We start from the raw sequence: 57,671 nt of genomic DNA, 5'->3' as shown, positions 1-57,671 counted from the left end.
CGATCTTTTGGTCCCATGTCACGGTGGGTGAGCTTATACCAAGCCCTGGAAAATGCATCGGCAAACTCCTCAGGGTTTTCATAGAACCTTCTGGAGATTTTTTCATACTCCGGATCAAAACGCAGGGATAAGTCAGTGGTCAGCATTGTGGGCCTGTGCTTCTTGGACTGGTCAAAGGCATCCGGAACACTTTCTTCGGCGTCCTTGGCCACCCATTGCTTGGCACCGGCAGGACTTTTAATCATTTCCCATTCATATTTGAAAAGATTATCAAAGAAATGGTTGCTCCATTGGGTGGGCGTTTGGGTCCAAGTGACTTCTGGCCCGCCCGTGATAGCATCTGGGCCGACGCCTGAGCGATAAGTATTTTTCCACCCAAAACCTTGTAGCTCCATAGGAGCTGCTTCTGGTTCTGGCCCGATGTGTTCGCCGGGATCTGCTGCACCATGGGTTTTTCCAAAAGAGTGGCCACCCGCGATCAAGGCGACGGTTTCCTCATCATTCATGGCCATACGCTTAAACGTCTCGCGAATATCCTGGGCGGCAGATACCGGATCGCCATTGCCGTTGGGTCCTTCAGGGTCCACATAGATCAGCCCCATGACCACTGCAGCCAATGGATCCTCTAGGTCGCGCTTCCCAGAATAACGCTTATCGGCCAGCCATTCCTCTTCAGAACCCCAGTATACGGCTTCTTCAGGTTCCCAAGTATCTTCACGGCCTCCGGCAAAGCCAAAGGTTTTAAAACCCATAGACTCCAAGGCCACATTGCCTGCGAGAACCATCAGGTCAGCCCAAGAGATTTTATTTCCATATTTTTGCTTGATCGGCCACAATAGCCTGCGCGCTTTGTCCAAACTCGCATTGTCCGGCCAACTGTTTAGCGGGGCAAAACGCTGCTGCCCTCCCCCTGCACCGCCACGACCATCGCCAATACGGTATGTTCCTGCACTGTGCCAAGCCATGCGGATAAACAATCCACCATAATGCCCAAAGTCAGCCGGCCACCAATCTTGGGAATCAGTCATCAGGACATGCAGGTCTTTCTTCAACCCATCGTAATCCAAGCGCTTGAAGGCCTCGGCGTAGTTAAAATCTTCACCCAATGGATTGGAAAGTGGAGAATGCTGCCGGAGAATATTTACTTTTAGCCGATTCGGCCACCAGTCTAGGTTACTGGTACCGCCACCGGCACCCTTCTTGGGAGCAGCACCTGAAAATGGGCATTTTCCATTTCCACTGCTTTCGTTTACATCAAAACTTCGAGAACCATTATTGTTTTCCATTTCTTGATAGTTTTTTTTTGGTTATTGGCAAGTAGCCCTTGCGCTAGAAAGAATATTCAAACTGATTATTATTCGCTGAAAAGAACGAATATAATTTAAAAATTTATAGCTATATGGACAAGCTATATGCTGGTTTTTATCTGTATAGTTTCCTGTGTTAGGCCATAAAATCTATGGCTAAAAAAGGTTAAAGATAATCTGGTTGTACATGAGCATTACCATTATGTCATTCGCATGTAGCTGAAGCTATCTTTGGACTTTAGAGTGCATCCCGGAGCAGCTTTTTCCATCTGTGCGTTGGGTGTCTCCTTCAGGGGCTTTAGAGGTAAAGACGCCAATGGCTCATCATTTATAATTCTCCATTATACATTCATCAATGCGGATCAAGCAATATTTCCGAGGGCAACTTTATTTAAAAGGATGCTATTTCATCTATGAACTGGATGAATCCAAGCGTTGCCGAAAAGCCCACTTCGTAGCCAAAGGCATGGGCATTGTAAACTGTTAAGTCAAGTTAGCTACTGATAAAAGATTTGAACACGGATTTGCAAGGCCTTAAGTATCCTATCTTTGTTTATCAGCGTTCATCCGTAGCCAAATAGCAATTAAAGGTGACGAAGAACATATTTACCCATCGAAATAGGCTATCCTCTCAACTTTACCGCTTGCCCCCAGCTTTTCCGCTTGACCCTTAAACTGTGAACAATCCTTTCCTAAAAAACTAAAAAGGGCTGCCTCTCGGAGAAGCAGCCCAATAAAATCAGGGGTCATTAATTAATGCTAGGTGTTATTTTATCGATTAGATCAGGATAAACCTGCTCTCCATTATTTCTGTCAAATAGGCCAAATCCATGGTTACCGGTATGGCCGTTGTCCCAGTAAAAGGGTACCAATGACTGGTCCAGCATGGCTTGGGTGATCCATTCCAGGTAATAGGCCCTGTAAACCGCGTGGTCTTCCAGGTTTGTCTTGGAAATCGCCCCGTATTCGCCTACGATTACCGGAATGCCTTTATCCACAAAGTGGCTTTTCATTTTCTTAAATTGACCAGTAGCATAGGCTTCACCTCCCCACCCTGCTGTTTTGGAAGGGTTATCGGCATTGGCTCCCCATTCGCTGACCGGACTGTCTGCATCCAGGGCAAACTCATAAGGATCATAGTAATGGACTTCCGCCATTAACCGATCCTTCACCTCATCCACGGGCATCTCCATGAAATCCACCGCATGATCAATATTGGTATTGAAGCTTTGGACGACCAAGTGGCGGTAGGCGTTTCTACCTCCTGTGCCTCGGACAGCATTTACAAACGTCTGGTTGTAGCCGTTTTGTACTGTCCTATATTCTGGCGTTGGCTGACCATAGTCCCCATCTACCATGACCTCATTGGTTCCGGCAAAGAGTAAATGATCATCGTAATCCCTAAAATGAAGGGCAATCTGTACCCACATTGCTTCTAGGCGAGCATTTACTGCATCTTCGGCCACATAAGTAGGTTGCATCCATCCACCGTCCCAGTGGATATTGATGATCGCGTACAGGTCATTGTCCAAGACATAATTGACCACTTCCTCCACACGTTCGGCCCAAGCCGGGTCAATGGTAAAGCTGGATTCGTCCGTAAACTTACTCCACGCGACCGGAATTCGAACAGCCGAAAAACCGGCTGCCTTGACGGCGTCAATGAGCTCCTTGGTGACAGCAGGGTTTCCCCAAGCGGTTTCGCCTCCAATGGCCTCCAAGGAATTGCCCAAATTCCAACCTATCCCTAGCTCAGGGGCTAGTTCCAAACTGCTGATTTCCCGCATCTCCGTTTGATCTGCAGGGATATAATAGCTTGGATGAGATTTCCCGGCCGCTTGGGAAACCTGTATTTCTCGTTGTAAGCTCCCGGCCACAATTTGAACCACAGCTTCTCGGCTGTCAGGAGTTGTATTCGCCAAAGCCGCAATGGAAACGGTTTGGCTTCCTGTTCCGGAAGACGGCGTCATATTGATCCAGTTGGCTGACGCATGAGCCGACCAAGCTGTATTTGACGAAATGGAAACTTCCTTGGATTCTCCATCTGCCTCTAGTTCAATCCGTGTGGAAGAAACATCCAATTTGGAAGGCTCTTCCTCTGAGGACTTACACGCCCATTCCATTCCCAGCAGTAGGAACAGGAAGATGAGGGAAACAACTCGGTTGTTTTGGTGCACGGGTTAAACCTTTTAAGATCAATTCAAAGCTAAAGAATAAGGGTTCCATCAGGGGTGGTCAAATGATAAAGGAAGGGGTGGCATTTGTTTAAAAGGCCTTAAAATGACAGCAAAAAAGGTTTTCGAGGTATAAACTCGACACTTTATTGTCATTTAGAAAAGGAATGTTTTTCTTTTTTGGGAAGCAAAGGAGCCGTCGTTTCTCCAAAATCACGCTGCAAAAATCTGCTAAAAATTACGCGATCAACTTATCCTGCTCCAGTTGACGGCATGCTTCTTTTGGTTCTTGATCTGACGAAGTACCATGGCATGTTGGGGAAGGGAAATTTCGGGATCCTCTGCTATCAGTTGCTGGGCAGCATCCCGAGCCATGGTGAGGATAGGGGCATCCTTGCTGAGGTCAGCAATGATCAGATCCGCCACGCCACTTTGCTGGGTACCCATCAAGTCCCCAGGACCGCGAAGTTTGAGGTCCACATCCGCGATTTCAAAGCCATTATTGGTCCGGACCATGGTATCCAGACGGACACGGCTGTCTTTGGACAACTCATATTTACTCATCAGGATACAGTAAGATTGCTCCGCCCCACGCCCTACCCGGCCACGCAGCTGGTGGAGCTGTGACAGCCCGAAGCGTTCTGCATTTTCGATCACCATGACCGATGCATTCGGAACGTTTACCCCCACTTCGATCACGGTAGTGGCCACCATGATTTTGGTTTCTCCTTTGACAAACCGCTGCATCTCAAAATCCTTGTCCGCAGGTTTCATATTGCCATGTACAATGCTGGTAGGGTATTGAGGAAATGCCCGCTGGATGCTTTCATAGCCGTCCATAAGACTTTTGAGGTCCACCTTTTCGGACTCCTCGATCAGTGGATAGACCACATAGATTTGCCTTCCCAGTTCGATTTCCTTTTTCATAAAGCCAAACACCTTCAGACGGTCTTTGTCATAACGATGGACGGTTTGGATAGGCTTTCTTCCCGCAGGAAGCTCATCGATCACTGAGATGTCCAGGTCACCATAAAGCGTCATGGCCAATGTCCGGGGAATCGGTGTGGCGGTCATGACCAGCACATGGGGGTAGTAATTGGGGTTTTTTGCCCATAATTTTGCCCGCTGGGCCACTCCAAAACGATGCTGCTCGTCCACAATGGCCAATCCGAGATTATGAAACTGCACCACGTCTTCCAACAAAGCATGCGTGCCAATCAGGATATGCAGTTGACCATTAAGCAACTCCCCATGAATGCGGGTTCGGGCGGATTTCTTGGTGGATCCCGTGAGGAGATCGATGCGCAGGCCCATCATGTCGGCATACTCCTTCAATCCTTCGTAATGCTGTGTGGCCAGGATCTCTGTAGGAGCCATCAGGCACGCTTGGGTGCTGGAGCTTATGGCGATCAGGGCACAAATAAAAGCCACCATGGTTTTTCCACTGCCCACATCTCCTTGAATGAGGCGGTTCATCTGCTTTCCAGAACGCATGTCCGCAAACGCTTCTTTGATTACCCGCTTTTGGGCATTGGTCAGTTCGAAGGGCAAATGGTCGGTATAGAATTTGCCTACCAGCTCGGTCTGACCAAGTATTTGGCCTCGGAATTTTTCTGTCCGGGTAAGTTTTAATTTTAGCAGCCGAAGCTGAACAAAGAAAAATTCCTCGAACTTCAGCCGAAACCTTGCTCGTTTTAGCCTATCGGGATCATCGGGAAAATGAATTTGTTTGATGGCGTCTTTTTTGGCCATCAGGTTAAACCGCTCCATGATCGCGGAAGGCAGTGTTTCCTGAATATGGGGATAGGCATTTTGTACCAGCAGGTCCATGATGCGCGAAATCCCCTTGCTGTCCAAGTATCTTGCCCGAAGTTTTTCGGTCGTGGGATAGACGGGCTGAAAGAAGCTCTTTTCCTCCTGTGCCGCGGTAAGCGGTTCCATTTCCGGATGAGCGATGCTAAATTTCCTACCGTATCGGTTGGGTTTACCGAAAAACACATACACCGCCCCGGGCACCAGCTTTTTGGCGACCCACTGGATTCCTTTAAACCAGGTGAGCTCCATCTCACCCGTTTCATCCTCAATATAGGCCACAAGCCGCTTTTTACGGGCCATGCCGATGGTCTCCAGCCGTCGGATTTTGCCAATGACCTGCACATGCTCCAAGTGTTCGGAAAGCTGATTGATTTTATAGAACTTGGTGCGGTCCTCGTAACGGAAAGGATAATGCTGCAGAAGCTCACCAAACGTGTAAATGTCCAGCTCCTTATTCAGCAATGCTGCTTTTTGGGGGCCGACGCCTTTCAGAAACTCTATTTTGGTGTCAAAGAATCCTGGCAATTTCCTGTTCTAATTGATGTTCAGCGTAAATTCAAAATACATTTTTTCAGGGGCATCCCACCCATGATGGCTTTTAACGTAAAGCCTTTCGGACGATCTTATTTTGATCGTAAGGAAGTATTTTGTAGGTGTGGCCATTCTCCCAACCAGCACCAAAGAGCCTTACTTCCGCTCCAGTCGGGCAATATAGAAGCCGTCAAAACCGCTTTCATGGGCAAGGACTTTTTGGTCATCCAAGAATGTAAAGTCCTGTCCCTTTTCCGACTCCAGGAATTTTTCCACCTGTCGTTGGTTTTCGGTGGGCAAGATACTGCAAGTAGCATAGACCATGATGCCTCCAGGCTTGACCATGGAGCAGTAGTTTTGGAGGATGTCCTGCTGGATCAATTGGACATTGGCAATGGATTCAGGGCTGAGCTTCCATTTGGTATCCGGATTTCTCCTTAACACGCCCAATCCTGAGCAAGGCACATCCAACAAGAGCCTATCGGCAGACGCTTTAAGGCGTTTGATGGTTTTATTGTCTTCGATGGTCCGCGTTTCGATAATGCTAATGCCATTTCTCCTGGCCCGGAGCTTGGTGTTTTTGAGCTTCCAGCCTTCGATGTCCATGGAAAGGACACGGCCCTTGTCTCCCATCAGGGTGGCGAGGTGCAGGGATTTGCCGCCAGCTCCCGCACAGGCATCGATTACACGCATGCCCGGCTCCACACCCAGCGCTTGGGCGACCAACTGGGAAGAGGCGTCTTGGATTTCGTAAAGCCCTTCCTTAAATGCCGGGTTACGGAAAATATTTTGGCGCTTTGCCAATACCAGTGCATCGGGATAGCCTTTTGGAGCATAGGTCTCGACACCATCCTCTTGAAGGCGGTTCATCAGCGCTTCACGGGTAGTCTTAAGGGTATTTGCACGGAGGACGACCTGTGCCTGTTCGTTCAAGGCATTGATTTCATCATCCCATTCCTCGCCCAGCAGCTCAGCGCCCATCTCATCCAGCCAGTCAGGAATGGATTGGAGGGCTGCTCGGGAAGTAAGGTCTTCATATTTGCGTTTGACAGCATTGACATGCACTCCTTCAAATTCCTCCCAAGGGGGCAAATGATGGCCCTGCAACAGCCAATACGTACCAAACAGGTGATAAAGGTCTTCAGACGGGCTCACTTCATTGATCAACCGCCACCACCTGACCATTTCATATACTGATTCGGCAATAAATCCGCGGTCCCGGGCGCCCCACTTTTTATTGGATTTCAGCGTTCTTTCGATCACCTTGTCTGCATATTGCTGGTCATAAAAGATTTCTTCAATGGCATTGACGACACCTTTGACCGTATTGGAATATAGCCTCATGAGTTTTTGTCTGTTTAAGACAGCAAAGATAAGGAATTTAAGGGATGAAGCAGCGAGAAAAAGGAGCAAGTAGGCACTGATAAGGATCGAGGCTGATCCTAATACCATTTTTGCAGGTACTTAGCTGAAATTTTCATACTCGGGTAATTTTTCTGCGTCTTCTGGTGCAAATGGTTATATTGGAACACGAACCTTTATAAAACCCACCATGAAGAAGTATTTAGCATTGCTGCTGGTCGCCTTTTCTTGCCAGCAAAAGGAGGTCGCTCCTCCGGATCCTGTAGCGCCTGTCCCCTCCGAGCGGCAGCTGGCCTGGCAGGAATTGGAATTTTATGCCTTTATCCATTTCAACATGAATACCTTTTCCAATATGGAATGGGGCATGGGCGATGAAGATCCCGATACGTTTAACCCTACCGCGCTGGATTGTCGCCAGTGGGCCAAAGTGGCCAAAGATGCCGGCATGAAGGGCATCATCATTACGGCAAAGCACCATGATGGGTTTTGCCTATGGCCTACCGAGACGACAGCACATTCCGTAAAAAACTCCAGCTGGAAGGATGGCAAGGGAGATGTGATCAAGGAACTTGCTGAAGCCTGTCGAGAATACGGGTTAAAGTTTGGCGTGTACCTATCGCCCTGGGACAGAAATAGCCCTCATTACGGGACACCAGCATATATTGATATTTTCAGGGCACAGCTCAAAGAGCTTCTGACCAATTATGGAGACGTATTTGAAGTGTGGTTTGACGGAGCCAATGGTGGTACCGGTTATTATGGCGGTGCCAACGAAGAGCGTCGTGTGGACAAGAAAAATTATTATGACTGGGAAAATACCTATAAGATCATTCGTGAACTTCAGCCCGAGGCGGTGATCTTTTCGGATGCCGGACCTGACCTCCGATGGGTAGGTAATGAAGAGGGCCATGCTTACAAAACCACCTGGTCCAATCTCATGAGAGATGAGGTGTATGGCGGCATGCCTAACTACTCGGCTGATTATTCCGCTGGCCAAGAAAATGGCACCCATTGGGTGCCAGCGGAAGTGGATGTCTCCATCCGGCCAGGGTGGTATTACCATCCTTATGAAGATCATAAAGTAAAATCCCTACCAAAACTGTTGGATATCTATTATGAAAGCTTGGGCCGCAATGGTTCCTTGTTGCTCAATTTTCCTGTGGACCGTCGTGGCCTCATCCACGAGAAGGATGCTGAGCAAGTCCAAAAACTAGCCGATAAGGTCAAAGAGGACTTTGCGCATAATTTGGCTGTGGAGAAAGGTGAAATAGCCGCCTCAGAGACACGCGGGGCAGGTTTTGAAGCCCAACTGGCGGTGGATGAAGATGCCTCGACTTATTGGGCTACAAGCGATGGAAAAGTGTCGGGTTCCTTGACCGTGACTTTTGATGAACCGACTACCTTCAACCGATTCTTGGCGCAGGAATACATCGCACTGGGTCAGCGGGTAAAAGCGTTTACCGTGGAAGTACAGACCGATCGCGGCTGGGAGGAAATCGCCAATGAAACCACCATCGGCTATCGGCGTATTTTGAGGTTTCCGGAGGTGACAGCTACGGCCCTGCGGTTTACCGTGACCGACGCTAAAGCTTGCCCCACTATCAGTGAACTGGGGATATACCTGGCGCCGAAGGTCATCCTGGCCCCGGAAATTTCCCGCTCTGTAGAAGGAATGGTAAGCTTGGATGCAGCCGATGAAGGGCTGGAGATCTATTATACCACCGATGGCAGCAACCCTACCAAAGACAGCAAGGCTTATGCTGAACCTTTTGAGGTGAAATCCCCCATGACCGTTCAGGCTATTGTCATGGACCCGTCCACTGGAAAGATCAGTGAAGTAGGCCGCGTGGATTTTGACTTGGCCAAGGAAGGCTGGAAAGTGATCAATGGAGCCGATAAATCCGGCCAAGCGATTGACGAAGATATTCGCACGAATTACATTAGTGAGAACGATGCAGTGGTCATTGACCTTGGTGCTACTGTGGACTTAAAGGGCTTTACCTACATGCCAATGCAAAACAGGTACATGTCTGGAGTGATTCAGGATTATGCATTTGCTGTCAGCAGCAATGGCACCAACTGGAAAACTGTCAGCAAAGGTGAGTTTGGCAATATTGCAGCGAGTCCCATAGAGCAGAAGATTACCTTTGATCCCGAGAAGGCTCGGTATATCCGGCTAACGGCAACCAAGACGCTGGATGGCAACAAGGCTTCCTTCGCCGAAATCGGCGTGATCACAAAATAATAACTGGTTGATTATCAGAACCCATTTTTCAGCGATGAAGGTGGGTTCTTTTTTATACTTGGGAGAATGTGCCTTGTCGTGTCAGCAACAAAAAAGGTTTCCATCACTGGCTCACCCATTTCTTGAACTTACTTACCTTTTCTCGGCTGACGATAATATCGTCCTCATAATTGACTTTTGGTGTGATCTTAAGCCTGCTATTAACGTGCTTTTTAATGGCTCCAATGGCCTTAACATTCAGGATGATGCTGCGGTTGATCCTGAAAAATTGCGTGGAATCCAGCTGTTCTTCCAGGTCCATTAATTTATCACTCACTAAAAAGTGCTCCCCGCTCACCATTTCCACGAGATAGGTTTGGCCTCCTTCTGCCAAGAAAAAGGCCACATCCTCTTGGTTTTTTTGGAAAAGCTGTTCCCCTGATTTTACTAAAAACCGTGTTTTTTGAGGAAAAGAAGTATCGGCAGGCACTGCCTTTTCCTGATCCGTCTTGGCCTTGGCTTTGGGGTATAGTAATTTGAATTTATCGAACGTCTTGGTCAGGCGTTCATCAGAACAATTTTCATTGATAAAGTCAAGACAATTGAGCGCAAAGGCCTTTTCTGTCACAAAGGGTTTGGCAGAAGTAAATACCACAGGGATAAACTTGTCCATCTTATCGAAAACAGAGGGGTGTAGATCCGTCAGCTCATAGCTTCCCAAAATCACATCGGCCTTACCGCCACCCCGCAGGTATTGGATCGCGTCATCCCAAGAAGGGAACACTGCCACTGTCTTCGCTTCCTCGCATGCTTGGTGAATTTGGTGGCTGAGTCGATAGCCCTCATCAGGCTTGTGCACGACCAGACACTGAATAAATTGCTTTTCGACTTTCATGGTGTTCGTAGTTTCCAGAAAAATATCAATCCGCCTTAAGGCTGATGTCCATGCTTTTGACATGATGGGTCAAGGCACCTACAGAAATATAGTCCACACCACATTCTGCGACATCTTTTAGGGTTTCTTCCGTGATTCCCCCTGATGCTTCTGTAAGCATTTTACCATCAATGAAGGCGACAGCTTCCTTCATCATGTCGTAACTCATATTGTCCAACATAATGACATCCACCCCTCCCACGCGTAACACTTCTTTCACCTCTTCGAGGTTTCTTGTTTCCACTTCGATCTTGAGATCGAGCAAGTTTTCTTTCAGGTAAGCTTTCGTGGCCAAAATAGCTGCTTCAATCCCCCCGGCAAAATCAATATGATTATCCTTGAGCATTACCATGTCATAGAGGGCAAATCGGTGGTTTTCTCCCCCTCCAATGGCTACAGCCCACTTTTCCAACATCCGGAAGTTTGGGGTCGTCTTTCGCGTATCCAAAAGTTTCGCATGGGTATGGGAAATGAGCTTGGTAAGGTTATGTGTTTTGGTAGCAATACCACTCATCCGCTGCATGCAATTAAGCACCAACCGCTCAGTGGTCAAGATAGAAGCTGCCTTCCCCTTTACCTTGAGACCAATGGCTCCCTTGCTTACCTCCTGTCCATCTTCCATGAGCAGCTGAACTTCCAGTTCCTTGTCATAAGAATGAAAAATCAACTCAGCCAACTCAAGCCCGGCGATGATTCCATCTTCCTTGATGAATAATTGTGCACTGCCTTCCTTGTCTTTTGGAATAGCAGCGAGGGTAGAATGATCTCCTTCGCCCACATCCTCTTTAAAGGCAGCCTGGATAAATGCCTCCAGATTTTCTCGTGTTAAGTAGTTTTCTTTCACTCCGTAAAAATAAGAAAAATCGAGAAAGGGAGACCTTTATCGGGAACAACTTCCCAAGTATTTTGCTGAATCGTGCGCTAAGAAAAAAGTTATTCCTTGGTAATGTCCAATGCATAAATCGAACAGCCGCCGCTATCCTTTTTACATTTGATCAAGATCCGGAATTTTGTACCAGCACTGTCATAGGTGCCAATAAAATATTCTATTTGATTCCCAGATGTACCGCGGTGCACAATTTCAAAATCACTGGGAGCAAATTTCTTGAAGAAATCACGCATGACCAGTTCCGCCTGATTCTTGGAATAATCTCCCTCGTTTCCGTTTATGCTTAATTCTACATTCCTATCAAAAAATGCCGCCAAGTCCTTACTGGAACCTGCTTTTATAGATATCGCAATTTCCTTGGAATCGTCATGCTGCGCCCATACCGATGACCCCATAAGGATCATCCCAACTACAAGTAGACAGAAGGTTTTTGATAATAAATGTTTCATTACATCTGTGAAGGACTCAAATTCTAAGCCAAAGTGTGTGATTGTCGGTGAACAAGTTTAAAGTAAACAAAAAAAGGTAATTTTTGCTTAAAACTAAAAGAATAAACCTATAAATCAGAGAAGCAATATTTGCCCTTCGCTGATACATTTTCTTTTCAATCGTATCATCACGTTCTCCACCATCGGCATACCGAACTGGTTTTCAATCCATTAAAACACTAATAGGACAGGCCTGCTAAATAGGAAAAGCCTAAATACTTTCATAAAGCAGGCTTCTCATTACATTTGTAAAAATAACGTAAAAGATAAAGCCCTGCTATGCACTTAAAAAGCCTCCAGTTAATCCAATTCAAAAACTATGAAAAGGCCCTGGTAGCTTTTAGCCCTGAAATCAACTGTTTCTTGGGCATTAACGGCAGTGGAAAGACCAACATGCTGGATGCCATCCACTATCTTTCCCTGACCAAAAGTGCTTTTAACCCCGTGGATATCCAGAATGTCCGGCATGATCAAGGATTCTTTTCCATGAAGGGGGAATTTGACAAAGCGGGAAAATCAGTGGAAATCCAATGCATCCTCGAAGCCCGAAAAAAGAAGCAGGTGTTCAATAATGGCAAAGCCTATGAAAAAATGAGCGAGCATATCGGCCTTTTGCCCGTCGTGCTGATCGCTCCGGATGATACTTCGCTCATCAAAGAGGGCAGTGAAGAAAGGCGGAAATTTTTTGACAGCTTGCTTTCCCAGCTGGACAAAAACTACCTTGGCAAGCTGGTCAGGTATCAGCATTTTTTGAAGCAGCGAAATGCCCTAATCAAGCAGTTTGTAGAGCAGGACAGGATGGACAAAAACCTCTTGGAGCCCTATGATGTGGAGTTGATCCAACTCTCCAAATGGCTCTATGAACATCGAAAAGCATTTATAGACCGGTTTAAACCTTACTTACTCCACCATTATGCAGAAATATCGGGTGAAAGGGAAGCCGTAGAGATTCGCTATGAGAGCCAGTGTGAAAAACCTGATTTTGAAGCGTATTTTTATGGCTGCCTCCAACGGGACCTGATCTTGAAGCGCACCAATGCGGGAGTGCACAAGGATGATTTTATTTTTGAGATAGACGGTCATCCACTCAAAAAATTCGGTTCCCAAGGCCAGCAAAAGTCCTTTCTGATTGCGCTAAAGCTGGCCCAATTCCAGGTTTTTAAGGAAGAAACGGGAACAAAGCCCCTCCTGCTGCTGGATGATATCTTTGATAAGCTGGACGATTTCCGCATCGGTAAAATGATGGAATTGGTGGCCCATCATGAATTTGGCCAGCTGTTCATTACCGATGCCCGCCCGGAGCGGACTCGTAAAATCATGCAGGACATCGAAGCGGATATTGCTTATTTTCACATCGAAGGAGGAAAGGTCAGCAGACAAGAATAAATGAAATATCCCTCAAGCCACTCTTCTTGTTCTGAAAACAAAGGATCAAGCCCTATTGCTGAGGGGGCTCAAGCATCTTGTGGCTAAATCCACAGGTTTTCAATCATGCCGTGCTCATGGCACTTGAGCAGGTGACTACCTGCTCTAAAAAGCATCACCCCTAACGTACCGGTCCCTAGGAACGGACAATGTAAAAATGCTTTAGTCATGTATTATCTCCACAAATTTCTGCTAAAACAAATCCCCTATTTTCCAAAGCCTACAGGATGGAGATTGTTCATGTTTCTTAGGATCCAAGCTTGACGCTTGAAGTTATAGGCCGTGGGTTTGGCGGGAGACCAGCGCAATGGATTGGGAAGTACAGCGGCAATCATCGCAGCTTCTTGACGGCTGAGCTTTGCCGCTGGCTTATGGTAGAATTCCTGCGATGCCGCTTCAGCACCATAAATTCCATCACCCATTTCGATGACATTCAGGTAAACTTCCATGATCCGCTCCTTAGACCAGAGCAATTCAATCAATAAAGTAAAGTAAGCTTCCAACCCCTTCCGGACATAATTTCTGCCCGGCCATAAAAAAACATTCTTGGCCGTTTGATTAGAAATGGTACTTCCGCCACGGATGCGTTTACCGGATTTGTTTTCCTCCAGCGCTTTATCAATAGCCTCCATATCAAACCCAAAGTGGTCCAAAAACTTTTGATCCTCAGATGCTACCACCGCCTGGGCCAAATGCTTGGATATCTCGTCCATGGAAACCCAGTCCTTTTTCAGCCTCACCTTTCGTTGCTCATCTGTGGCTTGCTCTACCATCCTGATGACCATTAGCGGAGTGAGGTAGACGGGCACGTATTTGTACACCAGCGTCATCCCGATGGACAAGATGAAGAACCAAAGGATTATTTTTACGATAAACCGCCAGATTTTTTTCATAGAAACATGCTGAGAATTTACGCACAAATTACAGCTATTTCCTGAGGTGTCAAGCGGGCCAGGGAAACTGGTTCAAATCAAATGCCTCATCACTTAAGTTAGGGTGTTATGAAAAATCAATTTCTTTATATTTGCATGTTAAAAGACAGCTAGTGATGACTTCTCAAGACTCTCCCAAACTTCCCAAAGCTTTCGAGCAGCAGATGGCTTCCATATTGGAAGCTGATGAATATTCACTTTTTAAAGCCGCCTTGCTGAGTCCCTCCAACACCTCCATCCGGATAAACCCCCGAAAATCCAGTCCATTATCTGCAGACACCACTCCAGTACCATGGAACAGCCAAGGATTCTTCCTGCCCCAACGGCCGAAGTTTACATTTGATCCACTTTTTCATGCTGGCGCCTATTACGTCCAAGAAGCTTCTTCCATGTTTATTGGGCACATTTTGAATCATCTCCAGGCTCCCAAAGAAGGGCTTTACCTGGATCTATGCGCCGCACCTGGTGGCAAGAGTTCCCTACTGGCAGATTATATTGGCGAGGAAGGGATGTTGGTCGCCAATGAAGTCATCAAAACCCGGGCAAGTATCCTCAAGGAAAACATGATCAAGTGGGGACTGGGCAATACCGTGGTGACGAATAATGATCCTTCCCATTTTGAGCCATTGGAAGGGCTGTTTGATGTGGTGCTGGTGGATGCCCCATGCTCGGGAGAGGGCATGTTTCGCAAAGACGTCCAGGCCAGGGAAGAATGGTCTCCCGAAAATGTAAAGCTTTGCGCAGCTCGCCAGCAACGCATTCTTGACCAAACGGGAGCACTTCCCGGCCCAGAAGGGTACCTGATCTACAGCACCTGCACCTTTAACCAACAGGAAAATGAAGACATGATCCGCTTCCTTACGGAAGAGTTTGCCTATGAACCTGTACGGATTCCACTAAATCCAGATTGGGGGATCGTAGAAACGGAAACAGATACGGAATGGGGAACCTTTTACGGGTACCGGTTTTTCCCGCACATGGTTTCCGGAGAAGGGCTGTTCATCACGGTCTTCAAAAGACCTTCTGATGCTCATGTTCAGGAACCAAAAAAAATGAAAGATTTTAAGCATATCCTGCTCCAGCGAACGAATAAGGCTGAAAAACACCAGCTCAGAGAGGAGCTAAAGCTGGATGAAACGGTGGATTTTTACAAGCTGAAAAAGAGTTTTTTCGCCTTGAAAGGTTTTTGGGCCAAGTATTTCGAGCTGCTGGCCACCACGCTGAATGTTAAATATTTTGGGACCGAGCTAGGCAAATTCAACAAAGGGCAATTTATTCCTACCCATGATTTTGCCGTCAGCATTCTGCCCAAGAATTTCCCTAAACACGAAGCAAGTTTAGAAGCTGCACACAGCTACTTGAAGAAAGATGAACTCGAACTGGACATTTCACAAGATGGGTGGGTTTTGCTAACCTACCAACACCTGCCATTGGGCTGGATCAAGAATATCGGAAACCGCATCAACAATTACTACCCCAAAGAATGGCGCATCCGAATGAAGCTTATGGAATAGAGGGGTCTTTCACACCTGCACCCATGGCTGGCATGCAGGTATGAAAAGCAGGCAAAGCCCAGTCAAAGGCTGTTGATGCTATAGTCTTTCCCCGACCTATTCCATGTCGTCAAACTGCGACAGGTCGTAGGTTTCGGACTCAAGGTAATGTGGATAGATTTTCTTATGCTGTTTTTTGACCTGGCTGACCAATGATTTTCTAAAGGTCTCGATATTGGTACCATCCTGTGCGGCCATAAATACCGGTTCGATGCCCATTTTCTTTGTATAAACATTTTTTAACCGATCCAAGTCCAGGTAGTTTGCTTCCTCCACTTCTAGTTCTGACATGTTCATAAGCGCTTCCTCGGAGGGCATTTTAGGCACCAAGTCGATCTTATTAAATACCAGCAGGACAGGCTTGTCGCCAGCGCCCAGTTCGTTCAGGGTCTGGTTTACCACAGCAATATGATCTTCAAATCCCGGATGTGAAATATCCACCACGTGCACCAAAAGGTCCGACTCCTTAATCTCCATCAACGTGGACTTAAAGGACTCGATAAGGTGAGTGGGCAGTTTTCGGATAAACCCAACGGTATCTGAAAGCAGAAAAGAGATATTTTCCAATACCACCTTCCTCACCGTGGAATCCACCGTAGCAAAGAGCTTGTTCTCTGCGAGCACATCCGATTTGGTCACTAAGTTCATCAGCGTACTTTTCCCCACGTTGGTATAGCCGACCAATGCCACTCGGACAATTCCTTTGCGGCCTTTCCGCTGGGTTTCTCCTTGCTTCTCGATTTTTCTCAGCTTTTCCTTCAGCAGGGTGATTTGGTTTCGGATGATCCGCTTATCCGTTTCGATCTCCTTCTCACCGGCACCGCCCCTGGTAGCCGTACCCCCTCGCTGCCGCTCCAAGTGCGTCCACATGCGTGTCAACCGCGGCAGCAAATACTGAAATCTGGCCAACTCCACCTGCGTTTTGGCCTGAGCAGTCTGGGCCCTGTTCAAGAAAATATCAAGGATGAGCAAAGAACGGTCGTACACCTGTACCTTTAGCTCATTCTCCAGGTTTCGCATCTGGGAAGGCGATAGATCGTCGTCAAAAATTACCATGTCCACCTCAAAGTGCTTCACGTAAGCTTGGATTTCCTCCAGCTTTCCAGAGCCCACAAAACTCCTCACATCCGGCTTTTCCAATCGTTGGGTGAAGCGGTAGACTTCCTTGGCCCCCAAGGTTTCGGTTAGAAAGGCCAATTCATCCAAATGCTCCTCCACTTCTTGCTCCGATTGATTTTGTTTGATCAAGGCGACCAATACAGCCGTTTCCTCCACGGGAGCGGTATCTATCAGTTTTTTTAATTTTCTTGTATATTTACTCATTCAGTTCGTTTCTGATCAAGAATTGAATTTTGATTCGATAATCTTACATTTACCGTCATCCGTTAACGGTGACAGCGTTTATATTTATTCAACGTACATAGCCTATTGGAAGTTATGAACACACATTAAGCCATTTCCATTCGGCAAATTTCAAAATTATTTTGATGAAAATTAGTCTGCTAAGCAGAAAGAACGGAAATTTATGGCTTGTTTTTATAATATGACAGCAAATAAATGGAAATAAGAAGTACACCGATCCAAGATGTTTACGAACTCTATCCGAGGGTTTTTAATGATGCAAGGGGCTATTTTCTGGAAACCTACCGTGAAGACCTGCTGGCAGAAAGGGGCATTAACACACAATGGGTACAGGACAACCAGTCTTTTTCCATCGCCGGAACCGTGCGGGGCCTGCACTTTCAGCATGCACCTCATGCCCAGGCCAAGCTCGTGCGGGTCGTTACGGGGAAAGTTTATGATGTTTGTGTTGATCTGAGAAAGGATTCCCCTACCTTTGGCCAATGCCATGGGGTGATTTTGGACAGTGCACAGCACAATATGCTGTATGTGCCGGAAGGTTTTGCCCATGGGTTTTCAGTATTGGAAGATGCAGTCTTTTCATACAAATGTTCCAATTTTTATCACAAACCGAGTGAAGGAGGCATTATCTGGAATGATAGGCAGCTGGATATCGACTGGAAAGTAGGAGCTCCCATCATCTCGGATAAAGATTTGGAGTTACCTTCATTAGAAGAATTTAAGCAGCAAACAGGAGGAGGACTGTAAGATGGGATTAATGGATTTGTTCAAAAGCTCGAAAAAAGCAGAGCCGTTAAGCTTGGAATGGATGGAAGTGGACATGCACTCCCACCTCATTCCGGGAATCGATGATGGCGCAAAAACGTTGAAAGAATCCGTCGACCTGATCAAGAGATTGCAGGCTTTTGGGCTTCGCAAGCTTATCACTACGCCCCACGTGATGACGGAATTTTATAAAAACACTCCTGAAATCATCTCCGAAGGGCTGTATAAGCTACAGGAAGCATTGCAGAAGGAAAATGTGCAGATGGACATCGAAGCTGCAGCCGAATATTACTTGGATGAAATTTTCGTGGAAAAGCTCCAAAATGATGAGCCCCTACTCACTTTTGGTGACAACTATATCTTAGTGGAAACAGGCTTTATGAACAAGCCCCATATGCTACTGGAAACCTTTTTTGCGTTGGAGACCAAAGGATACAAGCCCATCTTGGCCCATCCTGAGCGGTATCTTTACCTTCAGCAGGACCCTGAGATGCTGGAGTCATTGATCGAAAAAGGCATCTATTTCCAAGTGAACCTCCTTTCATTTACCGGCTATTACTCCAAGCCGATCAAAGCCATGGCCGATAAACTATTGGAGAGGAGATTGGTGCGTTTTGTAGGGACCGACTGCCATAATGCGCGATACTTGGATGCGCTGGAGCGTTTGTCCTCGTTGAAGAGCTATGAAACGTTAAAAGCCTCCAAATTTATGAATTCCCTATTATGAAAATATTGATTACAGGTATCACCGGCCTGTTTGGGAGCTATCTTGCACGCGAATTTGGTGCGATAGGAGAAATCCATGGCCTAAAGCGCCCTACGAGCAATACCGATATCCTCAGCGATATCCACGGGCAAATTACCTGGCATGAAGGAGATATCAATGATTACCAGTCTTTGCAAAGGGCCTTTGAGGGAATGGACCTGATCATCCATGCCGCAGGACTGGTGTCATTTTCCCAAAAGGACAAAAACCAGCTGCTGAGAGTGAACTATGAAGGAACCACCAATGTGGTCAATGTCATGCTGGAGCTGGGCATCCAGCGATTGGTACATGTCAGTTCTGTAGCGGCCTTGGGCAGGACACCAGAACAGCACGTGGTAAATGAAAACCATAAGTGGGTAGATTCCCCGTGGAATACCCCCTATGCCATCTCCAAGTACCTCGGCGAGCTGGAGGTATGGCGTGGCGTACAGGAAGGACTGGAAGCCCTAGTGGTCAATCCCGCTGTGCTGCTGGCACGCCAATCAGAAACCAGGAGCAGTGCCGAAATCTATCGGTATGTGGCAGAAGAAAACCGGTTTTACCCCACTGGAGACATAAACTTCATTGACATCCGGGATGCTGCCAGTATCACTTTTAGGCTCTACCAGGAAAACCAATGGGACGAGCGGTTCATCCTCAGCAAAGGCAGCATGCCCTTTCAGGCGTTTTTTACCAGCATGGCCGATGCGATGGGCAAGCGACCACCCCAGATCGCGGTCAATAATTTTATGATCAACGTGGCCACTACATGGGGCCGGATCAAGCAGCTCTTTGGGCTTAAGCCGCTGCTGAACAAACAAACAGCCATGGTCGCACAGCTGCCCATCACCTTTGATAATCAAAAAGTTAACAAACTTACAGGGTATCAATACCGCTCGCTGAAAGAAACCTTTCAGTGGGCAGTGAACAAAAAATGAAGGGTTTTCGTTAACTCCAAAACCATTATAGGAATCCGAATGGATCCTAAAAATAATTTGATATTGGCATTTGAGCTACCAATTAATTTGGTATCTTAAAATATAAATTCAACCCGACACACATGACTGGAGATTTTGATCACAACAGGGAAGAAGAGCGGGCATTGATAGAGCGGTTTGAAAACTCCCTAAAAGCCAACTTGGATCTTTTCTTTGACGAAGAAGAGTTGGAGGATATTATCCGGTACTATTTTGACACCCAGAAATTTAAGAAAGCCCTGAAGGCAAGTAAACTTGCCTTGGAGCGTTTCCCCTTTTCCATAGAAATCAAATTGATGTACGGCCAGTGCCTGATCTTTAACGATGAGCTGGAAGAAGGCTTGGAAGTGCTGGAAAACATCAACAACCTTTCGCCAAATAACGAAGAGATCGTCCTTGCCCTTTCCAATGGCTTGCTGCTCAATGGCAGTGTAAAAGAGGCGATCCAAATTTTGGAGGATTTTCTTCCGATGGCAGAGGATAAGGCCGAGATTTATTACTCGTTGGGTAATTTCTATCGTGCGGAAAACAATACCGAAAAGGCCATCTTCCATTATAAAAATGCGGTAAAGCTAAAAATCAATCACGAAGATGCCCTTTTTCAGCTGGCGATGATTACGGAAGAAGAGGGATCTTTTGACGAAATCCTCCAGTTTTATCAGGAGTTTATCGATCAGGATCCTTACAGTGCAGAGGCCTGGTATAACCTTGGCGTGGTGTATAATCGCCTCGGACGCTATGAAGAAGCGATCAATGCCTATGACTATGCCTTGATCATCGATGACAGTTTTGCCTCAGCCTATTTCAATATGGGCAATGCCCTGATGAATACGCAGCAGTATGAAAAAGCCACAGAGGCCTACCTGAACACCATCAACAGCGAAGGAGCCAATTCGGAAAACTGCTGCTATTTGGCGGCAGCCTTTGAGAAGCTGGACCAAATGGACAAGGCCTTTACCTATTTCAAAAAATCGGCAAAACTGGATCCCGAATATGATGATGCTTGGTTTGGGTTGGGCATGTGTATGTTAAAAAAGGATAAATTTTTTGAAGCGATTCATTACTTCAAGAAAGCCTTAAAGCTCTCCAGTGTCAATGCCAATTACTGGGTGGGACTGGCCGATGCCGAATATCATCTCGGAAACCTCCAGGCCAGTTCGGAAGCTTATGAAGAAGCTATCAACCTGGAACCCGGCCTGATGGAGACTTATGTAAACCTTTCCATCATCTATTTTGACCAAAACCGTTTTGAGGAAGCCATCGATGTGCTGAAAGAAGGAATCGATGAGTTACCCGAAGATGCGGAGCTATATTATCGACTCGTAGTTTATCTTATAAAGACAGGTAAATACAAGGAAGCCTTTTCATATTTAGAAAATGCATTAACTTTGGATTTTGAACGACATGAAATTCTATATGACTTGATGCCAGAAGTAAAGCATCAGAAGGCCATATACAAGATCATCGCTCAATACAAAGAAGGATTATAAGCCGAGTACTATTTACCTAAAATTTTAGAGAATGAATTACGTGCTGAAGAACGTACCCGTACGTACTGAGAAACCACGAACTACAGGATACACAATGGCTATGGACAAAGGTCTTAGCATGAGGGAGGTAGAAGACTTCATTGATGCTTGTGGAGACTATGTCGACATTGTGAAACTGGGATGGGCCACTTCTTATGTGACCAAGAATTTAAGCCAAAAACTTCAGATTTATAAAGATGCCGGTATTCCGGTTTATTTTGGGGGGACGCTCTTTGAAGCATTTGTGATCAGGGACCAGTTTGATGACTACCGCAAGGTGTTGGACAAATACGACCTTGCTTATGCGGAAGTGTCTGATGGTTCGATTACCTTGGATCATGACAAGAAATGTGAATATATCCACACCCTATCGAAAGACGTGACCGTACTTTCGGAAGTAGGTTCCAAGGATGCCGCCAAAATCATCCCTCCTTATAAATGGATCGAACAAATGCAGCAGGAGCTGGATGCGGGCGCCTGGAAGGTGATCGGCGAATCCCGTGAAGCGGGGAATGTGGGGCTGTTTCGTGATTCCGGAGAAGTAAGGCAAGGACTTGTAGAAGAAATCCTTACCAAAATTCCAGAGGAAAAAATCCTTTGGGAAGCTCCACAAAAGGCACAGCAAGTGTGGTTTATCAAACTCTTGGGTGCCAATGTAAACTTGGGAAATATCGCTCCCAACGAAGTCATTCCGTTAGAAACCATTCGATTAGGACTTAGAGGAGATACTTTTGACCATTTCCTCGATATGGCCAACGTATAGAATTAATCTTGGCGACTGCAGTAATCTGCAGTCGCTTTCTTTTAATTGCTACATGAGACACACCAAACAATACCTGCTGACTTTCCTAAAAGGGATGGGCATGGGGGCCGCGGACATTGTACCGGGCGTTTCCGGGGGAACCATTGCCCTGATTACGGGGATTTATGAAACCTTGCTGGACAGCATCAAGTCCATTGACTTGGATGCTTTAAAGTTATTGGCTCGTTTCCAGCTCAAAGCACTTTGGAAGCACATCAACGGGAGTTTTTTGGTCGCTTTGTTCTTGGGGATATTTACCAGTATCTTTACGCTTTCCAAGTTGATCACCTACTTGATGGATGAACACCCCATTCCATTGTGGTCGTTCTTTTGTGGCTTGATCATCATTAGCTCCATCTTGATCCTCCGGGATATCAAGCGCTGGAACATCATGGTGATATTGGCCATCCCGGTGGGGGCCGTGATCGCGTATTGGGTAACTGGGCTAAACCCCGTGGAATCCCCCAATGCGTTGTACTTTACCTTTATCGCCGGGGCCATTGCGATATGTGCGATGATCCTCCCTGGAATTTCTGGCAGCTTTTTGTTGTTGATCCTAGGGAAGTACGAAGCCATCCTTACCGCAGTGACGGAAAAGGACTTTCTTACCTTGGGAATATTTGCCTTAGGCTGTTTGGTGGGGCTGCTTTCGTTTTCAAGGCTGATCAGTTGGTTGTTAAAAAACCATCACGCGGTCACCATTGCGGTGCTGTCAGGCTTTATGCTGGGATCGATAAACAAGATTTGGCCGTGGAAAAAAGTTGTCAGCTATCGGATTTCCAGCAGTGGAGAACAGAAGCCGTTTATAACGGAAAATCTCTTCCCCAATCATTACCTGACAGAAACAGGCAACGAGCCACAGTTCTTTATTGGTCTGTTGGCGTTCTTATTTGGAATATTGCTGGTCATTGGATTGGAAAGAATGGCCTTTTATTTGAAAAAGAAATGAGAAAATTCGGACTTATCGGTTATCCTTTAAAACATTCCTTCTCCGGAAAGTACTTCGCAGAGAAGTTTGACCGTGAAGGAATTCAGGACTGTCAGTACGACCTATATGAAATTGATGCCATTAGTAAATTTCCGGAATTGATCAAGAACAACCCGGGCCTGGAAGGCATCAACGTAACCATTCCTTACAAAGAACAGGTCATTCCTTACCTCGATGAACTGGAGCCTGGCTGTGAGGCCATCGGAGCCGTCAATTGCATCAAAATCAAGGAAAATAAGCTTATTGGGTACAATACCGACTATATCGGTTTTAAGGAATCCTTGGATGCTTGGCTAGAAGGCCAGCGACCAAAGGCCCTCATTTTGGGCACTGGTGGAGCTTCCAAAGCTGTCAAACAGGCCCTAGAGGCCCTCGAGATGCCGTACCTCATGGTGTCACGAAATGCCAATGGCCAAAAAGGCCGGATCACCTATGATGACCTGATCAAAAACGAACAATACCTTCAAGAATACTTTTTAATTGTCAACACCACCCCATTGGGTACTTTCCCTAACACCGAAGAAATGCCCGAAATACCGGTCAGTCAGATTGGAAGGGAGCATAAGGTGTATGACTTAGTCTACAATCCAGAAAAAACCTTCTTAATGCGTTCCCTCGAGGCACGTGGTGCGGTCGTAAAAAATGGTTTGGAAATGCTCCAACTCCAGGCAGAAGCTGCTTGGAAGATTTGGAACTAGTGTCAAGTCTCACGTTGATGGACGCCCCTTTCCTCCATCCATCCTTTGCCCCGCCGCGGCGGGGATATCAGGGCGAAAGCGTGCCCCTTTAAGGATTAGATGAGCAGTGGTAATGCGTCAAAGTAAACGTGCTTGATACCAGATCGAAAACCGGGATTGGAACCCTTGAAGATGGTATGAGGAATGAGATATGCCGATCTGCCCAGGTGGATGGTACATCTTCCATTGAATCGCTGACACACTACGAAGCTACTGTCAACGGTTCAATCCTATTGCCCTAAAAAACAGGCACACTCCCACCGAAGAGGGAAAGCCCCTATAGGGTGAACCAAGCTTCTAAAACCGGTTTTTTTCATTAATTAAACAGTTCAACCAATTGACACCATTACCATGTTTTGGAAAAAATTATCGCACGAAGAAGTTAAGAAGCAAATATTTGGCGCATTGGCGCAAAACCATAACTACAGGGGTGAATACCCTGCACTGGGTGTACCGGGAACTTACTTGGACACGACCGAATTCTATCATGATGCGCCTTTCCTGAAAGACGCACCCTTTATGTCCGTGATGGTCCAAAACCCCAACCACATCGGCATCCACACCTTGAGTGAGGAGTCGGTGCTTGACTTGTTTCAGGGCACCCAAAAGATCGAACGGGACCTGATCAATTTGGTGGCGGAAGAGGTATTCGCCGGTGAGCAAGGGCAACAGGATGGCTATGTGGCCACAGGAGGCACCGAAGCCAACATCCAGGCCATGTGGGTTTACCGAAATTTCTTCCAAGCGGAATATGGGGCGAAGACCGAAGAAATCGCAGTGGTCTATTCCAGCGATTCCCACTATTCCATGCCCAAAGGCGCCAACCTGCTGAACCTCCACAACATCATCTTGGAGGTGGATGAAGAAACCCGGCAGATCACCCAAGCATCCTTGGAAAGCAAAATCACCGAGGCGAAGGAAAACGGTGTTAAATACTTTATCGTCATCGCCAACCTCTCCACTACCATGTTTGGGTCGGTGGATGACGTGGACCGCTTAGGTGACTTCTTCACCACGGCCAATGTCACCTTCAGAATCCATGTGGATGCGGCTTATGGTGGATTCATCTATCCATTTACCAATGAGGAAAGCACCTATACCTTTCAGAATCCGTATATCACCTCCTTCACGAGTGATGGCCATAAGATGCTTCAAACCCCTTATGGTACGGGACTCTTCCTCATCAGAAAGGGCTATATCCACCATGTCTGTACCGAAGAAGCACAGTATATCCCGGGCAAGGACTACACCCTATGCGGATCCCGGTCAGGTGCCAATGCGGTCTCCATGTGGATGATCCTAAAAATCCATGGTTCCGAAGGCTGGAAATATAAAATGGCTTCGCTCTGTGACCGGACGGAAAGGATCTGCACCCGGCTGGACAGGATGGGGGTAAAATATTTCAGAAACCCTCACTTAAACATCATCACCATCAAATCTGAATTCATATCGCCAAGAATAGCCAAAAAATACAACTTGGTGGCCGACAGCTATGAATTCAAGCCAAAATGGTACAAGATCGTGGTCATGCACCACGTAAGGCAAGGGGTCCTTGACAGCTTCCTTATGGACCTAGAAGGTGAATTGGTCAGTAAAGGCTAGATCATCACCCTATCAAAAACCCGTCATGAATAACGTAGCGAAAATGAGGCAAGCCGTGTCTAAAGATAAAAGGACGCTTGCTACTTTTCCTCATCACCATGACGGGTTTCATTTTTATAGGAGAAAATTTCCCGCGATACCTCCTTACCTAAAATCAAACCAAAGGGTAATCGGATCGTCCTGATCACCATGATGGCCTACATTTCTTTGGTCATGTGAGGAGGGGCCCATGTCTTCAGCAGCATGAAACTTGGTGCCGATGGCCGGGATTTTATAAAGAAAGGATAAGTCTCCCGCCGGAAAAGGCACCTTCAAATCATCTGTGACATATGGAGAATTCTCTGGCGTAAACAGGCGGAAAAACAAGCCCGGACTTTCCGTATAAACACTGAAGCCTCCATGCTCAGTAGCCAACTGATAAGCAAATAGGTCTGCGTGGTATCCCTTGAATTCCGGATATTCCAGCCGTCCTTGGGTGCTGTATCCCGTGATTGTATTGTTATAATCCTTCTGCCAGGCTCCAAACCGAGCACCCCTTAATCGGTTTTGCCAGACACGGTAGGGACCATCCCCGAGCCATTGGACACCTGTAACCTGCTCTTCAGGAAAATTAAAATGAATGCCGACATAGGGTTCTTCACTTTGCCTTCTGTCCGGTGCTGCTGCGACCAATCTGATCAGGCCATTTTGATAAAGGGTCCATTTCACCGTGTAGGGGTATGTTTTGTAGGCTACTTTTATATGGTAATTTCCATCCTCATCTTGATGGACTTGAGCCTCCTTGGGGACTGGTTCATGCTTCAAAACCGGACCGGAGAAAGGAAGGATTTGACCGGCTCTTTCTACCTTTTCCAGTGCATGATTTTCGTTAAAATACACTTTTAGATCCCCTATGGTAAAGGCTCTTCCCTCCTTTTGGATCATGGTTGGTACTTCAGCAGCTGTGGATTCCGGGAGGTGCTTAGATGCAAATTCAGCAGGGGAAGCAATGGGCCAGGACCAGGTATTGATCAGTTTGCCAGAATGGTCCTTTACAGCGATTTCCAACCAATCTGAATGGGCAAAATCATCAGGAAGCCCTAACTCCACTTGTGAATGCTCGCCCGGTAAGGTGCTTTTGAGGGTGACGGTACCGCCAGATGTTATTTCCTCATGCCAGTTGGCAAATGCTTTCAGCGTCCAGCTAAGCTCCATCCCTTCGAGATCGGTATATAGATAGTGGTTTTCCAGGATAAGCTTCCCATCAAAGTGGGCATTTACGACCATGGGGGTGACTTGGACTGGCGACCAGATGTCCTTGATGGTGTAAAAACTCCCTTCCTTTTCCCTGAAGGGCCCGACAATCCCATCGGGAGCGTGATTGCCATCGGCATCCAAGCTGTCTCCACGATCTGTCCTGACGACAGCCTCATCGGAAAACACCCACAAAAATCCACCGGCCGCACGAGGATTTTCCAGATAATCCTTCCAAAAGTCGTCCAAGTTGGCCCCATGGCCTCCATCGTAAAGGCCATGCAGCATTTCCGTGGGCATAAAAATGTTGTGCCCATTGGAGAGGCGATTGATGCCGGCACGGTAGGTGGGATAATGGAAACTGTCCACCCCGTTTCGGTTGAGCCATGGGTAGATGACCGGCCGCTGCTGGATGTCCCACTGGTGAAACCACTGCTCATTGGCAAAATCCCAACCGCCTTCATTTCCATGGTCCCAAACAATCACCGAAGGATGGTTTTCATCTTTAAGGATGGTTTCCTTGATGAGCTTTGGCCCGACGATGGTATCATAACCGTCTTGCCACCCGGTAACTTCATCCAGCACAAACAAGCCCAAAGAATCACAGAGCTCCAAGAAGCGCTCATCAGGTGGATAATGGCTCATCCTTACGGCATTCATATTCATTTCTTTCATTAACAGAATATCTTCCAAATGATTGGCTTCGCTGAGCGCTCTTCCGGTAGTAGGATAAAAAGAGTGCCGGTTTACCCCTTTGAAGATTACTTTGGTGCCGTTAACATAAATGCCATCTCTTTCCCTTAGCTCCACTGTCCGAAATCCGACTTGCGCTGTTTGGGTGTATACAGCCTTTCCCTGCTCCAAAAGGGTAAATGTGGCTTGGTACAGCTGGGGTGCTTCTGGATTCCATGCTTTTACCTTTCCGAAATTGTGGGCAATGGTCGTTTGTTCATTTTCCAGCGGAGAAGAAAATGTGCCCAATAACGCCTTGGACTGATAGTCCGTCAGACGGACTTCTACCGACGCATCTTTCAGCATTTCCTTGACGTACAACACTGCCTTAAAGTCTCCAGAAGCCTTGGCATCAATGGCAACCCTGGAAAAGTGGGCTTTGGGCAGCACTTCCAAATAAACGGGTCGGTAAATCCCACCAAAGATCCAAAAATCGGCCTGTCGCTCGGCCCTGTTCACCGAGGCATTGGCCGAATGTTTGGCCACTTTTACTTCCAAAAGATTTTCCTCGCCGAAGTGAAGCAGCTCAGTAATATCGTAGCTAAATTCATAAAAGGCTCCTTGGTGGATTTCTCCTGCCAACTGCCCATTGATCTTTACTTCCGTGTCGGTCATGGAGCCGGCAAAGACAATGTTGATGGTTTTCTCTTGCCAACTTGCTGGTACTTCAAAAGGATGTTTATAATAGCCTACTTCCTTGCCAAGCTGGCGGTCCTCACGGCTATGATCATGGCCATAATTATAGGTTCCATAGCCCTGTAGTTCCCAATTGGAAGGAACAGGGATATTGCTCCATTGCTCCGCCTTTCTCCCATCCGAAACCTTAAAATCCCATGTTACAGGATGGGCAGCATCTTTTCCGGAAAGATAAACTCTTCGGTATTCGTGAGGCTCTTGAGCGAATGCAAGGGTAAAGCAACAAAAAGCAAGGATTGAAAAAAGCACTAGTTTTGACGGCATGGGCTTATCATTTTTGACATGAACGACCAATATAAGCGATCATGGTGAAAATCAGGTAAAATGGCCAAAAATATATAGCGCGTATCCGTAAAAGCGCGCCGAAAAAAATATTCCCGTTGATCCCCAACGGCTTACACGCTCCATCAGGTTTGTCCTTCTCAATTTTACATAAAAATATGGCAATCCCAGAGATAAATGGCTATCTTATTCTAAACATAAATCACTAACCTTTTTCGCCTATGCCTAGAGCTAAAAAAAATGAAAGTGACCGTAAAATCTTTGTTTTAGACACCTCGGTCATTCTTTATGCCCACAATTCCATTATGAATTTTGCCGAGCACGATGTAGTGATTCCAATCACGGTATTGGAAGAACTCGATCAGTTTAAGAAAGGTAATGATTCCAAGAATTTTGAGGCGAGAGAGTTTATTCGATTACTGGACAAGCTTTCCAAAGACAAGATGATCCACAAATGGACCCCACTGAACGGAAAGACCAAAGGCAACTTTAAGGTCATGATGACCACCAATGACAGTAATGGCAAAGCAGATCAGCAAAATGCCAATACGATCTTTGGAGAGGAAAAAAACGATCATAAAATCCTAAATGCTGCCCTTGATCTGAAAATCAGTGAAAATGGTCGGAAAGTCATCTTGGTAAGCAAGGACATCAATCTCCGCCTCAAGGCCAAATCCCTGGATATTCAAGCAGAAGATTATGAAACAGGCAAGATCAAAAATATCACCGAACTGGAAAGTACCGGCAAGGATATTTTAGAGGGCATCGACCCTGATGTCATTAACCAATTATATGATAATCATACTGTAGAGGCCAAGAAAGTCTTGGGGACGCGCAAGCGGAAGACCAATACCTTTTATATTCTAAAAAGCGAAAAGAATTCTGTGTTGGCCTATTATAATGGGGAGGAAAACACCATCGAACGGGTGGATAAAAAGCTTGCCTATAATATAAAACCTAAAAATGCCGAGCAGACCTTTGCCCTGCATGCCATCACCAATCCAAATATCAAGTTGGTTTCCGTGCAGGGGGTAGCCGGTACCGGTAAGACCTTGCTGGCCTTGGCAGGTGCCTTGGAGCAAAGAAGGGACTATAAACAGATCTTTTTGGCCAGGCCCATCGTCCCCTTAAGCAACAAAGACATCGGCTATCTGCCCGGAGATATCAAGTCGAAGCTTAACCCTTACATGGAACCGCTTTGGGACAATTTGAAGTTTATCCAAAACCAGTTTAAGGAATCCGACAAGGAATATCAAAAGATCACCGAAATGGTCAACCAGGAGAAACTGGTCATACAACCGCTGGCCTATATCCGTGGAAGGTCTCTGTCAAACATATTCTTTATCGTGGACGAAGCCCAAAACCTCACGCCACATGAGATTAAGACCATTATCAGCCGGGCCGGGGAAAACACTAAAATCGTCTTTACAGGCGACGTCTATCAAATTGACACCCCCTATCTCGACAGCCAGAGTAACGGGCTCTCTTACCTGATAGACCGTGTGAAAGAGCATCCTCTTTACGCGCACATCAAACTGGAAAAAGGAGAACGCTCCGAACTCGCCAATCTAGCCAATGAGCTGCTTTAACCTAAGCCTAGCGCTGCCATTGGGAAAGCAAAAGCTATGGTAACCTGAAGCTGCCTCAAAATCATCGTTACGCTTCTTTGGTTGATCGAGGCAGATTTTATGGCAGTTTCAGGTGGCTTAACTGTTCCTTCGCCGTGCAGGGTATTGTATGGACTTGGTACCTTTGGGACGCTGTGGATTTTTATTTTCCCGTGGCCTTACTACCACTAGGCAAACCGACCGTTCCCTGCTTTTACAGTTGAGGATCATGCTACAACGATGGCGGGAGGATGTTGGTAGGTGCTGATTGCATGCAGATGGCGCAGGTTATGAAGATTTTCGTTGGTCTTTCTTGAAGGTACATTCCTAAAGGCGATTACCTTGGATTTTTTCAGCCCGACAGGAGACTGCAAGCTGATATTTATCCCCAACGAAGGCTGAAAGCCTTTTATCATCCTAGCCCAAGGTAAGGCCTTGGGGTGCAGCCGCCATAATTTCTTCCTTTCAGGCTGAAAGCCCAGCTCACCACTTCGGTAAAGCCCGTCTTGATGATCAATAGAATCAAGCCACTTTTCCAAGGGATGAATGTTGACTGGGTTAAGTTACCATGGGTGAAACCCATGGCTATGGATGTGTCGCCCCTCCGGGGCTGGCTTTCCAGTATATATCATGCACCATACCAGGGATCAGCAATATTTTTGAGCGCAGCTTCCTTAAAAGGATGGCATTTTATCGTTGGACTGCATGAATTCAAGCTTTGCCGAAAAGGCCTCTTCACAGCCACAGACATGTGCATTGTCAACTTTTAGGTCACGTAAGCCGCCGATAAAAAAGATGAACACGGATTTGCAAAGCCTCTAACACCCTATCGGTGTTTATCAACGTTCATCCGTGGCAGAATAGCAGCCTAAGGCGACCAGGAAAATATTGATCCACCCCAATAGACGAATAACCAACTTTTCCGATTGGCCCAAAAACATTTCATGGGATTATAAAACAAAAGCCTCCAAACTGGAGGCTTTTTTGAGTATATCCTTTCTAGCAATCGTCAATTAACTCTCTGTAATGGTATTAAGCTTGGCCAAGAAGCTGTTGTAGTATTGACGGCCTACTTGCACCACGGCACCATCCTTTAGGTTAATTTCCTTGGTGCTGAAGCTCGCAATTTGGGCCAGTTGTACGATATAAGATTTTTGTACCCGCAAGAAGAGATTAGAAGGAAGCTTTTCCTCCATTTCCTTCATGGACTTACGGATGGTGTAGGTTTTGTTTTTGGTAAATATAGAAACCATGTTTCCGTTGGCCTCTACATAATAAATATCGCCATAGTCAACTCGTTCATAAGCATTATCGGATTTGATGTAAACCGCATCCGCTACCAGGTATGGGCTTTCAGCACTGGGTTTAGGGGTATCCGAGCTGGCACTTTGGTTTCGTCTATTGTAAAGGACGATTTCCACGATTGCATGGATATCGTTCGTGTTGAATGGCTTTACGATAAATCCTGCCGGATGAATACGTTTCGCACGCTCAATGATCGAGGGATCACTGTAAGAAGTGACATATACAATGGGGGCATCCACCATTTGCTGTATTATCTCTCCCAGCTCGATACCATCCTTGTCACCTTTAAGTTTGATGTCCATAAATACCAGATCAGGCCGGTATTTCTTGATTACCTTGATGGCTTGATTGGCAGAATTTGCGATATCAATATTTACGTAACCTAAAAGTTCAAGGATCTCCTCAATATTTTCTGCAATATCCGGATCGTCCTCTACAACCAGTATTCTTTCTTCTTTCATGTTATCGTATGGTTGGTCTATGTTTGGTGAAGCGCTTGATGCTCAATCATTAACATTCACAAATGAATTCAATTTTTTCTCAAATACTGACTGAAAATGAGAATATTATTCTTAAAAAACAATTTAAAACCGTCGTTTTTTAATTATAAACTCATCATATCCTTAAACCTTGCGGCTTGGCGTCGGCTGACTTCAATGCGGTCTCCTCCCTTAAGTGTCACGACCAGCCCTCCATTAAACCAAGGTTCGATCCCTTCTACCCAACTTAAGTTTATAATATGCTTCCGGCTGGCCCGGAAGAAAGATTTTTCATCCAATCGCTCGTCCAAGGCATTCAGGGACTTGTGGATCATGGGCTTGTTGTTTTCAAAATAAACTTTTATGTAATTCCCGTCGGATTCAAACAACCGCACATTTTCAAGTTTAACAAACCAACAGCGATCACCATCCTTTACAAACACCTGATCATTCAAAGATAGTTTTTTCTCCCCTTCTATGGTAACTTTTTCAGTATCTTTGGTCAAATCAGCATTATTTTGAAGCTTATTTTTCAGTTTTGCGATGGCTTCGGATAGTCTGGCGGGTTCTATGGGCTTCAACAGATAATCCAAGGCATTTACTTCAAATGCCTTCAGTGCAAACTCATCGTATGCCGTCGTGAAAATCACATCGGGGACGGTTTCCATTTCGGACAGCAGGTCAAACCCAGTCTTTTCAGGCATCTGAATATCTAAAAATATCACATCAGGATTCAGGCTGCTGATCTTTTCTTTCGCATCATCTACATTTACTGCTTCTCCAATTACCTCCACATCATCTATGGAAGACAATAGGTTGATCAGTTCTTTTCTTGCCAGTCTTTCGTCATCGATTACTAGTGCGCGCATGCTATAAAGTTTTAAGATTAGTCTAATTTAGTATTTTGTTTTGGAATTTTAATTTCTGTGACCACAAACTCACTGTCAAAATTCCGCATTTTAAAGTAAGCTTTGCTACCATAAATTAATTTTAATCGCTGAATGGTATTGGAAATACCGTGGCCGCTGCCATCATTTTCTTTTCGCTGGGCATTATGGGTGAGCTGGCCACTGTTCTTTACCACGATATAAAGGTCTTCCGAAAGCCCTATGGAGCACTTAATGTGAATGAGCCCTCCACGCATCAGGTTGGAAATGCCATGTTTGATGGCATTTTCCACAATGGTCTGAAGCATCATGGGTGGAATTTTATATTGATAGGCCTTCTTTTCTATGTCATAGGACACCTTGAGCCGCTCCTCAAAGCGAATACTCTCCAAGTCCAGGTAATCCCGCACAATCTTGATTTCATCGCTGAAATCTATGGTCCTCTTTTTATCCATGATCAAGGAATAGCGAAGGATATTGCTCAGCTGAGTGATGGCTTCTTTTGATTTTGGAGGGTTTTCGTCCACCAATGCCCGGACGCTATTGAGTGCGTTGAAAATGAAATGGGGATTCAGCTGGTTTCGGAGTTGGTTGAGCTTGACCTCATTGATTTTGGCCTGGTATTTAAGCGTAGTATTGTAGTTTTCCAGAAAATGGTAGAGAAAATACATCATTGCCCAAAGGGCATAGTATAAAAAGCTAATGAACATATTTACCAAAAGCACAATGGGCTTCAGGTCTTCCTGCTCTCTCAAAATCCCAAAAATCCAATTGATCAATACCGTGGCGATGACATTGGCAAAACTCAAGACCAGCAGTGCACAAAATGCCTGAATCAATAATTTGGAGAGGTTAAAATTAAACCAATTTTGACGCTTGATAAGGTGCCTAAAGTAGTGCGTGGACACAAAGTAAAATGCTCCAAGTGACAAGTACGCCCCCACCTGAACCGAGGTGATGCCCCGGATCAAGGAAACAAAAAACAGGTTGATCACCGCAAATGCTGCCCAACCAAATACCTGAAATATCCAATATAATCTACTTCTGTCCATTCCATCCCAAATATAAGGAAGTCTTCGGATGTAGGCAGCGATTTTTTATCAATGGATACAGCCATTGCTGAAAGGGCTTATCCCGAATCCAGCCATGTTTTTGGGGAAATGCATTTCGGCACGTGTTTATCAAACAATAATGCCCATCCCTTAAAAATGATGGAAAGTCTCCTATCTACCACACACCTAAAACCTGAGCTCGACTATTTTTAGCACTAAAAACGTCATTGCGCCCCCTTTTCCAGCCCTAAATCTCCCCGCAAGCCTCGCAGTGATGGTTCTATAATCGAACAGGTTATAACCATACTTCGAAAGTAACCACTTCCCGATTTCATCATCGCACGTCCGCCCAGCATTTGTGCCTGATCTCATCCAAATTACGGGAAAGATTTAAGCCTATTGCCCTCTTCAGCTTTGTGAAGAGAACAATAGGCCTTGCAATGGCGGTATCGGAACCAAAAGGCCAATCTATGCTTTACTTGGAGATAACTCCATCCGTAAGAACTTGGCCGTATAGCTCGAAGGATGCTTGGACACTTCCTCTGGTGTCCCTTGGGCGAGGATTTGGCCGCCTTTGTTGCCTCCTTCCGGCCCCAAGTCAATGATATGATCCGCCACCTTGATTACGTCCAAATTGTGCTCAATGATCAACACGGTATTTCCCTTCTCCACCAGCCTGTTCAAAACTTCCAGCAAATGTTCGATGTCCTTAAAGTGCAGGCCTGTGGTGGGTTCATCGAGAATATAAAAGGTCTTGCCGGTGTCTTTCTTCGAAAGCTCTGTCGCCAGTTTTACCCGCTGTGCCTCGCCTCCGGAGAGGGTGGTGGCATGCTGGCCAAGGGTGATATAGCCGAGGCCTACATCATTTAAGGTCTGGATTTTCCTCAGGATTTTAGGTTGATTTTCAAAAAATTCCACCGCCTGCTCCACGGTCATGTCCAAGACATCCGAAATGGATTTACCTTTAAACCTCACCTCCAGCGTTTCCCTGTTGTAGCGTTTTCCCTTGCAGGTTTCGCAGGGAATGTGTACATCTGGCAGAAAATCCATTTCGATCAGCTTCATCCCGGCCCCTTCACAATCTTCACACCTGCCTCCTTTGACATTGAAACTAAACCGGCCAGGCTTGTACCCGCGGATTTTTGCTTCTGGCAATTCGGTAAACAGTGCCCGGATGTCAGTAAACACCCCGGTGTAGGTGGCGGGATTTGATCGTGGCGTACGCCCAATGGGAGATTGGTCCACCTCGATGACCTTGTCCAAGTGCTCCAGTCCTTTGATGCTGCCATAGGGCAATGGTGTCTTGCGGCTGCGATAGAAATGCTGGTTGAGCAATGGAAATAACGTCTCGTGAATCAAAGAACTCTTACCACTGCCGGATACGCCCGTCACACAGATCATACTTCCCAATGGCAGCTCTAAGTCCACATTTTTCAGGTTGTGGCCACTGGCCTGCAGTAATGTCAGGAAATTACCGCTGCCTTTTCTCCTTTCCTGAGGAATGGCAATTTCCTCTTTTCCATTTAAGTATTTTGCGGTCAGGCTATTTTGCTGAAGGATTTCTTTGGGGCTGCCTTTGGCGACGATATGTCCGCCATGACGGCCCGCCCCTGGCCCGATGTCCACGACATAATCTGCATCCAGCATCATATCCTTATCATGCTCGACCACCAAAACGGAATTTCCCAAATCCCGGAGGTCCTGAAGGGCTTTGATCAACTTGACGTTGTCGCGTTGGTGCAGGCCGATACTGGGCTCATCCAAGATATAGAGGACTCCCACGAGTTGCGTACCGATTTGGGTGGCCAGCCGGATCCGCTGGGCTTCTCCACCAGACAGGGTCCGAAGTGGCCGGTTTAGCGAAAGATAGTCCAATCCTATGTCCAGCAGGAAGCCAATCCGCTTGCGAATTTCCTTCAATACTTCCTCCCCAATGATTTTCTGTTTCTCCGTAAGCTTATCATCGATTTGGTCAAACCAATTGCCAAGCTGCCGGATGTCCATCATGGCCAGTTCTCCAATATGCTTTCCGGCAATCAGGAAGTGAAGGGCTTCTTTTTTCAGCCGGTATCCTTCACAGTCGGGACATTCGCGGGTGGTAGTAAAGTCACTGACCCACTTTTGGATTTTTTCCGAACCTCCTTCCTGCTGCTTTTGCAGAAAATTTACAATGCCCTCAAAAGTGGTGCTCCACTTGGTGCCGGGATATTTTACAGAATCCACTTCCACCGCAGTCTTATCACCATACAGCAATACGTCCAGCACCTCTTCCTTTAGGTCTTTGATCGGGGTGGACAGGCTGGCTTTGTGGCGTTTTAGTATGGCTTCGATTTTCTTGAAAATCCAGATGTCCCTATATTCTCCAATAGGCACGATTCCACCTCTTGAAATGCTTAAATTGGGATCTGGAATAATGTTTTCCTTGGTGATCTCTTCAATCACTCCAATGCCGTTGCAAGTCGGGCAAGCTCCGTAAGGACTGTTAAAGGAAAAGGTGTTGGGGGCTGGCTCATCATAGGAAAGCCCTGTGGTCGGATCCATCAGGTATTTGGAAAAGTGATGGACGTTTCCTTCCTCATCACGGAGCATGATGATGCCTTTCCCGTGCTGCAAGGCAGTTTTGAGGGACTGGGTGATGCGATAGCGGTCGTCTTCTTCGGCAATGATCCTGTCGACCACGATTTCGATGTCATGGATCTTATACCGGTCCACTTGCATCTTGGGTACCATTTCCATGACCACGCCATCCACGCGGACTTTGGAAAATCCCATTTTTCGGATCTGCTCAAAGAGCTCCCGGTAATGTCCTTTCCGTCCTTTTACTACAGGAGCCAAGATATATAGCTTCTTTCCTGCAAAGTGCTCCAGCAGCTGGTCAATGATCTGATCTTCCGTCTGACGGATCATTTTTTTTCCCGATAGGTAGCTGTACGCTTCCCCGGAGCGGGCATACAGCAAACGCATAAAATCATAAATCTCCGTCACGGTGCCCACGGTAGAGCGAGGGTTTTTGCTGGTGGTCTTTTGCTCGATGGAAATCACCGGCGAAAGCCCATTGATCTTATCCACATCCGGACGCTCCATCCCACCAAGAAAAGACCGGGCATAGGCGGAAAAGCTCTCCATATAGCGGCGCTGTCCTTCGGCATAGATAGTATCAAATGCCAAGGAACTTTTGCCACTTCCACTAAGGCCCGTGATGACCACAAGCTTATTTCGGGGAATGGACAGGTCTAAATTTTTGAGATTGTGCTCACGAGCACCATAAATCTCTATTGTTTCTTCTACTGCTGCTACTGTTTTTGACATGAAGGGATCGGACCTTTTATTAGGTTTACAATTTTACAAAAATATGGATTATTCACGGAATACCCTTACCGTCTTCTAAAACCGTTTTGACAGCGAATAAGTTTATTGCTTGGCACTTCTTTTTCGAAGGGCCTCTTCGTCCTCCCCGGTCAGGGTAGACCGCATCCCGCTGAGCACAAGCTTCCACCAGTAATTAAAAATGAATTTGCTCTGATCTCGCTTAAAGTAAACCGTTCCTTCTTTGAGTTCGCCTTTAGGGCCTGGATTTTCTGATCGAATGACCAGCTTATTGGTAAGGAATGAACCGATTTTTTGGAAAATGTTCTGACCTTTTCCATAGGATTTCCCCCGGATATCAATGGCCAAGTCATGATATTTCATCACGAGGTTTCCTGTGCCTTCCAGATCATTGGCATTGATATCAAATGTCATCTCGTCGATCACACCACTGCGGGCCTCTACTTGGGTGGCAGGACGGAGCATGGGATTGATCGCTGTAATCTCCATGTTTCGGATGCTTCCATCCATGGTAAACCTCCCCGTACTGTCCTGAAGGAAATAGGTGACGTTTAGGTCCACCTTTCCTTCACCCATGATGCTGGCGGTTGCTTTCAAGGTAAGCTCATTGTGCATGTCGAGCATTTCAGGCACATTGGTGATATTTATGATCTTGGCATTAATCTGGTCGAAAAAGATCTTGCCCGCCACAGGCCCATCATTGTCGGGGCGTTCTTCATAGGAAACATAGCCGTTATCCACTTGGATGACGTCCACATGAAGGTCCTTAGGAATGCTTTTGATGATTTCATTGATCATCTTGGGTCGCTTACGGGTGTCATCGGGCTTTCTTTTGTCCCTAAAGACATTGATCTCCATATCAGCAATGACCAGTTTCTCGGACTCAATGAGATTTTTTCGGAAATAGGCATCATAGTTCATATTGACCAATTTCACCGAACCTTTGATCAGCTCTATCCAATCCGTTTCCTTGGCAAAACTCCTCGTATAGGCATACTTGTCCAGCTTATTGTCCAGCTGGACAGCTTTGACCTCCAGCGACCTTTTTCCTTTATCAAACTGGATGCCCTCTGCATGCAAGACATTTCGATACTGGTTAAAGTGGATGTATGAATGGGCAATGCTGCCATCTATGTCACCTACTGAAAATAAAGCATCTGGCTGCTCAAGGTCCTTTTTGGTGATTATAAAATCAGTGGCCACGACATTCAAGCCCTCCAGTTCCAGCCTGGCAGAATCGGTCACGACATCCCTGTTTTGGATGGCAAAATCACGGATATTGATATGGGCCACTTGTATGGATTTATAATCCTTGCCGGAGCTTTGTTTGGCTTGTGACTTATCTTTTAGCTTCAAAGAGTCCAGGGACGGCGAAAGGGAATTGATTCGTACATTTCGGAGCTCTGCTGAATCCAGCGTGATGGTATTGTCCAGCCAAAGGCTTTTCCACAAAAATCCCGAGAGCAAAATCCGGTCGGCGAGCAGGTTGATCTTAACTTCGTTTGGGGAAAGGTCCTCCGCTGGGAAGATGGCTACCGAATCCAGTTCCAAATAAGTACCACGGTAGTCATAATCCAGTTTAATCTGCCCAAACTTCACTTGATGCCCACTAAAATCATCGGTACGCGTAATCAAGTCACTTACGATTTCATTTGCATTCTTGTTCAGGTAGAGGTTTACCAAAAACGGCACCCCTTCCAAGACAAAAACAATCAGGAGTAACATTGCACCCAAAAAAATCACCCACTTTTTCTTTTTCATATATCTTCTCTAAATAATACAATCAATATAACTAAAAAATTGTGGTTTAGTTCTTTTTTAGGTCGAAGCAGTCATAATTTTTGTCGTATTAACGTGCTAGATGACTATCTCCAAGCCGCTTTCTGAAAGATGACACGAATATACCTGCAGGTCTCCACAGCTTCCCCCAGAGGCCAACCTTCCCGTCTTCAAATCAAAGCGGTACGCATGTAACGGGCAAATCACCTCTCCTTGCCCATTGATGTGGCCGTCTTTTAGGGCTGCTCCTCGATGAGGACATTGCTGTTCAAAAGCAAAGACATCTTCACCAGCACGCACCACACACACCTTTCTTGCGCCCAATTGCGTGATTTTAATGTCCCCTTCTGGTAACATCCCCATTACGTCATCCTTTGATTTGCCGAGTGTAAATTTTGCCATTTTGCTTTTATTTATGCTTGAAAATCTCTTTTTAAGACACCATTTGTATAAAAAGTACCAAACTTTCCCAAAACGGGAAAGGGAACTAAGCGAATTTTGTAAATTAGTAGCATCATTAAAAGCCCCCACAGATGAAAAACCTATGCATATTCCCGCTGCTGCTTTTGGCACTAAATGTTTTTGGTCAGGAATTGGAAGGTTCCTGGAAGTTGACGTACCTGAATGGTGAAAAGGTCACCGATGAGGAAAAGGTCAAGATCTTTCAGGACGGGTATTTTGCCTTTGGGGCGAAAACAGCGGATACCACAAACCATTTTATCGGTGCAGGAGGCGGGTTATATGCCTTAGAAGGCGAGCATACCTATTCCGAAACATTTGATTTTTTTACCACTAGTCCCGAAAAAGTGGGCACCACTACTACTTATAACCTAGATTTTGTGGAAGAAAAAATGGTGCTTTCTTATACGAATAAGGGTAAAAACGTCATTGAAATATGGGAAAAAATCTCCGACAGGGACGATGACCTGAACGGCACATGGGTGATCACCGGTCGAAAACGTGACGGTGAATTACAGACCATGACGCCTGGGCCACGTCGAACGATCAAAATCCTCGGTGGTGGCCGCTTCCAGTGGATTGCCTTCAATTCCGAAACCAAGGAGTTTAGCGGTACAGGAGGCGGAAATTACACCGCCCAAAACGGAAAATACACTGAATACATTGAGTTTTTCAGCAGGGATGACAGCCGCGTGGGCGCTTCATTGGGATTCGACTACGCTGTGAAGGATGAGGCTTGGCACCACAGTGGACTAAGCTCCAAGGGAGACCCGATTTACGAAATCTGGTCGAATTACCGAGAAGCATATCTTGAAAAGCAAGCAGCACAAGACCAATAAGCCTACATCCGCTCGTTATTCCTTGGATTCCTTTATCCTGGGGTTAAGTTCAACTGGTTTTTGGGAGGTTTTTTTACGCATGCGCATGTTAACCAGCTCCACGGCCAAGGAAAAGAATACTGCGAAATAGATATATCCTTTGGGCACTTCCACATGGAAGCCTTCTACCAACAGCATCACGCCAATGAGGATCAAAAAGCTCAAGGCCAAAATCTGGAGCGTAGGATGTTTGTTAATAAAGGAACTGATCTTACCCGCAAAGATCATCATGATGATCAAGGCAATGACCACAGCAATAACCATGATCAATACATGATCGACCAAGCCTACCGCTGTGAGGATGCTATCGAATGAAAAAATCATATCAAGCAACAAGATCTGAACGATCACACTTCCGAAGGACGCACTGGACCTGGCCTTTACCTCTTCGGCCTCTCCTTCCATCTTATGGTGGATTTCCATGGTAGATTTGAACAGCAAAAACAATCCTCCTCCCGCCAAAATCATGTCGCGACCACTAAAGCCATGACCAAAAACCGTAAAAAGCGGTTCCGTAAACTGTATGATATAAGAAATCCCCAATAGCAATCCTATCCGGAAAAACATGGCCAAAAGTAACCCCAGGTTTCTGGCTTTTGGCTGCTGGTATTCGGGGAGTTTATTGGAAACAATGGAAATAAATATGATATTATCCACCCCCAAGACAATTTCCAAAAAGGTCAGTGTCAATAAGGCGATCCACGATTCGCTCTGCAAAAATATTTCCATAATTCCCCTATTTAATTTGCAGTGAATTTAGCAAAGCTTTTAGTTTCTTGATCATTGATGAAATTATTTTTTGATAATTTTGGGAACCCTTACGGCCCAAATAACCTTTTTACGTGAACCCTGCCAGAGATCACATGGAAAGAGGTACAAAAGCGATTGAGTTTCGCTAATTTGTCTTAAGGTGAAAATTCAGAATTAAACATTTACCTCACAAATATCATGAACGCAGAAAAGAATAAAGTCATCAGCGTGGCCTATGAACTCCATGTAGATGATGGCGAAAATGGCAAAGAATTCAAAGAAAAAGTTTCCAAAGAACAACCCTTTGCCTTTTTGTTTGGCGCAGGCAATACCTTGCCTTCATTGGAGGAAGCCATTTCCGGTAAGCAGGTGGGCGATACCTTTGACGTATTTATCGATTACGAAAATGCATATGGCGACTACGATGAGAGCAAAGTAGCCATCGTTCCCAAATCCAACTTCAAGGAAGACGGCAAGAAAAACAAGGATTTGCTCAAGGTAGGGAAAGTGATCCCGATGCAGGATGATCAGGGAAATCACCTTCGCGGAGAGATCACCAAGGTCGATTACAAAGGTGTCCATATGGATTTTAACTCGCCTTTGGCAGGATATGACCTTCACTTCAAAGGGGAGATTGTGGCCATTCGAGATGCCGATCCGGAAGAAATCGAGCATGGGCACGTCCATGGTCCTGGAGGACATCATCACTGACCGACCACTCCAAGCCAGGCATCACTTTTTCTTCAGGATGTGATGCCTGGCTTGGAGAGTTTTCAGTACATGGGAGGGCGTGAATTGATTTCCCTGTTGACGACTTTGCGAAGGTATTTTAGCACAAAGAACACCACAATACACGCCAGGAAAAGTGCTGAAAGGACTATTCCTGCAAAGAACATTTCTTCCGGGTTCACGTGCCCTGGTTCATCTGCCATTTCCAATAGCATGTTGATCATCGCATGGCCATTGAAGGCCATGATACTTAACCACAGAAATAGCCCTCCAAAGAAAGCTACCGCAATTTGCAAAATGCTTACAAAAATCCCCGATAAGGTGATTACGGGATCCTCTATATTAGGAGTCATGGTCCAATTAGATTTTTATGCTTGTTATGATAGATTATATAATGGTATCTTTTTAAAGTCTCCAAAGAGGCCTTCGGCTCGAAAAACTTTCTTTGGCTAGACCACCAATTTATCTACATAAATCTAACGATAAACAATTAATTTATGTATAAATAAGTTATTTTATCCATATTATTCAATCTTGACCGGATCCGATTTCAGCGGATTCCTCCACAAGGGACGGGTAATGCCGCGATCCACGGGACCAGGTGAAAGATCTGACAATTGAGGCTTTCCTCCTAGCAAACGTTTGAATACCGATACGATACCCATGGACGGATTATTAGAGAAAAGTGTTACGCCTCCGTTAGGGTTAATGTTTTTTAGTAGCATATCATAGCTGCTGTAATCATAGTGATAGCCCAGATCCTTTATGATCATAATCGTGCTGATATTACGCTGCATCATATTACTTTCCATCGCATGCTTGCCCGTAGTATTTAAGATAGCCTCCTTAAAAGTTTGCTCTGAAGGCATTTCCGTTACTTCAAACTCCTGCATTTCCAATGTCCTTTCTGTCAATTGCACCATCTGAAATGGGCTATTCTCCTCACTGACCACGATAGAGTGGGTTTGGTAGGAAAGGTGTACAAAAGTCAATGTATCTCCCTTCTTTGCTTGAATGGTGAACTCCCCCTGATCATTCGTGGATACCCGCTGGAAGGAGCTGCTGATCCTAACGACCGGTATCGGGGCCATGGTGGCACGGTCTATCACCTTCCCTTTTACCGTTACGTCCTCCTGTGCCACGGCCCAGAAAGGTAAAATCACGATCAAAAAACACACAGTAGAAATTTTTTCCATAAGATTCGTGTCCAATAGCTATCCGCAATCTATTGGATAGATTCTTATCAAAACAGTATTTAATTTTAATTAACATCCTGATTAACAATAATTAATATCGCAGGATCGTCCAATATATTGGAAAAGTCATGGCAATTATTCTCCTTTAGGGGAAAACTGGATGAATGTCGTATTACATTTCAAATCGAGTGGTTTTTTATATGCGTTGATTTTGTATAGGTGGAAAACAAACACCTAGTAACGGAAAGAAAATTTAAATACTTACACTAATGGTCGTTAGTTAAGTTATTTTTTTTTGTATCTTGGTTTTGTTAAAATAAAAGTTAAGGAATCGAAATAAATTACAGTACATTCTAAATAGATTGGTTTCATGAAAAAACGAACATTTCTCAAAAATACGGCAGCCTTGGCCGCGGTTTCCATGCTTCCCGGATCGGTATGGTCCCTCGCCAAAGGAAAAAGGCTTCGGACAGCCCACATCGGCGTATCGAACATGGGCATGGAAGACCTTAAGGCAATCTCCAGCCATGAATTGGTCGATGTGGTGGCTTTATGCGACGTGGATACAAATGCATTGGCTGCTGCCAAAGCCATGCACCCCAATGCCAAGACCTATGCAGATTACCGTGAAATGTTCAAAGACATGGCCGACGGAATAGATGCGGTAGTGGTTTCTACACCGGACCACACCCATGCTCCTGCCTCTATGCTAGCCATGGAAAATGGTAAATCAGTCTATTGCCAGAAGCCCTTGACCCATCATGTCTCTGAAGCCAGGGCCATGAAGAAATTTGCTGCTGACCATAATATCACCACCCAAATGGGCATTCAGGTACACTCCTTTTATGATTACCAGCTGGCGACGCACTTGATCCGCAATGGGATCATCGGTAAAGTAAAAACCGTAAGGGCATGGTCGCCAAAAAACTGGGGTTTTGACGGTCCCGCCCCAGAAGGGTCAGATCCTGTACCATCCAATTTGGACTGGAATTTATGGTTAGGCACTTCTTCTGAAAGGGCCTATAAAGAAGGGTATTATCATCCCGGAAATTGGAGAAAAGTGCTGGACTATGGCTGTGGCACTTTAGGTGATATGGGCGTACATATTTTTGATACCCCTTACAATGCCCTTGAACTGGATGTGCCAATGACGATCAAGAACAATTGTCGCAAGCCAACAGGCTTTGGGTTCCCAGAAAACAACGAGGTAACCTACGTCTTTCCGGGCACCGCCCATACCACTGAGACCTTAAAATGGGTTTGGTATGATGGTCCCGGAGCGCCAGAAAAACACAAAGACCTCAAACTGCCCAATGGAGAAAAATTACCTGCACAAGGGGCCATGTTCATCGGTGAAGATGGAAGGAGATTGCTGCTTCCCCACTTTATGCAGCTGCCCAAGCTCATTGTGGATAATGCCTACCAAGAACTTGACCTTAGCGGTACAGCGCATCTGGGCGAACCTGTCCGGGATTATGCCAGTGAGGGTAAAAAGCATTATCACCAATTTGTCGATGCCTGTCTGGGCAAGGACGAGTGCAGTGCACCCTTCTCCTATGCCTCCCGACTGACCGAAACCATTCTTTTGGGCACCTTGGCAGGTCGTTTCCCTAACAAGACGCTCCACTGGGATGCCGAAAAAGCAAGATTCAAGGAAGAGGAAGTCAATGAACTGTTGGATGCCCCTTACCGGGAATTTTGATTCCAAGATAATATAGTTGCCGTGTGTGGAAAGGAGAACTTTGAATAAGGTTCTCCTTTTCTTTATAGCCAATTTGCCCGGTAACAGGTTTGGCCAAGGTTTTCCAAATTCATTCCTTAACTTTGTTCATGGCCTTTTCCATAAAAGAATATCTATATACAGCGTTTTCGGCGAGGGGATTGGACACCGATAACGAGGCGTTTATCCATGCATTGGAGGTCGCCCTTTTTTCGGATAAATCCTTATTTCTAACCGGCAAGGCGGGCACTGGGAAAACTACTTTTTTGCATACCCTTCGAAAGCTTAACCAAGACAAAAACATGGCCGTAGTAGCTCCTACCGGAGTAGCGGCCATCAACGCCAAAGGAAAGACCATCCACTCTTTTTTTAAAATCGATCCTCGCCAGCTGTTCTTGCCCGGAGATCCAAGGCTACAGCCCAAGAAAAGAGAAAAGGGTAAAGGCCTGAACATTTTCGAGCAGTTTCAATACCGTAAAAAACATCGGGACTTGATCAATCGGATGGATATGCTCGTCATCGATGAAGTCTCCATGGTACGCGTGGAACTGCTGGATGTGATCGACCAACTTTTGCGCGTTTACCGAAAAAAAATGCATTTGCCTTTTGGCGGGGTACAGATGATCTTTATCGGAGATCCCTTCCAGCTGCCGCCGGTGGTCAGGAATACGGATTGGGAGCATCTCGCTCCCCATTACGGCTCCAGGTTTTTCTTTAGCTCCCATGCTTTTCAAGCACTAATGCCCCTGCACATTGAGCTTCAGAAGATTTACCGGCAAAAAGACGAACAGTTTAAGGCCCTGCTCAACCGAATCCGCGAAAGTGAACACACCCCTGCGGACATTCAGCGATTGAATGAAACGGCTAAAAATTATCGCTTTGGGCTCTTGGATGAGGAATATATTCTCATTGGCACCCATAATGCCACCATCGCCGAAATCAACCGGCAGAAGCTAGCAGAGCTCAAAAAAGAACCACGCACCTATCGGGCAGAAATAAAGGATGATTTTCCATTGAACATGGCGCCTTTCGACCCGGTGGACCTGACCCTGAAAATCGGGGCGCAGGTGATCTTTATGCGCAATAATCCCGATGCCAAGTATTATAATGGAATGATCGGTAAAGTCACCAAAATGACCGATGATATGATCGAGGTGGAGGACCGCCGTGGCTTTATCTACGAGGTTCATCGCGAGGTCTGGGAGAACGTGGAATTTGTGTACAATGAAGCAGAGGAACATCTTGAATCCAAGGTAATCGGTACTTTTATCCAGTTTCCCCTTAAATTGGCTTGGGCCATCACCGTCCACAAAAGCCAAGGCTTGACCTTTGAGCGGGCCATTTTGGATATCAGCAGGTCTTTTGAAGCAGGGCAGGCTTATGTCGCCCTCAGCAGGTGTACCACCTTAAATGGCCTGGTGCTGAAATCCCCCATTCGGGAATTTAGTGTCAAGGTAAGCCCCGAAAGCTTGGCGTTTAGCCGTCAGCGGCTCGCAAGTGAGCAAATTGAAAAGGAACTGGAACTTGCCCGTGCTCTGCAGCTGCTGAAACATGCCTTCCGTGCCTTCCGCAACGGGCAGTATGAGACCGCCCAGCAGATGTTTGACGAGGTCATGGCCATCCATGACGTCACCCAATATCCCAAATGGCAACAGTTCCTAAGGCTAAAAGAAGCCCTAGAGGATCGGTTTTATTGTAGAAATTAATTTATTTAGCACATCACATTTCGCAAGTTAACATCCAAAATGAAACGATCTTTTTCCTCCCTACTCCTTCTTTTCTGTGGCTCGGCAATGATGCTTTTTGGCCTTACAGGCTGTGACGATCCAGCCCCTAAACAAAAGCTTGTAGATAAAGTATTGGTCATCGGCAATAGCATCACCTACCATCCTCCTGCGCCAGATATTGGCTGGAACAATGGCTGGGGAATGGCAGCCAGCAGACCGGAAAATGATTATTTCAGCATTCTTTACAATTCCCTAAAATCCTATAACCCGGACATCGAGGCCATTCGGGAAAATGTCTATCCGTTTGAGGTTAACTTTTCCACATTGGATGTTGAGCAATATGCTGCACTCAAGGCATTTGATCCAGAGCTGGTCATTGTCCGGTTAGGGGAAAATGTCAAAACGGATCAGGTAAAAGAACACAATTTTGGAGAAGCATTGATTCATTTTGTGGATTACCTGAAAAAAGATGAAGCAAGCAAAGTGGTCGTCACTACCACCTTTTGGGTCAATCCCGTGATGAATGCCCAACTAAAATGGGCTGCTGAACGGGAAGGATGGACCTTAATTGACATTACCCATCTCAGCGAGCATGATCAAAATATGGCGTTGGGAGAATATGAAGATCAAGGAGTGGCCAGGCATCCCAGCGACCGTGGAATGGCAGAAATTGCCCGCTTGATTAGAGAAGGTCTTCCCTTATAAGTTTGCAAAGAATCATCCAATCTCCTTGCTAACCTGGCAGCTTAGGTGATTTTTAGCGGGTAAATAATTATTTTAGGCTTAAACATCACTGTTGCACCAGCATAAGCCTCACCACTATGAACATAAAATACTCGGTTACCATCATTTTTTTCATATTGCTCATCGCAGGCCAAGCCATGGCCCAAGAGGAGGAAGAACCATCAGAAAACGAAACCCTCAACCGAGTAGTATTTTCACTCGGGTATACCTGGATCCCACAAGGGGACGATCTGGACCAAACAGAATCAGAAGGAGGCTATTTTGTGCCGGCCGTTGGTTTCGATTATTTCAGAAAGGTTCATGAGCGTTGGGAAATTGGTGTGATGTGGGATTGGGAGCTGGAACATTACATCATCCGAAATGAAGACCTTGAGCGAGAGCGGTCCATGCTCTTTGCGCTTGTCGCCAATTACGAGCTGACAGAACGTTGGGCACTATTTGGTGGCGGGGGCATTGAACTGGAAAAACACGAAAATTTGCCTGTTTTTAGGGTCGGAACAGAATATGCCATCGACATGGGCCAGCAATGGGAACTCCTTCCTTCCTTTGCCTTGGACATTAAACGTGGCTATAACACCTGGAATTTGGCCGTTGGTTTTTGCAAGCGCTTCTAGCGAATGTCCTTACCGATACCCACTAGTCTATTTTTCTGAATACCATGGTATGTTGATCATTGCTGAGGGTCAAGGTCAATCCATCGATCTTAAAATCGTAGGTTTGGTCCGTAATATGCTTTACAAAAACTTTCTCTGCTGCTAAATGGTCACAAGCCATCTCTGTCGTGACCACCTTGGCAAAACCAACCTGCTGATTTTCTATGGACAGTGCTCCACTGATCCTATTGCAGCCACCAAAGCCAAAGAAACGATTTTCCCGGAGATTGAATTCGAGGTTTGGGCTTTTACCTTCTTTGATCAGCGCTTCCCCGTCTAGGGTCTCTAGTGCCCAAATATCATTTAAACGATAATCTCCCTGATAATCACCACATCCCATATAACCACGGAATTCACCATCCTTACCCTGCTTTACACGGATATTAACGGTATAACCAAACGTTTCCCCGGACATGGTGTCTTCGCATTTCTTTCTGAAGATCGTTACATGAAGGCTGCCCTTCTCCGTATCTGCCCGATAGCTGACTGCATTCACATCTTGTGGCCTGACGGGTTCTGGGACGGGCGCAATGAACGGCTCACCTTCCATGGGCTTAAAAACCATTTGCTTGTTGAAATCCATCTCCAAAGACCAAAAAGGCTCATTTCCCCTTGCTTTGAAACCTATAAAGGACTTTTTCTTCAATGCCATGCTAAATGATGCTGGTTGCTCTTTGGTCAGGTAGTAGCGGTCAGAAAATGGACTTTCGATGGGGTTGCCTGCTCTGTCAAGCATTTGAAGACTGTCACCATGGACCTGAAAAAGGCGCATGCCTTCAGATTCCTCCTTTTCCAAGGCTAATAATCCGTCTTCCTGCATGGTGAAATGGCCTGATTTTTCCATGACCTCTTCGCTCCTTTCCTGATAAACCATCTTTTCGGTATAACTGGAATCGGACTGAAGGGTAAGCGCATAACTGATTCCCGGACAATCGGCACAGGGAAGCACCGCATAAAAAGTTCCGGTCGGGGATACTGCCTTTTCTTGGGTACAAGCACTCAAAAGTACCAGGGCAACAAGGCTTCCATAAATTACCTGCTTCATATCAAAAGTGGTTATCGTTTGTAATCTTTACGCAAAACTCAGTCCAATCGCTACTATTTGTGCTTTCTTTTTATGAAATTTCCACAAAACAGTAGTGCATCCGTAAACCTTTGGAAATGATGATCGCAGGGGAATCTAAAATTGAGCTTCAAAATTACCTCAAGGAATATTTTCCGCTAAATACAGCCCAACTGGAGCAATTAGCGGAGCTGTTTCGGATGGAGACCATGGAAAAGGGTGATTTTTATGCCCAAACTGGAAAGCCCTGCCACAAGCTAAGCTTCTTAAAAAGCGGCTATTTAAGGATATTTGAAACGGCTGAAAATGGAAAGGAAGTCACCCAATGGATAAGTTCCACAGGAGAGTTCACCACTGACCTGAGCAGTTTGGCCTTTGGCCAAAATGCCCGCCGCAACATCCAGGCGATTTCATCATGTACCCTGTACACCATTCACCAAGAAGCCTATCGTTCCCTTCCGGAGGTGCTTCCTGCGTGGCCCGAACTGGAAAAGCTCTTTATAGCCAAATGCTTTATTACCTTGGAGGATAGGGTCTTTGGCTTGCTGTCCAAGACTGCCGAGGAGCGTTACCAGCAGCTTTTCCAATTCAAACGTCATCTTTTCAATGAAGTTCCCCTGCATTATTTGGCTTCAATGATCGGGATGACACCTGAAACGTTCAGCCGAATTCGTAAAAATTGCCTTTCTTGATCTAGATCAAGGCTTTTTTGAGGTATTTTATTGAATTTTGTGTTGTACTAAACGAATACAACATGAAAATTACCACCCAAATCGAAATCAATGCCAGCTCGCAGGAGGTCTGGAAAATCCTCATGGATACCAACAGCTATCCTGAATGGAATCCTTTCGTAAAGTCACTTTCCGGCCACCTTGCTGAAGGCAGTCGCATCAAGGTTAAATTGCCCGGAATGACTTTTACGCCAACGATCATGACCATCAACCCGAACAAAGCATTTCGGTGGAAGGGAAAGTTGATGATAAAAGGACTTTTTGATGGAGAGCACAGCTTTCAGCTTCAGGCTTTGGCAAATGGAAACACCCTGTTCCTGCATCAAGAAACGTTCAGCGGATGGCTGGTTCCCTTATTCAAGAAGCAATTGCTCACTTCCACTAAAGATGGTTTTGAAGCCATGAACAAGGCCTTGAAAGCACGCGTGGAAAGTCAATCCACCATAGCACCATCACCCCAATCCCTTCGCCAATCAACTGATTCCTCCCAGTAATGAGGGACATCAAAGGTACACTCGCTTACCTTCCGCATGGCTTTTTTGGGCTGCTTCGATGACTTTCAAGACTTCGATGGCTTCCTCTGGCTTTACCTTTAAAGTAGCTTTTCCCAAGATGGTTTCAGCGATATTTTCATAGTAGGCCAAATAATTACCCTTTACAGTAGGATAAGGATAGGACGTTCCTTCGAGGTAAACCTTTCCATAGGAAGAAGGATCTTCTTCGCCCCAATGATCGCTTCCCGGGAGGATTCCTGCCTTAAAAGCAGCTTCTTGCACATCCAGACCATACTTGCTATAGCTGCCTTTGTCACCCAACACCAGAAATTTTGGTAATGGGGCATTCATCAGGATGCTGGCACTGAGCCGCACTTTGGTGGTGGGATACATCAGCGTCAGGTCAAAGAAATCATCCGCTTCTACCCCACTTCGTTGTGTTAAAATCTCCGCATATACCCATTCTGGTTTTCCAAAAAGTAACAAGGCCTGATCGATCAAATGCGCTCCAAGATCATAAAGGATCCCACTTCCAGGAACTTGCTGTTCTCGCCAGTTTTCAGTAGGCTCAGGCCGAAAGCGATCAAAATGGGATTCGAAATGGACGATCCTGCCCAAGGTGCCTTCATGGAGGAGCTTGGTGATGGTCTGGAAATCCCCGTCCCATCGGCGGTTTTGGAAAGCAGAGAGCAGTTTCCCTTTTGATTTGGCCAGTGAAAGGAGGGCCTCTGCTTCACTGGAGCTGACGGTGATGGGCTTGTCCACGACCACATGTTTACCCGCCTCCAAGGCCATTTTGGCTTGAGAAAAGTGGTATTCATTGGGCGTGCAGATGACGATTAGGTCTACGTCAGCTTCTGCAAGCAATGCTTCCAGGCTTCTGTAAACGGTAACTGCCGGGTATTTCTCCTTTGACTTTTGATGGTGTCTTTCCACCACAGCTGTCAAGTCAAGCAATGGTTCTTGGTGGATCAAGGGCGCATGCATCGTCTGAGCGACTCTGCCAAAGCCTACCAATCCTGTCTTAAGCGGTTGTGTCATTTATAGGTTCATTTCCAAGGCTTTCTTCATCAGTTCTACGACTGTATTCACGCCAAGTTTATGATGAATATTTTTTCTATGGGTTTCTACGGTATAGATGCTGAGAAAAAGTTCATCAGCGATGGACTGGTTCGTATGGCCATCCTTGATCAACGACAGGATCTGAAGCTCCCTGCGGGAAAGCTTAAACTTCTGCTTAAACGCATCATAATACTGGTCTTCGTCCACCTGCTTGAGCACTCGCTGGAAATGCATGACATGATGCCCGTTGATCACTTCCCGAATGGTATAGATGAGTTCGTCGGGATCTGCATCTTTCAGCACATAACCATCTACGCCTTGTTTTTGGCATTTTTTGAAAATATCTTCATCATCATACATGGATAAGACGATGAGCCTAGCCTTTATCTTTTCTTTGTTGATCTGCTGAATGACCGCAAGGCCATCCATTCCGGGCATGTTCATGTCGGTAAGCACCAGGTCCACTTGCTCCTTCTTCAAAAACTCCACTAGCTCTTTGCCATTGGTAAACACCCCCATCACCTGAATGTCCTCTTCTTTTTCAAGCAGGTTGGCGATGCCCTTGGCAAACATTTTATGGTCGTCGGCTAAAACTACACGAATCATGATTCAGTTGGTGAAATTGCTCAGTATCGAAATTTACAAACGTGCCTGCCCGTTCAAAGGAAATTTACAGCCCTATTCTTAGAAATCCAGTGGAAAAAGGGAGCTTTTTGGTCATCGATTGAAGCTGCTTTAGGGTGTTTGCAGCTACTAATTTAACTTTTATCTATTCAAACGGCAATAAAAGTTTGATTTCTGTGCCAATTCCTATAATTGAAGAGACCGTCAGTTTTCCACCAATGGTTTCGATGCGTGATTTTAGGTTATGGAGCCCCATTCCTTTGGAGCTGTCTTCCACATCAAAACCATTCCCATCATCCTTGACCGTGACGCTCAAGCGGTCATCCTTTTGGTCCAGGGAAATATAGACCATGGAAGGATCCGCATGCTTGATGATATTGTTCAGGCACTCTTGAATGACGCGGATCAAGACGAGCTTTTTATCCTGATCAAGCGCCAACGATTGGGCGCTTGTCTCAAATTGCGTCTTGCAAAGACCCGATTTTTCAATCTTTTGAAGCTCTCCACGGATAAAATCCTCCAACTTCACTTCTTTCACCCAATCGAGGTTTAGTCGCTTGCTCAAGGAACGAACCTCCTTGATGGCGTGGTTTATCAATCGCTTTCCCTCCGAATAATTCTCTTCGTCTGGACTGTTTAATGTCAATTTGGCCAGCGAAAGAATCTGACCAAGATTATCATGCAGCTCTTGCCCGATAAAGGAAAGGGTCTGGTCCTGAATTTCTTTTTCTACCTTCAGCATGGTCTTGTCATATTCTGCCTTAAGATTTTCCATCTTTTGGCGATTGCGAAGCTGCTGCTGGCGATGAAGCAATACCATTACGATGATGAACCCACTCATCAGAAGCATCAGGATAATCCCACTGAAGACAATGAAGAAAATCTGTGTAGGTTCGTAATTCATATTACTTATTTTTTAAAGATCAAGGGTGCATAATAGGCAAATCCAAAGATAAGGTACATCAAGCCCGCCAAAAAACGGTTTACATTTCCCAATAATTCCAACAGTTGCAGCTCCATGGTGTCAAAATACCGAATGGGCATAAAGTATACGAATCCTGTGCTATAGAAAAATAGGATGGAAGTGGTAATCCAAAATTCGGGAACAGAAAGGATGTTTACATTTTGATAGCGCTTGAGGCGGAAAATATCGAAAAAAAACCAAATGCAACACGATAGGATCAGTAACACCGCTACGGCGAAGCTTAGGTTTTGGAATTTCTCCATGATGTCCTGAACAAACAAGCTGTTTATCAAGCCAATAAGTATAAAAGCAGTCAATCCGATCCTGATCAAGCGCTTGCCTTTTTTCGTCATCAACCGGTAGAAGTACAGTACAATAAGGATGGTTTCCAAGTAAACAAAAAACACATTGTAAACCACCAAATTCGGAAGATGATGTTTTTCTACCAAGTAATTGGCTACGTACTCAAACATCAACACGGTCAGGAGCAATCCAAAAAGCAATTTATGAGAACCGCTTCTGGTACGTAATTCAGGAAAAAAAAACACCCCCGCACAAGTGATCGTCCCCAAGAGAATGCTAAATAAGTAAACGTTAAATCCCATAAAATGACATGATCAATTAAAAACAGTGGTAAACTGCCCAAGACCAAGGGCAATCCACCACCAAAAATCGCTAAATCTACGGTATATCGGTAAGCAATCGCTAAAAATTACCGTCACTTCCTTACCGAATTTTCAGAACATTAACAATTTGGAGGACAGAGTCTTCCTCCGTTTTCAGCTTCATCTTCCTCATCTTCCCCATCATCTTCCTTGAGGGTCATGGCTTCAAAATTTCTCATGTCCGCAGCTTTTTTGTCCAGATCACCTTCGTTACACGGAACCATCGCCAGCATCATTCTCCCTACATACTCCGGCCCAAGAGACTCGGTAAAACTTTCGTCATATTCGCCAAAATAAAACTTGATCCCGCCTTTGGACTCATCGGTTTGCTTAAGGACTTTTTCGATCAATTCCCTTTCAAACCAAATCCAGCGGGTTTGGTTCGTGATTTCGCCTTTCACACCCAAGCCGGGCTTACCACTGCCCACTTCGCTCCGGTACTTTCTGGTAACGGCTTTGAATTGTTTTTTGGTGAGCTTGTTTTTTTTTGCCATATCATTTTATGTTTTTTGGTGATAAATTATATCGTGTTAGAAAAATAGTCCTTTTTTACCTATTTATGGACATTAGCCCTCCAATTCCTTTGTTAGGCCAGCTTCTTCTCAAATATATTGGGCGTGTAAAAAGCCAGGCCAAAAGAAAGGTACATGACCCCGGCAATAATCCTGTTCAGTTTGGTCCAGGCGATGATAATATCCAGATTCGCTGATGCATAAAACTCCATAAAGCCAAACAAAGTAAGCGCCTCCACATAAAAGAAAGTAATAAAGGCCACGATCCACAAATGCGGAATACTGAGCAAATCGGCCTGGGAATATTTCTCCAACCTGATGACGCTATAGAAAAACCGAACCGATAATCCCAAAATCAGCAAGCCCATAGGAAGTAAGCTGTAATACTGGAAATGTGTCTGAATCGGCTGAATAAACAGGGAATTATACAGCCCCCAGACCATCGCTACACCAAAAAGGACAAAGTACAGCCTCCGTAGCTTTTTCTTGTGCTCTAGTAAGGAGAAATAGTATACGATGAGATATGATTCAATGTATATCCAACAGACATTGTAAAGCAAAAGATTATTGATCTGCTTACTGGCGGTATATTCACCCACTGCTTCTAGCAAAAACACAAACAAGAGCGTAATCAGCAGTAGCTTGTGGGTAGACTTGTAAGTTGGTTTGTTATAAAAATAGCAGATCACACCCCCCACTAAACTGCAAAGAATGACCCCTAAATACGCGATTTGACTCATTTTTTGATCCCCTTCGTTAAATCCATCTCCGTAAAATCTAAAGGATTTTACTTTTTATTTTTCCAATATGCTAAATTACGGGCTTTGAAACTGGGAGGAAATACCATGATCATGGTATTTTTTAGCTATATGAATGGTTCAATATGATAAAAGAAACCTATTGATGCCGGATTATGGCTACGGGGAGGGCACCATGATGTATAAAAATAAAAGGCACCCTGTCCTCAAACAGGGTGCCCCAAATATGCCTAAAAAGCTCAGGTAACTTAGGCTACCTTCTCGGCTTCTTCTTTTTCTTGGGCAATTTCTCTTTTCATCAGATCCACGACAATTGGCGTAGCGATATAGATGGAAGAGTAAGTACCGACAAGTACCCCTACAAACAATGCAAAAGAGAATCCTCTCAACACTTCACCGCCAAAAATCAGCAATACAATCACCACGATCAAGGTGGTGAATGACGTGATCAAGGTTCTGGCCATGGTTTGGTTGATGGCATCGTTAAACATTTTTACCAACTTCGAGGTACCGCGGTTAGTGATATTTTCCCGAATACGGTCAAATACAATTACGGTATCGTTTATGGAGTAACCAATAACGGTCAACATCGCCGCGATAAAGACTTGGTCGATTTCGAATGTCGCACCAAAGGCACTGGCAATCGCAAAAGCAGCCACCACAAACAAGGTGTCGTGTGCCAACGCAATGATAGAAGCCAGCGAATACTGCCACTTACGGAACCTTAACAAGATGTAAAGGAAGATCGCAACCAATGCAAAGAACATGGCCTCCATGGAGGAGTTCTTAATGTCATCTGCTACCGTCGCTCCTACTTTAGAAGAACCGGTAATGGCAAAAGAACTGTCTCCCATCTGGGCTACCTCATCCACAAAACTAAAGCCCGTCACATCGGCAATGCCTTCACGGACCTTGGTCGCTACTTCACTGTTGGCCTCATCGGAGTCGTCATTGATCAGGTAGGAAGTGGTGATCTTGATGACATTATTAGAGCCATAGGTCTTGGCTTCTACAGAGCCGTCAAAGGCTTTGTCCAATCCCGTTTTCAGGTCAGATGCAGCCACCGGCTCGGCAAATTCCACGATATACGAACGACCACCTGTGAAATCCACACCAAATTTCAATCCATTGATCACCGCAAAGGCAAGGCCGATGATGATGATCCCTGTAGAAATCAAGTAAGCCACTTTACGCTTCCCAAGGAAGTCAATGTTAAGGTTGCTGAACAGGTTTTTGGCAAATGGCGAAGCGAAGGAAATCTTGCTTTGCTCACCTTTCTTGCTCATCCAGTATACGATCACGCGCGTGATGAATACCGCAGAGAAAAAAGAGGAAGCGATACCGATCATCAATACGATCGCAAAGCCTTTCACAGGACCTTGGCCCAGGGCGTAAAGAATGGCACCTGTCAAGAATGTGGTGACATTGGAGTCAAGGATGGCACTGAATGCCTTGTTGTAACCACTGGTAATGGCCTGTAGCAATCCTGCCCCAGCTGCCAGTTCCTCTTTGATCCTCTCGAAGATCAAAACGTTGGCATCAATAGACATCCCGATGGTCAACACGATACCCGCGATACCCGGCAAGGTAAGTGCCGTGCCCAGCTGAGCCAGGATTCCCAGGATAAAGAAGATGTTGAACACCAATGCTGCAATGGCCACAAAACCGCCTTTGGCATAATAGGCAATCATAAACAGCACGACGATCACCAAGCCGGCCACCATGGAATTGATACCCTGTGCTTGGGCTTCCTTACCCAAGGTCGGGCCGATAATGGCTTCTTCTACGATATTTGTAGGTGCAGGCAAAGTACCTGACTTCAAGATATTGGCCAAGTCTTTGGCTTCTTCAATGGTGAAGTTACCAGTGATTTCAGATTGGCCACTTGGGATTTCCCCAAGGATATTTGGTGCTGTGTATACATAATTGTCCAACACCACTGCGATTCTTCTGCCGATATTTTCGGCAGTCATTTTTCTCCATTTTCTGGCTCCATCAGCATTCATGCTCATGCTTACCGCAGGATTTGAACTTTGATCCAGCACTTGCTTGGCATCGGTGATCACATCCCCTTCCAAGGGTGCCTGTTCTGTCCCTCTTGGCGTTTCCATAGCATGAAGCTCCAATAGCTCCTCACCATCTACTTCACGGGGCTTCACTGACCACATAAAGGTCAATCCACGCGGAAGCAGCGGTTTGATGTCCTCTCTGTTCAGGATCCGGTTAATGGTCACCGTATCCTTCACGTTATACACCAATCCGTAATTGGCTTTCAATAGGGAGAAAAGCGGAGAAACTTCAGAAGACAAAGAATCGGTCTCGTCACCCCCTTCGGCAAGTTGCCGCTCCAAGTCGGTCATGGTCGTATCAGACGCAGCACCGGTGGTATCTGCGTCGGCGGAAGCAGCGGCCGCAGGCTTGTTGGCCTTAGCTTCAGCCACTAAAGCGGCATTGATTCGTTGGAGGGCATCGCCGTATTCATTGATCTCAGCTACTCGCCAAAACTGAAGCTTGGCCACCCCTTGAAGCAGGTTTCTCACCCGCTCTTGGTTGTCCACCCCTGGCAGCTCAATTTGAATCCTGCCAGTACCTTGGATCCGCTGGATGTTTGGCTGGGAAGTTCCAAAACGGTCGATACGCGTTCTCAGGATATTGAAAGAACGGTCGATGGCGTTTTCTACTTCCTCATCGATGATGCTTAGGATTTCACTGTCGGAAGATTCCAAGGAAATCCTTCCGCGATTGGCAGCGGTAGCATAGATGGTGTTCAATTGCTTGTCACCGGATTTTTCTTTCCAAGCGGCATAGAACAGGTCTACAAACTTCTCGTTGGAAGTTTTGCTCAGCTCTTCAGCTTCGTCCACAGCTGCATTGAATGCTTCGTTCTTGCTGTTTCCGGCAAGGCCTTTTACGATCTCTACTGGAGAAACTGCCAAGGTAACGTGCATACCCCCCTGAAGGTCCAGCCCCAGTCCGAGCTCGGTTTCCTTTACTTCTTTGAAGGTATATTCGATTCCCAGGAAGTTGTACACTGGCTCGCGCCAGATCGAATCCAGGTAAGATTGCTTTTTAGCGAAATCAAGATTGCCTTCTGCGTCTGTTGCATAGGCGATCGCGTCCTTTTGGACATTACTCGAAACGTAGGTAAATGACAGATAGTACAAGCATAAAGCCGTAACAATCACTGTCAAAAACACAATGATCCCTTTGTTTTGCATGATTTACTTAAATGAAATAACTATAATTATTGTTGATTGAAATTCAATAGAGAATGATCAGCAGGTAATATTGTCTGCTGTAGAGAGCGAAAAAAGGTGGGTTATGGTGCATTAGGAGCCACTATCTGCTCCAACAATACTTCCAAAAAGTGACTCGGATATCGCGCCATGGTCGCTTGTGGTATGGCACGTTGCTCTTCAAAG

49 protein-coding genes (2 of these 49 only partly in view) are annotated in these 57,671 nt (G+C 45.8%); 20 read left to right on the top strand and 29 right to left on the bottom strand.

Annotated features, from left to right (window positions below):
* The 4 genes from katG to ECHVI_RS05655 all read right to left on the bottom strand — a co-directional run.
* Window positions 1-1,286, bottom strand: partial view of a catalase/peroxidase HPI gene (gene katG, locus ECHVI_RS05670; protein ID WP_015265000.1) — the 5' portion only. 949 nt of this gene lie to the left of the window's left edge; 1,286 of the gene's 2,235 nt are visible here — the first part of the coding sequence; the start codon lies at window positions 1,284-1,286; the stop codon falls past the left edge of the window.
* 770 nt (window positions 1,287-2,056) lie between these two features.
* The gene (locus ECHVI_RS05665; RefSeq protein ID WP_015264998.1) at window positions 2,057-3,484 is read right to left on the bottom strand and encodes a cellulase family glycosylhydrolase; all 1,428 of its coding nucleotides are present in this window, start codon (window positions 3,482-3,484) and stop codon (window positions 2,057-2,059) included.
* 243 nt (window positions 3,485-3,727) lie between these two features.
* A complete protein-coding gene (gene recG, locus ECHVI_RS05660; protein WP_015264997.1) occupies window positions 3,728-5,821 on the bottom strand; it encodes an ATP-dependent DNA helicase RecG in 2,094 nt (697 codons plus the stop codon).
* Between the two features lie 162 nt (window positions 5,822-5,983).
* On the bottom strand, window positions 5,984-7,171 hold the full coding sequence (locus ECHVI_RS05655) for an RsmB/NOP family class I SAM-dependent RNA methyltransferase (RefSeq protein ID WP_041739499.1): 1,188 nt from the start codon (window positions 7,169-7,171) through the stop codon (window positions 5,984-5,986).
* 208 nt (window positions 7,172-7,379) lie between these two features.
* Here ECHVI_RS05655 and ECHVI_RS05650 point away from each other — a divergent pair, with 208 nt between their 5' ends.
* Window positions 7,380-9,434 (top strand): alpha-L-fucosidase, encoded by a 2,055-nt coding sequence (locus ECHVI_RS05650; RefSeq protein WP_015264995.1) that lies wholly within the window; start codon window positions 7,380-7,382, stop codon window positions 9,432-9,434.
* A gap of 103 nt (window positions 9,435-9,537) precedes the next feature.
* Here the strand turns inward: ECHVI_RS05650 and ECHVI_RS05645 are convergent, their stop codons facing one another.
* The 3 genes from ECHVI_RS05645 to ECHVI_RS05635 all read right to left on the bottom strand — a co-directional run bounded on the left by ECHVI_RS05645 (window position 9,538) and on the right by ECHVI_RS05635 (window position 11,685).
* Window positions 9,538-10,308 carry a LytR/AlgR family response regulator transcription factor gene (locus ECHVI_RS05645; protein ID WP_015264994.1) on the bottom strand — a complete coding sequence of 257 codons (771 nt, stop codon included), beginning with the start codon at window positions 10,306-10,308 and terminating at the stop codon, window positions 9,538-9,540.
* Between the two features lie 25 nt (window positions 10,309-10,333).
* A complete protein-coding gene (nadC, locus tag ECHVI_RS05640) occupies window positions 10,334-11,191 on the bottom strand; it encodes a carboxylating nicotinate-nucleotide diphosphorylase (RefSeq protein WP_015264993.1) in 858 nt (285 codons plus the stop codon).
* An 89-nt stretch (window positions 11,192-11,280) separates the two neighbouring features.
* A complete protein-coding gene (locus tag ECHVI_RS05635) occupies window positions 11,281-11,685 on the bottom strand; it encodes a DUF4783 domain-containing protein (protein ID WP_041738348.1) in 405 nt (134 codons plus the stop codon).
* A 318-nt stretch (window positions 11,686-12,003) separates the two neighbouring features.
* Between ECHVI_RS05635 and recF the strand changes: the two genes are divergently transcribed.
* Complete coding sequence (recF, locus tag ECHVI_RS05630) at window positions 12,004-13,110, top strand: DNA replication/repair protein RecF (RefSeq protein WP_015264991.1); 1,107 nt, start codon at window positions 12,004-12,006, stop codon at window positions 13,108-13,110.
* 245 nt (window positions 13,111-13,355) lie between these two features.
* On the opposite strand, the gene mtgA is transcribed toward recF, so the two are convergent.
* Window positions 13,356-14,042, bottom strand: coding sequence for a monofunctional biosynthetic peptidoglycan transglycosylase (mtgA, locus tag ECHVI_RS05625; RefSeq protein WP_015264989.1), 687 nt, complete (start codon window positions 14,040-14,042; stop codon window positions 13,356-13,358).
* Between the two features lie 155 nt (window positions 14,043-14,197).
* Here mtgA and ECHVI_RS05620 point away from each other — a divergent pair, with 155 nt between their 5' ends.
* Window positions 14,198-15,595, top strand: a complete 1,398-nt coding sequence (locus ECHVI_RS05620; RefSeq protein WP_015264988.1) for a methyltransferase RsmF C-terminal domain-like protein — start codon at window positions 14,198-14,200, stop codon at window positions 15,593-15,595.
* 96 nt (window positions 15,596-15,691) lie between these two features.
* Here ECHVI_RS05620 and hflX read toward each other — a convergent pair whose 3' ends face one another.
* Complete coding sequence (hflX, locus tag ECHVI_RS05615) at window positions 15,692-16,957, bottom strand: GTPase HflX (RefSeq protein ID WP_015264987.1); 1,266 nt, start codon at window positions 16,955-16,957, stop codon at window positions 15,692-15,694.
* A 234-nt stretch (window positions 16,958-17,191) separates the two neighbouring features.
* On the opposite strand from hflX, the gene rfbC reads away from it, so the two are divergent.
* The 8 genes from rfbC (at window position 17,192) to ECHVI_RS05575 (ending at window position 25,141) form a co-directional block, all read left to right on the top strand.
* On the top strand, window positions 17,192-17,743 hold the full coding sequence (gene rfbC / locus ECHVI_RS05610) for a dTDP-4-dehydrorhamnose 3,5-epimerase (protein ID WP_015264986.1): 552 nt from the start codon (window positions 17,192-17,194) through the stop codon (window positions 17,741-17,743).
* A 1-nt stretch (window position 17,744) separates the two neighbouring features.
* Window positions 17,745-18,488 carry a tyrosine-protein phosphatase gene (locus tag ECHVI_RS05605; protein WP_041738345.1) on the top strand — a complete coding sequence of 248 codons (744 nt, stop codon included), beginning with the start codon at window positions 17,745-17,747 and terminating at the stop codon, window positions 18,486-18,488.
* The gene (locus tag ECHVI_RS05600; protein ID WP_015264984.1) at window positions 18,485-19,444 is read left to right on the top strand and encodes an NAD-dependent epimerase/dehydratase family protein; all 960 of its coding nucleotides are present in this window, start codon (window positions 18,485-18,487) and stop codon (window positions 19,442-19,444) included. The genes ECHVI_RS05605 and ECHVI_RS05600 overlap by 4 nt, the downstream gene beginning before the upstream one ends.
* Window positions 19,445-19,566: 122 nt before the next feature.
* Window positions 19,567-20,973, top strand: coding sequence for a tetratricopeptide repeat protein (locus ECHVI_RS05595; protein WP_015264983.1), 1,407 nt, complete (start codon window positions 19,567-19,569; stop codon window positions 20,971-20,973).
* 31 nt (window positions 20,974-21,004) lie between these two features.
* Window positions 21,005-21,775 (top strand): phosphosulfolactate synthase, encoded by a 771-nt coding sequence (locus ECHVI_RS05590; protein WP_015264982.1) that lies wholly within the window; start codon window positions 21,005-21,007, stop codon window positions 21,773-21,775.
* A gap of 52 nt (window positions 21,776-21,827) precedes the next feature.
* Window positions 21,828-22,763: a polyprenyl-phosphate transporter gene (locus ECHVI_RS05585; RefSeq protein WP_015264981.1), complete on the top strand. Its 936-nt coding sequence runs from the start codon at window positions 21,828-21,830 to the stop codon at window positions 22,761-22,763.
* Entirely contained in the window at window positions 22,760-23,500 is a 741-nt protein-coding gene (locus ECHVI_RS05580) for a shikimate dehydrogenase family protein (protein ID WP_015264980.1), read from the top strand. Before ECHVI_RS05585 ends, ECHVI_RS05580 begins: the two co-directional genes overlap by 4 nt.
* Before the next feature lie 390 nt (window positions 23,501-23,890).
* On the top strand, window positions 23,891-25,141 hold the full coding sequence (locus tag ECHVI_RS05575; protein WP_015264979.1) for an aminotransferase class I/II-fold pyridoxal phosphate-dependent enzyme: 1,251 nt from the start codon (window positions 23,891-23,893) through the stop codon (window positions 25,139-25,141).
* Window positions 25,142-25,285: 144 nt separating this feature from the next.
* On the opposite strand, the gene ECHVI_RS05570 is transcribed toward ECHVI_RS05575, so the two are convergent.
* Complete coding sequence (locus tag ECHVI_RS05570; protein ID WP_015264978.1) at window positions 25,286-28,066, bottom strand: glycoside hydrolase family 2 protein; 2,781 nt, start codon at window positions 28,064-28,066, stop codon at window positions 25,286-25,288.
* A 239-nt stretch (window positions 28,067-28,305) separates the two neighbouring features.
* On the opposite strand from ECHVI_RS05570, the gene ECHVI_RS05565 reads away from it, so the two are divergent.
* A complete protein-coding gene (locus tag ECHVI_RS05565) occupies window positions 28,306-29,673 on the top strand; it encodes a PhoH family protein (RefSeq protein ID WP_015264977.1) in 1,368 nt (455 codons plus the stop codon).
* A 245-nt stretch (window positions 29,674-29,918) separates the two neighbouring features.
* Here ECHVI_RS05565 and ECHVI_RS05560 read toward each other — a convergent pair whose 3' ends face one another.
* The 7 genes from ECHVI_RS05560 to ECHVI_RS05525 all read right to left on the bottom strand — a co-directional run bounded on the left by ECHVI_RS05560 (window position 29,919) and on the right by ECHVI_RS05525 (window position 38,922).
* The gene (locus ECHVI_RS05560; RefSeq protein WP_041738344.1) at window positions 29,919-30,230 is read right to left on the bottom strand and encodes a hypothetical protein; all 312 of its coding nucleotides are present in this window, start codon (window positions 30,228-30,230) and stop codon (window positions 29,919-29,921) included.
* Between the two features lie 474 nt (window positions 30,231-30,704).
* Window positions 30,705-31,457 (bottom strand): LytR/AlgR family response regulator transcription factor, encoded by a 753-nt coding sequence (locus tag ECHVI_RS05550; protein ID WP_015264976.1) that lies wholly within the window; start codon window positions 31,455-31,457, stop codon window positions 30,705-30,707.
* A 143-nt stretch (window positions 31,458-31,600) separates the two neighbouring features.
* Window positions 31,601-32,344 (bottom strand): LytR/AlgR family response regulator transcription factor, encoded by a 744-nt coding sequence (locus ECHVI_RS05545; RefSeq protein ID WP_015264975.1) that lies wholly within the window; start codon window positions 32,342-32,344, stop codon window positions 31,601-31,603.
* Between the two features lie 17 nt (window positions 32,345-32,361).
* Window positions 32,362-33,414 (bottom strand): sensor histidine kinase, encoded by a 1,053-nt coding sequence (locus ECHVI_RS05540; protein ID WP_015264974.1) that lies wholly within the window; start codon window positions 33,412-33,414, stop codon window positions 32,362-32,364.
* 468 nt (window positions 33,415-33,882) lie between these two features.
* Window positions 33,883-36,723, bottom strand: a complete 2,841-nt coding sequence (uvrA, locus tag ECHVI_RS05535; protein WP_015264973.1) for an excinuclease ABC subunit UvrA — start codon at window positions 36,721-36,723, stop codon at window positions 33,883-33,885.
* 102 nt (window positions 36,724-36,825) lie between these two features.
* Entirely contained in the window at window positions 36,826-38,502 is a 1,677-nt protein-coding gene (locus ECHVI_RS05530; protein WP_015264972.1) for an AsmA family protein, read from the bottom strand.
* A gap of 96 nt (window positions 38,503-38,598) precedes the next feature.
* The gene (locus ECHVI_RS05525) at window positions 38,599-38,922 is read right to left on the bottom strand and encodes a Rieske (2Fe-2S) protein (RefSeq protein ID WP_015264971.1); all 324 of its coding nucleotides are present in this window, start codon (window positions 38,920-38,922) and stop codon (window positions 38,599-38,601) included.
* A gap of 131 nt (window positions 38,923-39,053) precedes the next feature.
* On the opposite strand from ECHVI_RS05525, the gene ECHVI_RS05520 reads away from it, so the two are divergent.
* Complete coding sequence (locus tag ECHVI_RS05520; RefSeq protein WP_015264970.1) at window positions 39,054-39,818, top strand: hypothetical protein; 765 nt, start codon at window positions 39,054-39,056, stop codon at window positions 39,816-39,818.
* A gap of 15 nt (window positions 39,819-39,833) precedes the next feature.
* Here ECHVI_RS05520 and ECHVI_RS05515 read toward each other — a convergent pair whose 3' ends face one another.
* Window positions 39,834-40,586: a TerC family protein gene (locus ECHVI_RS05515; protein WP_015264969.1), complete on the bottom strand. Its 753-nt coding sequence runs from the start codon at window positions 40,584-40,586 to the stop codon at window positions 39,834-39,836.
* Between the two features lie 219 nt (window positions 40,587-40,805).
* Between ECHVI_RS05515 and ECHVI_RS05510 the strand changes: the two genes are divergently transcribed.
* Window positions 40,806-41,318, top strand: coding sequence for an FKBP-type peptidyl-prolyl cis-trans isomerase (locus tag ECHVI_RS05510; RefSeq protein ID WP_015264968.1), 513 nt, complete (start codon window positions 40,806-40,808; stop codon window positions 41,316-41,318).
* Window positions 41,319-41,380: 62 nt separating this feature from the next.
* Here the strand turns inward: ECHVI_RS05510 and ECHVI_RS05505 are convergent, their stop codons facing one another.
* Both ECHVI_RS05505 and ECHVI_RS05500 read right to left on the bottom strand, forming a co-directional pair.
* Complete coding sequence (locus ECHVI_RS05505; protein WP_015264967.1) at window positions 41,381-41,689, bottom strand: hypothetical protein; 309 nt, start codon at window positions 41,687-41,689, stop codon at window positions 41,381-41,383.
* A gap of 171 nt (window positions 41,690-41,860) precedes the next feature.
* Window positions 41,861-42,532 (bottom strand): carboxypeptidase-like regulatory domain-containing protein, encoded by a 672-nt coding sequence (locus ECHVI_RS05500; protein ID WP_015264966.1) that lies wholly within the window; start codon window positions 42,530-42,532, stop codon window positions 41,861-41,863.
* 370 nt (window positions 42,533-42,902) lie between these two features.
* Between ECHVI_RS05500 and ECHVI_RS05495 the strand changes: the two genes are divergently transcribed.
* From ECHVI_RS05495 to ECHVI_RS05480, 4 genes are all read left to right on the top strand, one after another.
* Window positions 42,903-44,234, top strand: coding sequence for a Gfo/Idh/MocA family protein (locus tag ECHVI_RS05495; RefSeq protein ID WP_015264965.1), 1,332 nt, complete (start codon window positions 42,903-42,905; stop codon window positions 44,232-44,234).
* A 128-nt stretch (window positions 44,235-44,362) separates the two neighbouring features.
* On the top strand, window positions 44,363-45,958 hold the full coding sequence (locus ECHVI_RS05490; protein ID WP_015264964.1) for an ATP-dependent DNA helicase: 1,596 nt from the start codon (window positions 44,363-44,365) through the stop codon (window positions 45,956-45,958).
* A 39-nt stretch (window positions 45,959-45,997) separates the two neighbouring features.
* Window positions 45,998-46,684: an SGNH/GDSL hydrolase family protein gene (locus ECHVI_RS05485; RefSeq protein ID WP_015264963.1), complete on the top strand. Its 687-nt coding sequence runs from the start codon at window positions 45,998-46,000 to the stop codon at window positions 46,682-46,684.
* A gap of 116 nt (window positions 46,685-46,800) precedes the next feature.
* A complete protein-coding gene (locus tag ECHVI_RS05480) occupies window positions 46,801-47,337 on the top strand; it encodes a hypothetical protein (RefSeq protein WP_015264962.1) in 537 nt (178 codons plus the stop codon).
* A 22-nt stretch (window positions 47,338-47,359) separates the two neighbouring features.
* On the opposite strand, the gene ECHVI_RS22905 is transcribed toward ECHVI_RS05480, so the two are convergent.
* Entirely contained in the window at window positions 47,360-48,421 is a 1,062-nt protein-coding gene (locus ECHVI_RS22905; protein ID WP_015264961.1) for a copper resistance protein NlpE N-terminal domain-containing protein, read from the bottom strand.
* Window positions 48,422-48,537: 116 nt separating this feature from the next.
* Between ECHVI_RS22905 and ECHVI_RS05470 the strand changes: the two genes are divergently transcribed.
* A complete protein-coding gene (locus ECHVI_RS05470; protein ID WP_245553434.1) occupies window positions 48,538-49,131 on the top strand; it encodes a Crp/Fnr family transcriptional regulator in 594 nt (197 codons plus the stop codon).
* A gap of 62 nt (window positions 49,132-49,193) precedes the next feature.
* On the top strand, window positions 49,194-49,664 hold the full coding sequence (locus ECHVI_RS05465; protein ID WP_015264959.1) for an SRPBCC domain-containing protein: 471 nt from the start codon (window positions 49,194-49,196) through the stop codon (window positions 49,662-49,664).
* 9 nt (window positions 49,665-49,673) lie between these two features.
* Here ECHVI_RS05465 and ECHVI_RS05460 read toward each other — a convergent pair whose 3' ends face one another.
* The 8 genes from ECHVI_RS05460 to ECHVI_RS05425 all read right to left on the bottom strand — a co-directional run.
* Window positions 49,674-50,705 carry an oxidoreductase gene (locus ECHVI_RS05460; RefSeq protein WP_015264958.1) on the bottom strand — a complete coding sequence of 344 codons (1,032 nt, stop codon included), beginning with the start codon at window positions 50,703-50,705 and terminating at the stop codon, window positions 49,674-49,676.
* Entirely contained in the window at window positions 50,706-51,332 is a 627-nt protein-coding gene (locus ECHVI_RS05455; RefSeq protein ID WP_015264957.1) for a response regulator transcription factor, read from the bottom strand.
* A 163-nt stretch (window positions 51,333-51,495) separates the two neighbouring features.
* Window positions 51,496-52,254: a sensor histidine kinase gene (locus ECHVI_RS05450; RefSeq protein WP_015264956.1), complete on the bottom strand. Its 759-nt coding sequence runs from the start codon at window positions 52,252-52,254 to the stop codon at window positions 51,496-51,498.
* Window positions 52,255-52,259: 5 nt separating this feature from the next.
* Window positions 52,260-52,919, bottom strand: coding sequence for a hypothetical protein (locus ECHVI_RS05445; protein ID WP_015264955.1), 660 nt, complete (start codon window positions 52,917-52,919; stop codon window positions 52,260-52,262).
* Window positions 52,920-53,059: 140 nt separating this feature from the next.
* Window positions 53,060-53,473, bottom strand: coding sequence for a hypothetical protein (locus tag ECHVI_RS22900; protein WP_015264954.1), 414 nt, complete (start codon window positions 53,471-53,473; stop codon window positions 53,060-53,062).
* Between the two features lie 92 nt (window positions 53,474-53,565).
* Window positions 53,566-54,231: a hypothetical protein gene (locus ECHVI_RS05435; protein ID WP_015264953.1), complete on the bottom strand. Its 666-nt coding sequence runs from the start codon at window positions 54,229-54,231 to the stop codon at window positions 53,566-53,568.
* A gap of 266 nt (window positions 54,232-54,497) precedes the next feature.
* Window positions 54,498-57,467, bottom strand: coding sequence for a protein translocase subunit SecDF (secDF, locus tag ECHVI_RS05430; protein WP_015264951.1), 2,970 nt, complete (start codon window positions 57,465-57,467; stop codon window positions 54,498-54,500).
* A gap of 101 nt (window positions 57,468-57,568) precedes the next feature.
* A protein-coding gene (locus tag ECHVI_RS05425; protein WP_245553432.1) for a hypothetical protein crosses the window boundary here: on the bottom strand, window positions 57,569-57,671 show its 3' portion. Its footprint extends 230 nt past the window's final position; 103 of the gene's 333 nt are visible here — the last part of the coding sequence; the start codon falls outside the window, past its right edge; its stop codon occupies window positions 57,569-57,571.

This window comes from Echinicola vietnamensis DSM 17526 (assembly GCF_000325705.1).
Classification (GTDB): domain Bacteria; phylum Bacteroidota; class Bacteroidia; order Cytophagales; family Cyclobacteriaceae; genus Echinicola; species Echinicola vietnamensis.
The sequence above is the reverse complement of the archived record's forward strand: the minus strand, read 5'-3'. Positions and strand labels throughout refer to the sequence as shown.

Excerpts from the sequence above, each read along its gene's own strand:
- ECHVI_RS05650 (WP_015264995.1), top strand. The coding sequence starts at position 7,380 with ATGAAGAAGTATTTAGCATTGCTGCTGGTCGCCTTTTCTTGCCAGCAA.
- ECHVI_RS05455 (WP_015264957.1), bottom strand. The coding sequence starts at position 51,332 with ATGATTCGTGTAGTTTTAGCCGACGACCATAAAATGTTTGCCAAGGGC.
- ECHVI_RS05435 (WP_015264953.1), bottom strand. The coding sequence starts at position 54,231 with ATGAGTCAAATCGCGTATTTAGGGGTCATTCTTTGCAGTTTAGTGGGG.
- ECHVI_RS05645 (WP_015264994.1), bottom strand. The coding sequence starts at position 10,308 with ATGAAAGTCGAAAAGCAATTTATTCAGTGTCTGGTCGTGCACAAGCCT.
- ECHVI_RS05525 (WP_015264971.1), bottom strand. The coding sequence starts at position 38,922 with ATGGCAAAATTTACACTCGGCAAATCAAAGGATGACGTAATGGGGATG.
- secDF (WP_015264951.1), bottom strand. The coding sequence starts at position 57,467 with ATGCAAAACAAAGGGATCATTGTGTTTTTGACAGTGATTGTTACGGCT.
- ECHVI_RS05580 (WP_015264980.1), top strand. The coding sequence starts at position 22,760 with ATGAGAAAATTCGGACTTATCGGTTATCCTTTAAAACATTCCTTCTCC.
- ECHVI_RS05530 (WP_015264972.1), bottom strand. The coding sequence starts at position 38,502 with ATGAAAAAGAAAAAGTGGGTGATTTTTTTGGGTGCAATGTTACTCCTG.
- hflX (WP_015264987.1), bottom strand. The coding sequence starts at position 16,957 with ATGAGTAAATATACAAGAAAATTAAAAAAACTGATAGATACCGCTCCC.
- ECHVI_RS22905 (WP_015264961.1), bottom strand. The coding sequence starts at position 48,421 with ATGAAGCAGGTAATTTATGGAAGCCTTGTTGCCCTGGTACTTTTGAGT.
- ECHVI_RS05595 (WP_015264983.1), top strand. The coding sequence starts at position 19,567 with ATGACTGGAGATTTTGATCACAACAGGGAAGAAGAGCGGGCATTGATA.
- ECHVI_RS05500 (WP_015264966.1), bottom strand. The coding sequence starts at position 42,532 with ATGGAAAAAATTTCTACTGTGTGTTTTTTGATCGTGATTTTACCTTTC.
- rfbC (WP_015264986.1), top strand. The coding sequence starts at position 17,192 with ATGGAAATAAGAAGTACACCGATCCAAGATGTTTACGAACTCTATCCG.
- ECHVI_RS05570 (WP_015264978.1), bottom strand. The coding sequence starts at position 28,066 with ATGCCGTCAAAACTAGTGCTTTTTTCAATCCTTGCTTTTTGTTGCTTT.
- ECHVI_RS05655 (WP_041739499.1), bottom strand. The coding sequence starts at position 7,171 with ATGAGGCTATATTCCAATACGGTCAAAGGTGTCGTCAATGCCATTGAA.
- ECHVI_RS05600 (WP_015264984.1), top strand. The coding sequence starts at position 18,485 with ATGAAAATATTGATTACAGGTATCACCGGCCTGTTTGGGAGCTATCTT.
- ECHVI_RS05480 (WP_015264962.1), top strand. The coding sequence starts at position 46,801 with ATGAACATAAAATACTCGGTTACCATCATTTTTTTCATATTGCTCATC.
- ECHVI_RS05635 (WP_041738348.1), bottom strand. The coding sequence starts at position 11,685 with ATGAAACATTTATTATCAAAAACCTTCTGTCTACTTGTAGTTGGGATG.
- ECHVI_RS05520 (WP_015264970.1), top strand. The coding sequence starts at position 39,054 with ATGAAAAACCTATGCATATTCCCGCTGCTGCTTTTGGCACTAAATGTT.
- ECHVI_RS05565 (WP_015264977.1), top strand. The coding sequence starts at position 28,306 with ATGCCTAGAGCTAAAAAAAATGAAAGTGACCGTAAAATCTTTGTTTTA.
- ECHVI_RS05605 (WP_041738345.1), top strand. The coding sequence starts at position 17,745 with ATGGGATTAATGGATTTGTTCAAAAGCTCGAAAAAAGCAGAGCCGTTA.
- uvrA (WP_015264973.1), bottom strand. The coding sequence starts at position 36,723 with ATGTCAAAAACAGTAGCAGCAGTAGAAGAAACAATAGAGATTTATGGT.
- ECHVI_RS05510 (WP_015264968.1), top strand. The coding sequence starts at position 40,806 with ATGAACGCAGAAAAGAATAAAGTCATCAGCGTGGCCTATGAACTCCAT.
- ECHVI_RS05505 (WP_015264967.1), bottom strand. The coding sequence starts at position 41,689 with ATGACTCCTAATATAGAGGATCCCGTAATCACCTTATCGGGGATTTTT.
- ECHVI_RS05545 (WP_015264975.1), bottom strand. The coding sequence starts at position 32,344 with ATGCGCGCACTAGTAATCGATGACGAAAGACTGGCAAGAAAAGAACTG.
- ECHVI_RS05450 (WP_015264956.1), bottom strand. The coding sequence starts at position 52,254 with ATGAATTACGAACCTACACAGATTTTCTTCATTGTCTTCAGTGGGATT.
- ECHVI_RS22900 (WP_015264954.1), bottom strand. The coding sequence starts at position 53,473 with ATGGCAAAAAAAAACAAGCTCACCAAAAAACAATTCAAAGCCGTTACC.
- ECHVI_RS05550 (WP_015264976.1), bottom strand. The coding sequence starts at position 31,457 with ATGAAAGAAGAAAGAATACTGGTTGTAGAGGACGATCCGGATATTGCA.
- ECHVI_RS05485 (WP_015264963.1), top strand. The coding sequence starts at position 45,998 with ATGAAACGATCTTTTTCCTCCCTACTCCTTCTTTTCTGTGGCTCGGCA.
- ECHVI_RS05515 (WP_015264969.1), bottom strand. The coding sequence starts at position 40,586 with ATGGAAATATTTTTGCAGAGCGAATCGTGGATCGCCTTATTGACACTG.
- recF (WP_015264991.1), top strand. The coding sequence starts at position 12,004 with ATGCACTTAAAAAGCCTCCAGTTAATCCAATTCAAAAACTATGAAAAG.
- ECHVI_RS05575 (WP_015264979.1), top strand. The coding sequence starts at position 23,891 with ATGTTTTGGAAAAAATTATCGCACGAAGAAGTTAAGAAGCAAATATTT.
- ECHVI_RS05460 (WP_015264958.1), bottom strand. The coding sequence starts at position 50,705 with ATGACACAACCGCTTAAGACAGGATTGGTAGGCTTTGGCAGAGTCGCT.
- ECHVI_RS05470 (WP_245553434.1), top strand. The coding sequence starts at position 48,538 with ATGATGATCGCAGGGGAATCTAAAATTGAGCTTCAAAATTACCTCAAG.
- ECHVI_RS05590 (WP_015264982.1), top strand. The coding sequence starts at position 21,005 with ATGAATTACGTGCTGAAGAACGTACCCGTACGTACTGAGAAACCACGA.
- ECHVI_RS05540 (WP_015264974.1), bottom strand. The coding sequence starts at position 33,414 with ATGGACAGAAGTAGATTATATTGGATATTTCAGGTATTTGGTTGGGCA.
- mtgA (WP_015264989.1), bottom strand. The coding sequence starts at position 14,042 with ATGAAAAAAATCTGGCGGTTTATCGTAAAAATAATCCTTTGGTTCTTC.
- ECHVI_RS05465 (WP_015264959.1), top strand. The coding sequence starts at position 49,194 with ATGAAAATTACCACCCAAATCGAAATCAATGCCAGCTCGCAGGAGGTC.
- ECHVI_RS05490 (WP_015264964.1), top strand. The coding sequence starts at position 44,363 with ATGGCCTTTTCCATAAAAGAATATCTATATACAGCGTTTTCGGCGAGG.
- ECHVI_RS05445 (WP_015264955.1), bottom strand. The coding sequence starts at position 52,919 with ATGGGATTTAACGTTTACTTATTTAGCATTCTCTTGGGGACGATCACT.
- ECHVI_RS05585 (WP_015264981.1), top strand. The coding sequence starts at position 21,828 with ATGAGACACACCAAACAATACCTGCTGACTTTCCTAAAAGGGATGGGC.
- ECHVI_RS05620 (WP_015264988.1), top strand. The coding sequence starts at position 14,198 with ATGACTTCTCAAGACTCTCCCAAACTTCCCAAAGCTTTCGAGCAGCAG.
- ECHVI_RS05495 (WP_015264965.1), top strand. The coding sequence starts at position 42,903 with ATGAAAAAACGAACATTTCTCAAAAATACGGCAGCCTTGGCCGCGGTT.